The 57,671-nt window shown below is 54.9% G+C and carries 49 protein-coding genes, 1 tRNA gene and 1 pseudogene (1 of these 51 running past the window's edge); 16 read left to right on the top strand and 35 right to left on the bottom strand.

Annotated elements, in window-relative coordinates:
• From L215_RS09180 to L215_RS0102655, 5 genes are all read left to right on the top strand, one after another.
• Positions 1-1,854: the 3' portion of a hypothetical protein gene (locus L215_RS09180; protein WP_052343468.1), read on the top strand. 180 nt of this gene lie to the left of the window's left edge; 1,854 of the gene's 2,034 nt are visible here — the last part of the coding sequence; the start codon falls outside the window, past its left edge; it ends in the stop codon at positions 1,852-1,854.
• 309 nt (positions 1,855-2,163) lie between these two features.
• Positions 2,164-3,996 (top strand): InlB B-repeat-containing protein, encoded by a 1,833-nt coding sequence (locus tag L215_RS09740; protein ID WP_081780334.1) that lies wholly within the window; start codon positions 2,164-2,166, stop codon positions 3,994-3,996.
• 804 nt (positions 3,997-4,800) lie between these two features.
• A complete protein-coding gene (locus tag L215_RS0102665) occupies positions 4,801-5,307 on the top strand; it encodes an RNA polymerase sigma factor (RefSeq protein ID WP_025883910.1) in 507 nt (168 codons plus the stop codon).
• A gap of 38 nt (positions 5,308-5,345) precedes the next feature.
• Positions 5,346-5,870, top strand: coding sequence for a hypothetical protein (locus tag L215_RS09170; protein WP_036872009.1), 525 nt, complete (start codon positions 5,346-5,348; stop codon positions 5,868-5,870).
• Between the two features lie 76 nt (positions 5,871-5,946).
• Positions 5,947-6,477, top strand: coding sequence for a DUF4252 domain-containing protein (locus L215_RS0102655; protein WP_025883914.1), 531 nt, complete (start codon positions 5,947-5,949; stop codon positions 6,475-6,477).
• A 278-nt stretch (positions 6,478-6,755) separates the two neighbouring features.
• Here the strand turns inward: L215_RS0102655 and L215_RS0102650 are convergent, their stop codons facing one another.
• The 14 genes and pseudogenes from L215_RS0102650 to L215_RS10300 form a co-directional block, all read right to left on the bottom strand.
• Positions 6,756-7,289, bottom strand: coding sequence for a CD225/dispanin family protein (locus tag L215_RS0102650; protein WP_025883915.1), 534 nt, complete (start codon positions 7,287-7,289; stop codon positions 6,756-6,758).
• A 304-nt stretch (positions 7,290-7,593) separates the two neighbouring features.
• Entirely contained in the window at positions 7,594-8,073 is a 480-nt protein-coding gene (locus tag L215_RS0102645; protein ID WP_025883917.1) for a Csac_0668 family 2Fe-2S cluster-binding (seleno)protein, read from the bottom strand.
• On the bottom strand, positions 8,063-9,544 hold the full coding sequence (rlmD, locus tag L215_RS0102640) for a 23S rRNA (uracil(1939)-C(5))-methyltransferase RlmD (protein WP_027451294.1): 1,482 nt from the start codon (positions 9,542-9,544) through the stop codon (positions 8,063-8,065). The genes L215_RS0102645 and rlmD overlap by 11 nt, the downstream gene beginning before the upstream one ends.
• A gap of 3 nt (positions 9,545-9,547) precedes the next feature.
• Entirely contained in the window at positions 9,548-10,945 is a 1,398-nt protein-coding gene (glmM, locus tag L215_RS0102635; protein ID WP_025883918.1) for a phosphoglucosamine mutase, read from the bottom strand.
• A 74-nt stretch (positions 10,946-11,019) separates the two neighbouring features.
• Positions 11,020-11,649: a DUF4827 domain-containing protein gene (locus L215_RS0102630; RefSeq protein WP_025883919.1), complete on the bottom strand. Its 630-nt coding sequence runs from the start codon at positions 11,647-11,649 to the stop codon at positions 11,020-11,022.
• Positions 11,650-11,688: 39 nt separating this feature from the next.
• Positions 11,689-12,777, bottom strand: coding sequence for a DHH family phosphoesterase (locus L215_RS0102625; protein WP_025883921.1), 1,089 nt, complete (start codon positions 12,775-12,777; stop codon positions 11,689-11,691).
• A 138-nt stretch (positions 12,778-12,915) separates the two neighbouring features.
• Positions 12,916-13,830: an adenosylcobinamide-phosphate synthase CbiB gene (gene cbiB / locus L215_RS0102620; RefSeq protein WP_025883923.1), complete on the bottom strand. Its 915-nt coding sequence runs from the start codon at positions 13,828-13,830 to the stop codon at positions 12,916-12,918.
• A gap of 1 nt (position 13,831) precedes the next feature.
• On the bottom strand, positions 13,832-14,851 hold the full coding sequence (locus L215_RS0102615) for a pyridoxal phosphate-dependent aminotransferase (RefSeq protein WP_025883925.1): 1,020 nt from the start codon (positions 14,849-14,851) through the stop codon (positions 13,832-13,834).
• The gene (locus L215_RS0102610; protein WP_036872012.1) at positions 14,848-16,329 is read right to left on the bottom strand and encodes a cobyric acid synthase; all 1,482 of its coding nucleotides are present in this window, start codon (positions 16,327-16,329) and stop codon (positions 14,848-14,850) included. Before L215_RS0102610 ends, L215_RS0102615 begins: the two co-directional genes overlap by 4 nt.
• Entirely contained in the window at positions 16,322-16,852 is a 531-nt protein-coding gene (locus L215_RS0102605) for a histidine phosphatase family protein (protein ID WP_025883928.1), read from the bottom strand. The genes L215_RS0102610 and L215_RS0102605 overlap by 8 nt, the downstream gene beginning before the upstream one ends.
• Positions 16,853-16,857: 5 nt before the next feature.
• Complete coding sequence (gene cobS / locus L215_RS0102600; RefSeq protein WP_025883929.1) at positions 16,858-17,643, bottom strand: adenosylcobinamide-GDP ribazoletransferase; 786 nt, start codon at positions 17,641-17,643, stop codon at positions 16,858-16,860.
• Positions 17,644-17,665: 22 nt separating this feature from the next.
• A complete protein-coding gene (cobT, locus tag L215_RS0102595) occupies positions 17,666-18,670 on the bottom strand; it encodes a nicotinate-nucleotide--dimethylbenzimidazole phosphoribosyltransferase (protein WP_025883932.1) in 1,005 nt (334 codons plus the stop codon).
• Positions 18,660-19,208, bottom strand: a complete 549-nt coding sequence (locus L215_RS10305; RefSeq protein ID WP_051541065.1) for a bifunctional adenosylcobinamide kinase/adenosylcobinamide-phosphate guanylyltransferase — start codon at positions 19,206-19,208, stop codon at positions 18,660-18,662. The genes cobT and L215_RS10305 overlap by 11 nt, the downstream gene beginning before the upstream one ends.
• 60 nt (positions 19,209-19,268) lie before the next feature.
• A pseudogene (locus L215_RS10300) lies at positions 19,269-19,757 on the bottom strand (histidine phosphatase family protein); the annotation flags it as partial.
• A 149-nt stretch (positions 19,758-19,906) separates the two neighbouring features.
• Here L215_RS10300 and L215_RS0102585 point away from each other — a divergent pair.
• From L215_RS0102585 to L215_RS0102565, 5 genes are all read left to right on the top strand, one after another.
• Positions 19,907-20,461 (top strand): hypothetical protein, encoded by a 555-nt coding sequence (locus L215_RS0102585; protein ID WP_025883933.1) that lies wholly within the window; start codon positions 19,907-19,909, stop codon positions 20,459-20,461.
• 26 nt (positions 20,462-20,487) lie between these two features.
• Positions 20,488-20,979 carry a TlpA family protein disulfide reductase gene (locus tag L215_RS0102580; protein WP_025883934.1) on the top strand — a complete coding sequence of 164 codons (492 nt, stop codon included), beginning with the start codon at positions 20,488-20,490 and terminating at the stop codon, positions 20,977-20,979.
• Between the two features lie 66 nt (positions 20,980-21,045).
• A complete protein-coding gene (locus tag L215_RS0102575) occupies positions 21,046-22,767 on the top strand; it encodes a DUF6029 family protein (RefSeq protein ID WP_027451292.1) in 1,722 nt (573 codons plus the stop codon).
• A gap of 42 nt (positions 22,768-22,809) precedes the next feature.
• Positions 22,810-23,658, top strand: a complete 849-nt coding sequence (locus tag L215_RS0102570) for an Omp28 family outer membrane lipoprotein (RefSeq protein ID WP_025883935.1) — start codon at positions 22,810-22,812, stop codon at positions 23,656-23,658.
• Positions 23,659-23,698: 40 nt separating this feature from the next.
• Positions 23,699-25,453, top strand: coding sequence for a T9SS type A sorting domain-containing protein (locus L215_RS0102565; protein WP_025883937.1), 1,755 nt, complete (start codon positions 23,699-23,701; stop codon positions 25,451-25,453).
• A gap of 170 nt (positions 25,454-25,623) precedes the next feature.
• Here the strand turns inward: L215_RS0102565 and L215_RS0102560 are convergent, their stop codons facing one another.
• From L215_RS0102560 to trpS, 11 genes are all read right to left on the bottom strand, one after another.
• Positions 25,624-27,030, bottom strand: a complete 1,407-nt coding sequence (locus tag L215_RS0102560) for an Omp28-related outer membrane protein (RefSeq protein ID WP_027451291.1) — start codon at positions 27,028-27,030, stop codon at positions 25,624-25,626.
• A 479-nt stretch (positions 27,031-27,509) separates the two neighbouring features.
• A complete protein-coding gene (locus L215_RS0102555) occupies positions 27,510-29,036 on the bottom strand; it encodes an MBOAT family O-acyltransferase (protein WP_027451290.1) in 1,527 nt (508 codons plus the stop codon).
• Positions 29,037-29,040: 4 nt separating this feature from the next.
• Positions 29,041-30,300: a GDSL-type esterase/lipase family protein gene (locus L215_RS0102550; protein ID WP_027451289.1), complete on the bottom strand. Its 1,260-nt coding sequence runs from the start codon at positions 30,298-30,300 to the stop codon at positions 29,041-29,043.
• Positions 30,287-31,663: an SGNH/GDSL hydrolase family protein gene (locus L215_RS0102545; RefSeq protein ID WP_025884286.1), complete on the bottom strand. Its 1,377-nt coding sequence runs from the start codon at positions 31,661-31,663 to the stop codon at positions 30,287-30,289. Before L215_RS0102545 ends, L215_RS0102550 begins: the two co-directional genes overlap by 14 nt.
• Before the next feature lie 14 nt (positions 31,664-31,677).
• Positions 31,678-32,286, bottom strand: a complete 609-nt coding sequence (locus L215_RS0102540) for a DUF3109 family protein (RefSeq protein WP_025884288.1) — start codon at positions 32,284-32,286, stop codon at positions 31,678-31,680.
• A complete protein-coding gene (locus L215_RS0102535) occupies positions 32,283-33,218 on the bottom strand; it encodes a type I phosphomannose isomerase catalytic subunit (RefSeq protein ID WP_025884289.1) in 936 nt (311 codons plus the stop codon). The genes L215_RS0102540 and L215_RS0102535 overlap by 4 nt, the downstream gene beginning before the upstream one ends.
• Before the next feature lie 21 nt (positions 33,219-33,239).
• Positions 33,240-33,464, bottom strand: coding sequence for a hypothetical protein (locus L215_RS0102530; protein ID WP_007364915.1), 225 nt, complete (start codon positions 33,462-33,464; stop codon positions 33,240-33,242).
• Positions 33,465-33,466: 2 nt separating this feature from the next.
• Entirely contained in the window at positions 33,467-33,820 is a 354-nt protein-coding gene (locus L215_RS0102525) for a PAS domain-containing protein (protein ID WP_007364914.1), read from the bottom strand.
• 13 nt (positions 33,821-33,833) lie between these two features.
• A complete protein-coding gene (locus tag L215_RS0102520) occupies positions 33,834-34,313 on the bottom strand; it encodes a 23S rRNA (pseudouridine(1915)-N(3))-methyltransferase RlmH (RefSeq protein ID WP_007364912.1) in 480 nt (159 codons plus the stop codon).
• Between the two features lie 26 nt (positions 34,314-34,339).
• Positions 34,340-34,813: a DUF3127 domain-containing protein gene (locus L215_RS0102515; RefSeq protein WP_025884292.1), complete on the bottom strand. Its 474-nt coding sequence runs from the start codon at positions 34,811-34,813 to the stop codon at positions 34,340-34,342.
• Between the two features lie 45 nt (positions 34,814-34,858).
• A complete protein-coding gene (gene trpS, locus L215_RS0102510) occupies positions 34,859-35,854 on the bottom strand; it encodes a tryptophan--tRNA ligase (RefSeq protein ID WP_025884293.1) in 996 nt (331 codons plus the stop codon).
• A 330-nt stretch (positions 35,855-36,184) separates the two neighbouring features.
• Between trpS and L215_RS0102505 the strand changes: the two genes are divergently transcribed.
• Complete coding sequence (locus tag L215_RS0102505) at positions 36,185-38,194, top strand: T9SS type A sorting domain-containing protein (protein ID WP_027451288.1); 2,010 nt, start codon at positions 36,185-36,187, stop codon at positions 38,192-38,194.
• 88 nt (positions 38,195-38,282) lie between these two features.
• Here the strand turns inward: L215_RS0102505 and L215_RS0102500 are convergent.
• Positions 38,283-38,356: transfer RNA gene (locus L215_RS0102500), tRNA-Arg, on the bottom strand.
• A 362-nt stretch (positions 38,357-38,718) separates the two neighbouring features.
• On the opposite strand from L215_RS0102500, the gene L215_RS0102495 reads away from it, so the two are divergent.
• From L215_RS0102495 to lpxB, 4 genes are read left to right on the top strand one after another with little or no spacing between them, the layout of a single operon-like run.
• Complete coding sequence (locus L215_RS0102495) at positions 38,719-40,272, top strand: glycine--tRNA ligase (RefSeq protein ID WP_025884028.1); 1,554 nt, start codon at positions 38,719-38,721, stop codon at positions 40,270-40,272.
• The gene (locus L215_RS0102490; protein WP_027451287.1) at positions 40,262-40,807 is read left to right on the top strand and encodes an FKBP-type peptidyl-prolyl cis-trans isomerase; all 546 of its coding nucleotides are present in this window, start codon (positions 40,262-40,264) and stop codon (positions 40,805-40,807) included. Before L215_RS0102495 ends, L215_RS0102490 begins: the two co-directional genes overlap by 11 nt.
• A gap of 32 nt (positions 40,808-40,839) precedes the next feature.
• Positions 40,840-41,604, top strand: a complete 765-nt coding sequence (gene surE / locus L215_RS0102485; protein WP_025884027.1) for a 5'/3'-nucleotidase SurE — start codon at positions 40,840-40,842, stop codon at positions 41,602-41,604.
• A 21-nt stretch (positions 41,605-41,625) separates the two neighbouring features.
• The gene (gene lpxB / locus L215_RS0102480; RefSeq protein WP_025884026.1) at positions 41,626-42,777 is read left to right on the top strand and encodes a lipid-A-disaccharide synthase; all 1,152 of its coding nucleotides are present in this window, start codon (positions 41,626-41,628) and stop codon (positions 42,775-42,777) included.
• Positions 42,778-42,954: 177 nt separating this feature from the next.
• On the opposite strand, the gene scpA is transcribed toward lpxB, so the two are convergent.
• From scpA to L215_RS0102445, 7 genes are all read right to left on the bottom strand, one after another.
• A complete protein-coding gene (gene scpA, locus L215_RS0102475) occupies positions 42,955-45,111 on the bottom strand; it encodes a methylmalonyl-CoA mutase (RefSeq protein ID WP_027451286.1) in 2,157 nt (718 codons plus the stop codon).
• 24 nt (positions 45,112-45,135) lie between these two features.
• Positions 45,136-47,007 carry a methylmalonyl-CoA mutase small subunit gene (mutA, locus tag L215_RS0102470; protein WP_025884024.1) on the bottom strand — a complete coding sequence of 624 codons (1,872 nt, stop codon included), beginning with the start codon at positions 47,005-47,007 and terminating at the stop codon, positions 45,136-45,138.
• A gap of 169 nt (positions 47,008-47,176) precedes the next feature.
• Positions 47,177-47,980: an LPS export ABC transporter ATP-binding protein gene (gene lptB / locus L215_RS0102465; protein ID WP_027451285.1), complete on the bottom strand. Its 804-nt coding sequence runs from the start codon at positions 47,978-47,980 to the stop codon at positions 47,177-47,179.
• 3 nt (positions 47,981-47,983) lie between these two features.
• Positions 47,984-49,663 (bottom strand): putative transporter, encoded by a 1,680-nt coding sequence (locus L215_RS0102460; RefSeq protein WP_025884022.1) that lies wholly within the window; start codon positions 49,661-49,663, stop codon positions 47,984-47,986.
• Positions 49,664-50,157: 494 nt separating this feature from the next.
• On the bottom strand, positions 50,158-50,910 hold the full coding sequence (locus L215_RS0102455) for a ComF family protein (protein WP_025884021.1): 753 nt from the start codon (positions 50,908-50,910) through the stop codon (positions 50,158-50,160).
• A 23-nt stretch (positions 50,911-50,933) separates the two neighbouring features.
• A complete protein-coding gene (locus L215_RS0102450) occupies positions 50,934-51,413 on the bottom strand; it encodes a regulatory protein RecX (protein WP_025884019.1) in 480 nt (159 codons plus the stop codon).
• Positions 51,414-51,425: 12 nt separating this feature from the next.
• The gene (locus tag L215_RS0102445) at positions 51,426-52,334 is read right to left on the bottom strand and encodes a N5-glutamine methyltransferase family protein (protein WP_025884018.1); all 909 of its coding nucleotides are present in this window, start codon (positions 52,332-52,334) and stop codon (positions 51,426-51,428) included.
• 19 nt (positions 52,335-52,353) lie between these two features.
• Between L215_RS0102445 and ribD the strand changes: the two genes are divergently transcribed.
• On the top strand, positions 52,354-53,370 hold the full coding sequence (gene ribD, locus L215_RS0102440) for a bifunctional diaminohydroxyphosphoribosylaminopyrimidine deaminase/5-amino-6-(5-phosphoribosylamino)uracil reductase RibD (protein WP_025884016.1): 1,017 nt from the start codon (positions 52,354-52,356) through the stop codon (positions 53,368-53,370).
• Positions 53,371-53,781: 411 nt separating this feature from the next.
• On the opposite strand, the gene L215_RS0102435 is transcribed toward ribD, so the two are convergent.
• Together L215_RS0102435 and L215_RS10185 are read right to left on the bottom strand one after the other, a co-directional pair.
• Positions 53,782-55,938, bottom strand: a complete 2,157-nt coding sequence (locus L215_RS0102435; RefSeq protein WP_025884014.1) for an InlB B-repeat-containing protein — start codon at positions 55,936-55,938, stop codon at positions 53,782-53,784.
• Between the two features lie 324 nt (positions 55,939-56,262).
• On the bottom strand, positions 56,263-57,671 hold a 1,409-nt coding region (locus L215_RS10185), incomplete at its 5' end, for a hypothetical protein (RefSeq protein WP_052343467.1).

Below are 57,671 nucleotides of genomic sequence, written 5' to 3'. Positions count from 1 at the left end.
TACGACCCTACCACCAAGACGCTCACCCTTGAGGATGCCTCCATCGTTGGAAGAGGAATATGGTCAAAAGATAAGCTGACTTGTGTCGTCAAGGGGGAGGTCTCCATCACTTCTAATAATGATTGGAACGCAATGGAGTTCGATAAGAATGCCATTATAAAAGGGAATGGACAGCTCACTATAAAGTCTCCAGAAAGATGTGGTATCTTTACTGGGGCTGCTCTACTTATTGAGGGTTGTACAGTCTATGCCGAAGGCGAATGGGGAATCTCAGGCAACAATGGTTCGTCTGGCGGGTCTCTTACAATCAGAAATGCTTCCGTCACGGCAAAGGGCACCGAGGGTCCCATCAGCGATCTCGCAGACTTCACCCTCGATGGCTGTTCGATCACGAAACCCGCAGGGGCTGTCTGGAATGCCAGCAAGCACGCCGTCTGCGATGCCTCGGGCAACGTCATCAAGGACGAGGTGGTCATCACACCCACGGGTGGTGTCACACCTGTAGAGGAGTACGGCCTCATAATCGCAGGCGTGGAGGTCACCTCGGCCAACTGCTCCGACCTCACCGCCATCCCTGGCGTCACAGGTAGGGTCAGCTACGACCCCACTACCAAGACGCTCACCCTCGAGGATGCCTCCATCGATGGAGGAAATCATGATGGCATGGAGACTTATGATGAGCTGACTTGTGTCGTCAAGGGGGAGGTCTCCATCACTTCTAATTTGAGCGCAATGGTGTCCTTTAAGAATGCCATTATAAAAGGGAATGGACAGCTCACTATAAAGGCTCCAAAAGGAAGTGGTATCTATACTAAGGCTGCTCTACTTATTGAGGGTTGTACAGTCTATGCCGAGGGCAATTGGGGAATCGCAGGCTACGATGGCTCGTCTGGCGAGTCTCTTACAATCAGAAATGCTTCCGTCACGGCAAAGGGCACCAAGGGTTCCATCCGCGACCTCGCAGACTTAACTCTCGAGGGGTGTGAAATCACGAAACCCGCAGGGGCTGTCTGGAATGCCAGCAAGCACGCCGTCTGCGATGCCTCGGGCAACGTCATCACCGACGAGGTGGTCATCACACCCACGGGTGGTGTCACACCACCTGTAGAGGAGTACGGACTCGAGATAGCTGGCGTGATGGTCAACTCTGTGAACTGCTCCGACCTCACCGCCATCTCTGGCGTCACGGGCAACGTCAGCTACGACCCCACCACCAAGACGCTCACCCTCGAGGATGCCTCCATCGATGCAGGAGAAGATCGTCGCGGTATATGTTCAACAGATGAGCTGACTTGTGTCGTCAAGGGGGAGGTCTCCATCACTTCTAATAATTGGCACGCAATGATGTTCTATAAGAATGCCATTATAAAAGGGACTGGACAGCTCACTCTAAAGTCTCGAGAAGAAGGATGTGGTATCTATACTGAGGCTGCTCTACTTATTGAGGGTTGTACAGTCTATGCCGAAGGCGTTTGGGGATTCATAGGCAACGGTGGCACGTCTGGCGAGTCTCTTACAATCAGAAATGCTACCGTCACGGCAAAGGGCACCGGAGGTTCCATCTGCGACCTCACAAACTTCACTCTCGATGGCTGTTCGATCACGAAACCCGCAGGGGCTGTCTGGAATGCCAGCAAGCACGCCGTCTGCGACGCTTCTGGCAACGTCATCACCAACGAGGTGGTCATCAGCCCGAAGGGTGGCACAGCGATCGACATCGTCACACCGGAGCTGCAACCCGCAGAGGGCGCTATCTACGATATGAACGGCGTGCTACGCTCTGAGCCTCTCGAGGAACTACCCACAGGCGTCTACATCATCGGTGGCCATAAGGTCATGCACGTACAGCGTTAGCTGTTAGCTCTTGGCTGTTGGCTGTTAGCTGGGAATACGAGTACTCCGATAGCTCTGATAGCTCCGATCACTCCGATAGCTAACAGCCAAGAGCCAACAGCCAACAGCCAAGAGCCAACGAAAAATAGCTGTTTGAAGTTCTGAGGGGAGTGCGTAGCCAGTCGGCACGCAAGTTCCACTGCTACGCCTCCTCTCAGTTTTCGACAGACAGCTCTACTACACCTGACGCAATACACTTCAAAGCATCATAATGCAAGGGAAAAGCACTCCCCTGATATATACGACTATCACTTTAAGCAATATATGACTATGAAAAAGCAACTACGCATTGGGATCTATATCCTACTAGCCACACTCCTAGCGAGTGTCGCTGTCGCACAGGAGCCTACTACTCCGGCTCTGCGCTCTGGACAAAAGGGCGTGATCACCTTCACCACCGCCAAAGCGGATGGGGAGACGGTAGCGCTCAAGATGACTTATACGGGCGATGCGCCTACGCTGAGCGGTCTGACCGGTACACCCGAGAGCGGGAAATGGATCACCTATACGCTCACATCGCAAAACGTTACCATCACCGGAGATGTAACCGACCTTGACTGCTCTAACAATCCTGGCAATCAGCTGACTGCGTTGGATGTATCCAAGAACACCGCGTTGACAACGCTTTCCTGCTCCTACAATCAACTGACCGCGTTGGATGTATCTCAAAACACCGCGTTGACAAGTCTTTACTGCGGCAACAATCAACTGACCGCGTTGGATGTATCTCAAAACACTGCGTTGACAGAACTTTACTGCTTTGAAAATCAGCTGACCGCGTTGGATGTATCCAAGAACACCGCGTTGACAACGCTTTCCTGCTCCTACAATCAACTGAAAGCGTTGGATGTATCAAAAAACACCGCGTTGACAAGTCTTCTCTGTGGCATGAATCAACTGACCGCGTTGGATGTTTCCCAAAACACTTCCTTGACATGGATTTTCTGTCCCGGCAATCAAATTAAAGGCGAAGAGATGACCCGCTTGGTGAACAGCCTGCCCGACTATACCGGAAAGGCCGCCGGTACATTTTTTGTGGTGCAAGAACCTGACCTTGAGGGCAATATTTGCCTTAAATCAGATGTCGCTATTGCCAAGGGTAAGAACTGGGATACGCGAAAGTACAAATCCGATACCAACAAGTCTATTCCCTACGAGGGCGCAGAGGACGCACATCCCTTAAAGGTTACGCTGACAAAGGAAGGCGAAGGAACGATCACTGCTACTGGTGCTACCGACCTAAACGCGGTGCCATTGGGTACTGAGCTCACCATCGTAGCTACCCCGGCAGCCAGCTACGAGCTAAAAGCACTCACCGCCAACGGTACCGATATCCTCGCAACGAAGAAGTTCACAGTTACAGCAGATACCGAAGTGAAAGCCACTTTCACCAAGAAAACCTATGCCGTTACGCTCACTAAGGAGGGCGAAGGCACGATCACCGCTACAGGTGCTAGCGACCTTAACACAGTTGCCTACGGCACAGAGTTGACAATCAATGCTACCCCAGCTACAGGTTACGAACTAGTATCGCTAGATGCTAATGGCGTAGACATCACCGCCACGAAGAAGGTCGTCGTTAAGGAGAACCTAACCGTCAAGGCGACCTTTACCAAGCTACAGAAGAACTACGTCGTTACCCTGAAGCCTACCGAGCACGGTACGATCTCCATTAAGGAGCAGGAGCAGGTCGATCTCAACGCTGTTCCCGAGGGAACGAAGCTGACGGTCGTAGCTAAGGGTGCCAACGATAAGTGCGAGCTCACCAAGCTTACGGCAAATGGTGAGGACATTCTCAAGGATATGACCTTCACCGTCACAAAAGATACGGAGATTGTCGCAGTCTTCGTCGACCACACGGGCATTGATGCAGTTGCTGCAGATGCGTTTGTCATCTATCCTAACCCTGCTAGCGAGTCCGCTACCGTCACAGGTCTAGCACCTGAGGCAACCGTAGCACTCTACACGCTAGATGGACAGCTGATCACACGCCTAGCTGCCGACCGCTCGGGTCGCCTACAGATAGACCTCACCGCACTGAGCGAGGGTACCTATCTCGTAGTCACCAAGGGAGCTGCACAGCGCCTCGTCGTCAAGCACTAACGCTCACGATGTGACAAACTATAAGTTTCTCAGACTACAATAATAGAAGAGCTCCGTAGGACTATCCTGCGGAGCTCTTCTCGCATAATTATAGTTTAGGGCGAGACGTGTGGCGACTGGTAGAAATACACGGAACGAGTAACGGTTGTAGGGACGCACGAGAGTGTCTAGTGGGAGGGCGTCCGTTGTGTAAAAGGTCACAGTGTCAGGGCTTTAACGGGAACGGACGCACAGATCGTGCGTCCCTACACAGGGTTACTCGTCTCGTGCGTCCGCACACAGGGTTACTCGTCTCGTGCGTCCGCACACAGGGTTACTCGTCTCGTGCGTCCGTACACAGGGCTACTCGTTTCTAATTTCTAATCTCTAATATCTAACCTCTAATATCTAATCTCCCCCCCCCTAGGAATTCCCCAAATTCCTCCGTAGATATTTTTGATTTGCTACCTAGGAAATGGCCAAATTCTTCGGACTTATGATTTGATTCTTCCGAAGTTTCATTTGATTCCTCCGAAGAATTTTTTCTTTCCTACGTAGGAATTGGACCAATTCCTAGGTAGCTATTTGGGGAATTCCTAGGTAGGAATTCAATTAGAGGTTAGAGGTTAGGGATCGGAGCTATCGGAACTATCGGAGCAGATCTCTAACTGGAGACTGTTGACTTTTGCAACAGTCTCAAATGGCTAGTCGCTGCAACATTTCGGCGACTCACTCGTCTTATTGGTGTAAGGCGCTCTTTGGGGACCGTTGGTCCGAGCGTTATACAGTTATACATTGAATAGTTTTTAGTTTACAGTGATTACAATGGATGGAGCCACTTTCATACAGACCTACGTCCCCCTACGGCCGACGATACTACAGGTCTGTATGGCTCTTCTATCCAACGAGATGGAGGCGGAGGATGTGACCCAAGATGTGCTGGTGAAGCTCTGGGAGCAGCGCGCACATCTAGATGAGATCGCATCGCCTAAGGCGTATGCCATCCGTATTGCTCGTAACAAATGCATCGACACACTCCGCGCACCAGCACAGCGACTGCGCAATGCGGAGGAGCCTACAGAGCTAGAGATGCCACTGGTCACGACCACCCCGCAGGAGGATCTTATAGTCCAGGAGCAACTCACTCGCATCAACGACTGGGTCGCTACCCTGTCCGAGCAGCAGCAAGAGGTGTGGAGACTGAGGCAAGAAATGATGCTGACCAACGATGAGACTGCCCAGCGCATGGGACTGCAAGAGGTGACCGTTCGATCGATGATCTCACGACTGCGCAAGGAGGCACGAAAGCTTTTTGCAGATATGCGGGAGTGATCCGCATACCTTATTATATATAGAATACAGAAGCCACTATGATACATTCATCACACGACATAGACCAGCTACTAGAGCGCTACTACGACGGGTCGACTACGCCCGACGAGGAGTTTGTACTCTACCTAGCACTCCTACAGGAGGAGCCAGGATCGCCATACTATGCCGACCGCATGCTCCTAGAGGCTACCCTACAGCGTGCTGCCACACAGACGCGGAGTGCAGCGCCAGCGCCCACCCCTCGCTGGCGGGTATGGGTGCGTAAGTACGCCGTCGCGGCTGCCGTACTACTCATCGGCGGTGTAGGGGTCTCCGTCTTCCAGTGGGGACGCAACAGCCGACAGGCGGAGCTATCCCTTCGCAATGGTCAGCCGATACCTCAGGAGCAGGTCAATGAGTATGCGCTTGCAGCTTTTACCAAGCTGGGTGACTGCATGCAGCTCTGCTCTGAGCAAAACGATGAGATCGACGAGCTCTTTGGTCGCCTGCAGGACTCTTACCAGAGCTCGATGGAGAAGATCCCCTTCGTCTCAGAGGATGGATGGACCCTGACGGACAATTGATTTTACCCACGACTGCAACAATCCGTCCTCTCAAACGACTTATATATAGAATCCCCTTGATACAGTCATATAGACTATGAAAGCATACATTACTCATATCTCACGCCTGAGCTTCGTCACCCTCACGATGCTACTCCTACTAGGACTACCCGCATCGGCACAGCGGCGCTCGGCTCGTACACGTATCAATACCTCCAGGCTCATGGAGATCAAGAATGTGGACGTCGTATACATCTCCCCCGCAATGCTCCAGAGCGTCCCCAAGGCTAGTCTCAAGATAGATGGCACCGACGCCATGGCAGGCATCATGGACGGCATCACGTCGATACATATCTACACCTCCTCCGACCGCAAGGCAATACAGGAGATACGTCGCACCTTCGCTCCTATCATAGAGCTACGTCACTCGGACCTTGAGCAGCTGATGTATGTCAAGGACGATAACGGGGTGGTCAACTTGATCGGCCAGATACAAGGCGACAACGCCTCCGAGCTATACATGATCGTCTCGGGCGATGACGAATACACGGTGATCAACTTCTCGGGGAGCTTCTCCCGCCGACAGCTCGAAAAGGCGGTCACCCAAGACAACCGCAGGCGCAAGTAGCGACTCGCCGTCTGCACTCCAGACCCATTATACTTAACCTTTCAGTAAGAACCTACAAACGGGCTACACGTTACTGTAGCAACTTGCGAAGCGTGACCATACGTGAGTACCGTACACGCTCCATACACGGAGAGCCCGAGAGGGGGGCCGTGTGGCAAGACTGTTTTGTGATTAGTTTTAGTTGTAAATTGAACAGAAGCGACGAGAGGGAGCCCCCGATATGGGGACTCCCTCTCTTTTGACTTGATAGAACTATCGAATAGGTCTACACCATGCCTTTAGTATTGACTCAAGGCAAAGGCGGAAGCTCCTGTGACAGCAATGATAATTGCGTATATGATACCAATCACTGCTCCCGCGACGGCTGAGATAATCGCCCACTTGCGAGCGTTGCGGCTCGAAGCATTAGCACCCTCGTAGTCGCCCTGTAGGAAGCGAGAGGAGACCTGCGTTGAGTAGACGATGGCGACGATTCCACCAGGCAAACAGCAGAGGAGCGTCACGAGGATGCTCCAGACGAGGTAGTTGGGAGGCATAACCTGACCGTTTGGCGTCTGAGGCTGGGGATTGCCATAGGAAGGAGCAGCGTTGTAAGCCGGCGCCTGTGGAGGAACTGTGGGCTGAGCCATCTCTGGTCCTGGAGTCTGTGGTGCAAAGAATGAGCTAAGCTCAGCGACCTGCTGTGCCGGCATCCAGTCACTCATGCCCTCTGTCCATACAGGAGTCTCAGGGGTGAGCTGCTGTGTAGCCAGCTGGTCGATGGTAAACGGGCCACTCTTCTCCCCATTGATGACGAGATAGTACTGTTTCATAGTCTATATGTTTTGTGATTAGAGTTGGGATATATGACTTGTCTTCATACAGTGTCCAGAGGCATATCCAGACTTAGTCGTAAGCGACTGACGATGCTTTTGGCGATGGGCGCTGTAATCTGCCGTTTCTTGTGCGAAGTTAAGCAATTCTTACTATTCGATCCTATGCGCTCTTCTCCTGCTACTCAGTACGCTCCAGTAGCACCACATGCTCAACCCCTATGGTTATGGGGAACATATCCACGCTCGTAGATGGAAACATATCAAAGATTGGCTCTCGTTTGTAGGAACATATCGACTGTAATTATTTCATTTTCAAGCCTTTATCGATAGCTTCCTGAATAATCTTATGACAACAAACTCCCAACGGATTGTTTTCTTTACAATTAGAATTTCTCATTGCCCCAGTGATGGCATTTACTTCTTTTACGGATTTCGCGCCATGCTTTACAACTGCTTCAATTACCTGATTTTCTGTGACTTCGCTACAATAACAAGCATACTTAGGATCTGCATCTTTCTTAACCCAGATAGGAACTCTAACTTGGTCTTTCAAGAATTTTATTTCATTATCTAAGTTATAGTAAACAACGTCGCAGTCCTCGTTCATGCAAATCTTATATTGATCTCCGTTAACAGCATTACGATAATCATCTACCACTAGATGTTCAACAGTTACTTTACTAACGGAAATCCCTTCATTATTACATACAGGACAATTGTCTTTAATTTGATCCGGCTTTTCTGTTTTGCATCCACAACAACATTCATTATTAATCTTCATCTTCCCCTATTTCTATATCTAAATGATGTTCTGTATTTAGTTTGGACAACAGAGCTACCGTCTCCACGTGATGCGTATGGGGGAACATGTCAACAGCGCAAGCCTTCACGGCTCTGTACTGCCCCTCAGCCATGAGGAGCGCTAAGTCTCGGGCTTGTGTCGCTGGATTGCAGCTGACGTAGACGATGCGCTGAGGAGCCGCCCGCAGGATCACCTCCACGACGAGGGCGTCCATGCCAGCACGTGGCGGATCGGTCACGAGCACCTCGGGACGTCCATGCGCTGCGACGAAGTCATCGGTCAGGATCGCCTTCATATCGCCAGCGTAGAAGGTGGCATTCGTGATACCGTTCTGATCTCTATTGACAAAAGCATCCTCGACCGCCTCGGGCACATACTCGATCCCAATGACGGAGCGACAGCTTTGCGCCAAGTAGTTGGCGATCGTCCCAGCGCCCGTGTAGAGATCGTAGACCACTTCATCGCCCTTGAGCTGAGCGTATTCACGCACCTTCTCGTAGAGTCGCTCAGCCTGACGACTATTCGTCTGGTAGAAGGACTTAGGGCCGATACGATAGCGCAGGCCGTGCATATTCTCCTCGATGTATGGCGCACCGCTGTAGAGCTGCGCGGGGAGATCGGCGAGGCTGTCGTTAAGCTTCGTATTGACCATATAGTAGAGCGACGTGATCTGGGGGAAGCGCAGACGTAGCGCTTCTAGCAGTTGCACGCGCAGCTCCTCCGTTCCCTCGGCAAAGGCGATCAAAACCATCAGCCCGCCCAGCGTTGTGGTGCGGATTAGGAGCGTTCGCATCACGCCCTCGTGCGCTCTCTGGTCATAGTAGGGGTACTCCTCCCAGCGCGCCAGGCAGTAGTCGTTGAGGTAGTCTCGTATCTCCGAAGCTATCGGGTCGGCTATCTGACAGGTCACGCCATGTAGGTCTAGTACCTTGTCAAACATTCCCGCCTTGTGAAAGCCTACCCCACAAAGCTCCTTTTCGCTCGCTTCCTCGGGAAGGCTTTTGAGCTCCTCCTCGGTGAGCCAACGCTTTTTGCTAAAGGTGAACTCGACCTTGTTGCGGTAGTGCCACGGATCCTCACACCCTACGATCGGCTCTGTCTGCTCAATGGCTATATGTCCGATGCGCGTCATAGCGTCCGCGGCTTGTTGCGCCTTACCACGGAGCTGCTCCTCGTAAGGTAGCTGTTGCCACTTGCACCCGCCACACGCTCCGAAGACTTCGCAACGAGGCTCCACACGTAGTGGCGAAGGCTCCAGGAGCTCCTCAATAGTGCCCGTCATATAGCTTCGCTTGGAGCGACCGACACGTATGCGACAGCGGTCGCCTGGCGCCGCATAGGGGACGAAGAGCACCTTGTCCTCGACATGTGCTACGCATTGTCCCTCGGCACCCATCCGCTCGATGAGTACATCGTCCAGATATCTCGGCTCTTTGCGACTTCTTGCCATAGGCTACTTGCGAGCGAGCTGCTGCTCCACGAGCGAGACGTACTCATCAGCCAATGCAGAGGCAGCCTCCTCCGTAGGAGCCTCCGTGTAGACACGGACGATCGGCTCCGTATTGCTGGGACGTACCTGCACCCACGAGTCGTCAAAGTCTATCTTCAGTCCATCCTCCGTCAGGGGCTTCAGCGCAGTGACTTCACGCTCCAGGCTGGCGAAGAGAGCCGCTACGTCGGTGCCCGCAGGTAGCTCTACACGACGCTTGCACATGGCGTAGTCGGGGTAGCGCTTCCGTAGCTGGCTTACCGTCTCGCCACTCTTCGCCAAGTGGGTTAGGAAGAGCGCAATGCCAACGAGCGCATCGCGTCCAGCATGCAGACGAGGATAGATGACGCCGCCGTTGCCTTCGCCACCGATGAGTGCGTCGGTCTCTCGCATACGCTTGACCACGTTGACCTCGCCAACAGCTGCGGGCATGTAGCTTCCGCCATGCTGCTCGGTAATGTCTCGCAGAGCGCGTGTCGAACTCATGTTAGAGACCGTGTTCCCTCCCTCATGATAGCCGAGGAGGTAGTCAGCGACAGAGACCAGTGTGTACTCCTCGCCAAAGGGGTGTCCCGTCTCGTCAATGATCGCTAGGCGATCCACGTCTGGATCTACCGAAAAGCCCACATCGGCACGTGCTATGCGTACCAATTCGCAGAGATCCACGAGGTGGCTGGGTAGTGGCTCGGGGTTGTGGGCAAACTTTCCATCGGCTGTATCATTGATACCTCTCCACTCCTTGACGCCAAGCGCCTCAAAGAGCGGAGGCAGAGCGATAGCGCCGACCGAATTGATCGGGTCGTAGGCGACCGTCAGCTCAGCTTTGCGGATAGCCTCCACGTCCACCTCGGGCAGTGCGAGGATTGCGTCAATATGTTTTTGCAGATAGGAGTCGGTCGAGACGACTTGTCCCAAGTCTTCTACCGAAGCAAAGGGAACCGTGTGATCCTCCGAGAGACGAAGCACCTCGTTGCCACGATCCACATTGAGGAAAGTGCCATCGCTCCCGAGGAACTTCAGCGCATTCCATTGGATTGGGTTGTGTGAAGCGGTAATGATGATACCACCGTCAGCACGATGCCCTAGGACAGCCATCTCAGTGGTCGGAGTCGTTGCTAGACCGATGTTGATGACATCGCAGCCCATACCGAGGAGCGTGCCGATGACCACTTGCTCGACCATCTCGCCCGATAGGCGAGCATCGCGTCCCACCACAATAGTTGGTCTACTTATAGACTCGTATAGCTTGATGTGCTGTGCATATCCCACGACAAAGTGTGCTATCGTCAATGGGTTGAAGCCGTCCGTCAGAGAGCCTCCGACCGTACCGCGTATTCCAGAGATTGATTTGATGACCGTCATAGTATTGATTAAGTGTGTTGTTTCGAAAATGGATAGCTTGCGCAGAGTAGCGCCAGAGATGCTGGAGAAGTAGGCTAGGACTCCTCGACAAACTGGTACCAGACCTCTTCGCAGTACATCGGAGCACCCGCATTGTATGCCACATTGGGCCCGAGGAGGAAGGGGACGAGAAGACGTACTCTAGCGCCATTGCCCACCATCGTAAGCGGATAGGCGACGCCCTCACACATCAGTGCGTCGATCGAGTGACCAAACTGCTCTTGGATCAGCTTGTAGTGGACAGAGCCACTGCGGTCGCGTGTGTTGACATAGATAAACTCCGTAGACTGCATGTAGCCCTTGGATAGATTGTCAAACTCATGGTTATAGTCCGGTGCGATGAAGCGGCCCTTCATCCGCAGCATGACACGCGTGCGCTCTGGCTTGGCCAGCTCGCCGCCTTTGTCGATGACCTGCATGTAGACTCCATTGGGGAACTTGTACCACACGCTCGGGTCAAACTCACGCTGACCCTCCGTGCCCTCCTGCACATTCATTCCTTGCTCCTGGATGAAGTTGTCGATCATCTTCTTCTCGTCACGTAGCATCTCCGAGAGCGACTTGATGTGCTGCTTATCGCGACAACTAGTCAGGACGCCCTGCCCTAGTAGGAGCATCAGGACAAGCGTCACGAGAGCGGTGAAGGTATGGTTTGTTGCTTTCATATTTCTATTGTCTAATCTCTAACCTCTAATATCTAATCTCTAATCTCTAACCTCTGGGTAATCCTGCACAAGCTGGCGCAACCCCTCCCACACGAGTGCTAGCGCATCTGACAGCGTGCCTTGGTACTCAGCGCCCGCAGCGTTTAGATGTCCGCCCCCGCCAAAGATCTTGCTTGCCACCTCATTGACCGGCAAGTTGCCCTGCGAGCGAAGCGATATCTTGACTGGCTCGTCGGGGTCGCGCTGCTCGCGAAGGAAGGCGACAGCCCGTATACCCGCCACGTCAAGAGGCACATTGACTAGGCCCTCAGTATCTCCCGGCTCTATGCCAAAGCGGTCAAAGTCCTCCTGCCTAAGCGTAAAGACCGCCACCCCTAAATCTAGGTCGTAGGTCGTGCGCTCGTTGATGATGTAGCCGAGGAGCCGCTGTCGGCTCAGCTTGTCGCTCTTGAAGATCCGTAGCACGATCTCCTCATGTCTCGCACCGACCTCTAGGAGGTGAGCGATCGTCCTAAAGAGCGTCGGCGTAATATGCCCATGCCGCAGGAGACCCGTATCCGTATAGGTTGCAGCCAGCAGGCAGGTCGCCATATCGGCACCACCATGGAGCTCTAGCTCTCTCGACGCACCGCCACCGAGCAGCTCCGCTATGAGAAAGCCCGTGGCACAGGCCGACGTGTCGCTATACATCTCATCGACCAGTCCCATCTCAGGCTCTGGATGATGGTCTATCATGACGGAGCGCACCTCGGGCTTGCCCACGATCTCAGTGACCAAACCCTCGAGCGGGTTGCCGATACGCCCCAGATGGTTGAAGTCGACTAGGAGCAGTAGTCTAGCCTGAGCCAATATCTGACGTATCGGCTCTAAGTCGCTCTGCGCTGAGAGCTGATGTATCGTCTCAGCCCCTGGAAGCCAGAGCAGATTGTCCGGCATGCGCCCCACCACTAGGATGGAGACCTCGTCAGCGCCCCGTGCCAGCAGGTAGCTACGCAGCCCCAAGGCACTGCCTATGCAGTCCCCGTCAGGCGACTTATGCCCCACGATGACGACACGACGCTCGCCCACATCTCCGAGAGAAGTAAGCTCCAACGTATCTGACAAAGGTCTATTGCTCAGTTGCGACATAGTGATCTGTGAAGGTATACACCCGCAAAGATACGAAATTAGAGGTTAGAGATTAGAGGTTAGAGATTAGAGGGTTCCTCTAGTGGCACTAGGAGCACTAGTGCTCACTAGCCTTTGACCAATGGCTAGCTGTTTTTTCTAGCGGTAGAGGTAGGTGAGGAGGACGAGGAGGCTGGCGAGGAGCGTGACGGCGATGACGATGACGATGGTGCGTCGCAGCGTCTGTGCGGTGACTGCGTGGAGCGGGGTGCCGATATAGGGCTTCTCGACGAGCATGCCGTGGTAGATGTTGGGGCCGCCAAACTGTACGCCGAGGATCCCCGCCAGAGCGGACTCAGGATAGCCCGAGTTGGGGCTGGCATGCTTGCGAGCATCCCGCCAGACGGTGCGTACCGCTCGCCGACTCGGAGCCACGAGGAGCATCAGGAGTGCCGTGAGACGAGACGGGATATAGTTCGCAGCGTCATCGAGCATACGTGCGGCAAAGTAGCCGAAGTCCTTGTAGCGTGGGTCTTTGTAGCCAATCATGGAGTCGAGCGTGTTGATCATTTTATAAGCCATCATGAGCGGCACGCCACCTAGAGCGTAGAAGAAGAGCGGAGCGATGACCCCATCGGAGAGATTCTCCGCAAGCGTCTCCAGCACAGCGGTGCGAATCTGCGCAAAGGTGAGCTGCGAGGTGTCACGACCCACGATCCAGGAGAGACGCTTGCGAGCTCCCTCGAGGTCACCAGCCACCACGTAGCGCTCTACCGCCAAGGCTTCGCCGATCAAGCTTCGCGGGCAGATCGCAAAGAAGAAGAAAACCGTTTGCCAAGCCAATAGGACGTAACGATAGTCCGCCAGGAGCCATTCGATGGCAAAGAAAAAGCCCCAGACGCCCAGCACGAGCGTGAGGGCGAGGAGTGTGCCTTTTGCCTTCTGATGGGGCGGATGGTTGAGCCAGCGCTCGCCCCATGCGATGAGCTGGCCGAAGAGTCGTATCGGGTGGAGCGCCCAGCGTGGATCGCCGAGGAGCAGGTCGAGGAGGAGTCCGAAGAGTAGCGGGTACATACTATAAGTAGCTTGACAAACCTCGGAGTAGCGCTTGACCAGCTTCGGGAGACTGCACCGAGAGGCGGAAGTGGCGAGGCGAGAGGGAGCGGAAATTGGCCGCATCACGGATCAAGACGCCATGCTGCGCGACGAGGTACTCCTTGAGCTGGGCTGCGGTGCCGCGTCCCTGATCTAGACAAGCGAGGAAGTAGGGTGTGGGACTGGGTATCAGCGAGATGCCTGCGATCTGCGCCACCTCGTGAGCGAGATGCTGCGCCTCCCGCACTAAGCCCGCAGCATCAGGCAGTAAGCGGTCGTAATGCTGGCAAATGTAAGCGCCTGCCTCTAGGGCAAGGGCATTGACACTCCAAGGCGAGCGGAGTGGTTCAAGGCGAGCCAGCAGCGAGGGGTGAGCGACGATGTAGCCGAGACGTATGCCTGGGAGCGCAAAGCTCTTGGTCAGCGAACGAACAAGGATCAGATTGGGGTGATGCGCCACTTCGTCTAGAAGCGTCACGGGCTCGGCACAGAGCTCTGCGTAGGCTTCGTCCACGATTACGTAACTATCTGGATGAGCCGAGCAGTAATTGAGGAGCGCCGCACGATGAGAGATGTCACCGTCAGGATTGTTTGGCAGAGCACTCCAGAGGAGATCGGCAGGGGTGCTTTGGCTGGCTATGGCACTTGTCGGGATATAGGTGAGGTGATGGCGATAGAGCTGGCAAGCGTCCTCATACTCAGCAAAGGAGGGAACGGTGATGAGCGTCTCGCCACCAGCAAAGAGATGCGCTAAGAGGTAGAAAGCCTCCGTCGACCCACTGGTCACCAGTAGCCAGTCGGGATCGAGGCGCCAGTGCTCAGCCAAGAGCTCGCGCAACTCTTTCGCCTGAGGGTCTGGATAGTGGGTTAGGCTCTCTAGTCTTCCTGAGAGGTGGCTTATGATTTCGCCCGCATGGTTGCGATAAGGCACATTGCTAGAGAAGTCGTAGCGCACGAGCGCTCCGTAGCTGTATCGGTCGTCCCCGTGTCCTACTATCATACGTTGCGCAGACTTTTGAGCATGTACTCTATATCTAGATGCTGACGCATATGCTCAGCAAGGCGATCGTAGGCAGCTTGGCGGGTAGCGAAGGTTCGCTCTAGGTGGAAGGTTCGCTCAGGCGCTACCTCGTGCAGAATCTGCTGCAGGATCGCTTCATTGTCCCAGATGCCGTGCATGTAGCTTCCCCACAAGCGAGGGGAGACCCAGTAGCCGTCGGGCGTTTCGCCAGCCCTCATAACTACCGGCGACTCGGGCGCATCGACGGGCTGCGTGACCCCGCAGTGGATCTCGTAGCCTTGACAGTCGGGAGTGCCCGTGGGAAGGTAGGTAAAAGTGGAGGTACGCACCGCTTTATTGCTCTGCAGCGTGGTCTCAGTGGGCAGAAGTCCTAGACCACGGACGGTGCGTGGCTCGCCCTCGACGCCATCGGTGTCGGTGATGCGCAGACCCATCATCTGATAACCTCCGCAAATGCCGTAGAGCGGACGGCCCGCCTTGTGATGAGCCTGGATGACCGCCTCGAGTCCCTCGGCCTGTAGCCAGAGGAGGTCGTCGATCGTGTTCTTACTGCCGGGGAGCATGATGATGTCCGCCTGGCGGAGCGCCTCAGCGTCGGAAGTGAAGTAGAGCGTGACGCCAGAGATGAAGCGTAGCGAGTCAAAGTCGGTGAAGTTGGAGATGTGCGGCAGTCGTACCACCGCCACATTGAGCGTATCGGGGCGAGGCTGTGCGGCATAGCTGTCGATGGAGACGCCATCCTCCGCATCTATCTGCATATTCGGCAGGTAAGGGAGCAGGCCTACGACGGGGACTTTGGTCAAGTCTTGAATGATCTTTCGTCCAGAGTCAAAGAGCGAGCTGTCGCCTCGGAACTTATTGATGATGATCCCCTTGATCGTAGCACGCTCTGCTGGGGGCAAGAGCTCGATCGTCCCGTAGAGACTGCCGAAGATCCCTCCGCGCTCGATGTCTGCCACGAGGTAAACGTCAGCGCCAGTCCGCAGAGCCACTCGCATATTGACGATGTCCATCGGCCAGAGGTTGACCTCCGAGATGCTGCCCGCGCCTTCTATCACGATCGGGTTGTACTGGCTCGCTAGTCTGTCGAACGCTTTCATCGCCTCTACAAAGAGAGGCTTGCGCTGCTCGACGTTGAAGTAAGCGCGTGCCGACTGATTGCCCACCGCCTTGCCGTTGAGGATCACCTGCGTCGTCTGATCGGCCGTCGGCTTGAGGAGGATCGGGTTCATATCGGTGTGACAAGGTATCCCGCACGCCTCAGCTTGCACCGCTTGCGCACGACCTATCTCGCCTTCTTCGGGAGTAGGATAGCTATTGAGCGACATGTTTTGCGCTTTAAAGGGAGCGGGCTTGTACCCCTCCTGCAGCAAGATACGACAGATGCCTGTCGCTACGATGGACTTCCCCACGTCGGAGCCAGTTCCGACGAGCATAATCGGCTTTAGCTTACTCATATTGATATATCTCTCCAAAGTTAACCTCTAGCGCCATCGCTTCGCTAGGCGAAAGCTTGCCCAGCAAGATACGATAAGCGCGAATGACACCAGCGTGCGTCACAAGGAGCGTCTGACTGCCCTTGTCCCGCTCCGCCTCGAAGTCAGCTACCCGCGCCAATAAGTCGTCGTGGCTCTCGCCGTCCGCCGTCTTAGCGTGCCAGTAGTCGGCAAACCACGCACGTCCCGCCTCTTGCTCGTAAACTTCCTGCCAAGAGAGCCCTTCCCACGCCCCAAAGTTCAGCTCGCGCAGTCGTTCGTCCTGACGAACGGTCAGCCCCTTTGTCAGGGCTATCGCCTCAGCGAGGACAACACAGCGGAGCGACGGACTACTGTAGACCTTGTCTAGCTGGACTTCCCTCAGCTCTGCGATGATCTGCCGAACATAGCGAGGGTACTCCGCCGAGAGTGGCACTTCGAGCCAGCCGTAGCAGATGCCCTGCGGTAGAGCAACGGGAGTGTGACGCACAAGGTAAAGACTCATACCGGTCAGGCGTAGATAGTTACCACAAGCGTGACCAGCAGTAGCGTTAGCTCGGCAAAGCAGACGATAGCTCCCAGCACATCGCCCGTGTGTCCGCCGATACGTTTGTTGCTAATGCGCATGATCAGGAGCGTTTGTCCTATCATCAGCACAGGAGCCACGACAGCAGCTTGCCAAGGCAAGAGGAAGAGTGCCAAGAGCGCCCAGACAGCCGCAATGAGTAGCGTCTTCGTCGTGACCGCTTGTCGCAAATGCGTTGCCTTGCTCGCCTCGCCACTCTTGCGAGCGTAGGTCGAGAGACGCATCACGAGGAGAGGCATCCAGCGCGCCACCACAGCCATCGCAACGATCGTCCCGATGGCGGTCTCGTAAGGTATATATGTCAGCAGGACGACACGACTCATCAGGAGCATCACTAGACCCAGTATACCGTACACGCCCGTCGAGCTGTCCTTCATAATGCGTAGCGTCGTCTCCCTATCGTGATACCCTCCGAAGGCATCGCAATAGTCCGACAAGCCATCCTCGTGCATCCCGCCCGTGACGACTAAGCCAACGATCACACTCATCACAGCAGCCACGGTATTCGGCAGGTAGTAACCAACCAATGCGTAGATCCCCGCCATCAGCACTCCTACGATCGCGCCCAGCAGAGGAAAGTAGCGAAAAGACTCCCCCATCCGCTCCTCATGATACTCCACATGCCCCACTGGTATGCGGGTGTAGAAGAGCAGTGAGAGACGAAGTAGGTCCCACTCAGAGCGTATCGTGCGTAGCAAGTGCAAAGCCATAGGTCTAGAGTCTCTTTTCTTATTAGTCTACACGGCAAACCGCCGCATCGTCAAAGCCACGCATATTACTCATAAAGGCAACGGCCGACTGAATGATCGGATAGGCAACGAGAGCTCCCGTCCCTTCGCCGAGGCGCATCTCCAGCGATAGGATCGCCTCTCCGCCGAGGTAGTCAATCATCGCTTGATGTCCTGGCTCCTCGGAGGTGTGAGCGAAGAGCACATTGTCCACAATACGTGGCTCCATCTCGTGTGCCACCATAAAAGCTGAGGTAGCGATCACCCCATCCGCAAGGATTAGCATACCTCTCTTGTAAGCCTCTAGAACGCCTCCGCAGATAGCCGCTATCTCTAGTCCGCCCATCTGCGACAATAGCTCTATAGGGCTCTGCGGATTGTAGCGTGCAGCCACCGCCTCGAGCACCTTCGTCTTATGTTCTAGCCCCGAGCCACGCAGTCCCGAGCCTGGACCAATGATCGAGGCGATAGAGCGTCCCGTGATCTTGTGTAGGATCAGCGTTGCTGGCGAAGTGTTGCCGATACCCATTTCGCCAAAGGCTATCACATTAGACCCACGCTCCGCCTCTTGAGCGACACACTGGGCGCCAATCATCATCGCCTCAGCGCATTCCTCAGTCGTCATAGCTGGCTCGCGAAGCATATTGCGTGTGCCGTGCATCACCTTAGCCGACTCAATACGACAAGTCTCAGGGAAGTCGTAGTCGACGCCCACATCAATGACCCGCAGGCGAAAGCCATTTTGCCGAGCTAAGACACTACAAGCTCCTCCGCCCGAGACGAAGTTGATACATTGCTGCCAAGTAATCTCCTTAGGACAGGGGCTCACGCCCTCCTCGACGATCCCGTGATCCGCAGCCATCACCAGCAGCACGGGGTCGATCAGCTGAGGCGTCACGCTGTGCTGTATCATGCCCACCTTGTAGGCGATGCGCTCCAGTTGCCCCAGCGAACCCTTTGGCTTCGTGCGGCTGTCGATCCGCTCTTGTAGTGTTTCCTCAAAAGTCATCTTCTCTCTTCTCTCTATATAAGTCTGAAATAAGTTCCGTGCGCAAAGCTCTGCCAGAGACCATCAGGTAAGCCTCATCGGCCGTAGCAGAGATATATTGGTTGACCCACCCCTGTAGATCTACGAAAGCTCGAGACCCCGCATCAGGAGCGTGTAGGCTCATGCCGATCTCATTACTCACCACGATCAGCGTATCCGCCTTGCAGTGATGTAGCAGCTCCTGCCACTCACGACGCGCCTCACTGAGCGAAGCCTCAGCGTCAAACTCTAGGTCGCTGTAGATATTCGTAAGCCATAGCGTCACACAGTCTATCAGCACGACACGCCCAGCAATCTGCGTCTGGCTCAGATAGCGAGGCTCCTCGATGGTAGTCCACTCTGGCCCCCTGTCCGCTTGGTGACGCGCTATGCGACGCTCGAACTCCTCATCCCAGTGACGTGCCGTAGCCAGGTAGATAGGTCGATCCGAGAGCGAGCGCGCCAGTCGCTGTGCGTAGCCACTCTTACCACTGCGCTGGCCACCCGATATGTAGATCACTCGAGGGCGCTGGCAGAGCTTGCCATCCTCATATAGACGGTAGTCCCCATTCGGGAGGAAGGTGATCTCATCCACCTTAGCGAGCGGACCTCCCTGTAGCAGTGCCTCCAGCACCCTCATGGTAAAGCCGTGCCCCATAAGTAGCACCAGATCATCTGCGTTGCTATGCTTTTGTCTTAAGTCGTGTAGAAAGCTCTGTAGACGCTCCGCAATCGCCTCGACCGTCTCGATCTCAGGTGGCGCCTCCTCTAGTGGCGGAAGCTCTACAAAGGGATGCCCCTCCCATGGACCGAAGGAGCGCTCACGCAAGCGTCTGTCCAGCGTCAGGGGCGCCTTACAGCCACTCGTAGAGATCATCAGCTCAGCCGAGCGCTGCGCCCGCAGCTGATCACTACTATATATATGTGTGATGGGATACCCCTTCAGACGGTCACCCAGTTGCAGGCATTGCGCCACCCCTCGTCGGGTTAGCGTGCCAGCTGTCTGCCCCTGACAAATAGAGAGCAGGTTCTCCTCAGTCTCTCCGTGACGTGCTATAAGCAATCGCATAGATCAGTCTCTAGATTAAAAAGGCTCCTCTAGAAGCCTATTGCAAAGGTAGCGAAATTAGAGCTTAGAGATTGAGAGCTTACCCCCTATTTCCTATAGTTTTCCTATCTTTGGGGCAATAGAGTCTATCAATCTAACCAAACATTCCAATGAAATCAACTTACCTATATCTCTCTCTAGCTCTTCTGACGCTAACTCTCCTGACCTCTTGTGGTCCCGATGCAAACAAACCAACCCCCCAGCCAACGCCCGAGGTGGCGCACAACGTCTCTCTCGTCAACAAGCTCGATGGCAAGAAGTATCCCTCGGGGAAGACCATCGACTATGTCGCCTCTACATCTAAATCTGAGTTGCCTCCAATTGGGTATGGACCTGAGCTCTTCTTTAGCGTCCTTAAGACGGCTAAGTATACCGTCTCGCTGAAGTTTGAGGAGCCTATCTCTGGTGCTATCTGCTTTGGGGATAGTTGTCTACCCATTGATAATAGGGCTGACTACACTACGACTATAGATTTAATAGCAGATGGCGAGGAGAGTACCACTCTATTAAAGAAAAAGAACGAGTTGACATCTCTAGGCGTTCACTTCAAGCTCCCTACGCCTGTGGGTGAGACCTACAAAAACCGCTTGACCATCCAGCTCAAGCCTGCTGATGGTGGCGAGACGCTCTCCTGGACGGTTAACCTAGCCATAGCGGTCAAGTAATCTACACACAACTAACAGATACAGACATGAAGCATATTCTCACGATACTACTCTCCCTCATAGTAGTTACCCTAGCACAGGCACAGCTTCCACAGGTCGAGCTCAAGGATCTGCAAAACAATGTAGTCAACACGAGCGAGCTGAGCAACGAGGGCAAGCCCTTTATCATCTCCTTCTTCGCTACCTGGTGCAAGCCTTGTCTGCGTGAGCTCAAGGCGATCCACGAGGAGTATGTAGACTGGCAGGAGGAGACGGGCGTCAAGCTCATCGCTGTCTCCATCGATGAGGGGCAAAACGCTGACCGCGTCAAGCCTCTAGTCGATGCCTTAGGCTTTGAGTACGAGGTGCTCCTAGATCCCAATGGGGACTTCAAGCGAGCTATGAATGTCAACATGATCCCTCATGTCTTCGTCATCGATGGCAAGGGGCGCGTTGCATTCTCTCATAGTGGCTACACCGAGGGTGGTGAGCAGGAGCTCATCGCTAAGGTACGTGAGCTACTAGCCTCTGAGGAGTAGTCGCGGGACGCTCCGACACACTGCATCTATCATACATCCTCTCTTTAGATACTTATCACTAAACCTATGCGGCATTTCGTACAGCGTCTCTGCCTCCTCTCATGGCTCTCTATAGCTGGTCTTACCGTGCTCTCTGCGCAGAGCAAGAGCGACTGGAAAGCGTGGAACAAGTTCAAGCCCTCCTTTAGCGTGCAGAGCGATATGCTCTTCTCCCTAGACGATAAAGCTAGCGGATACGAGTCATGGATGGGCAATAGCTACATCACGGGCACCCTGCGCAACAACTACCTGGAGCTGGGACTACGCTACGAAGACTTGCTCCGCCCGATGCCGGGGCATGAGCCCGAACAGGGACGAGGCATACCGCACCTACACCTCAAGGGGTTCATTGGCAAGTATGGCGAGGTGACGCTGGGAGACTTCTACGATCAGTTTGGCTCTGGCATCCTCTTCCGTAGCTATGAGGAGCGCACGCTCGGCATCGACAATGCCGTGCGAGGTGTCCATGTAGCCCTCACACCCTACGATGGAGTACGACTCAAGGGCTTCACGGGACAGCAGCGCAACTACTTCGACCGCACCTTCTGCCTCTTTAACAAGGAGCGAGGCTTCATATCAGGAGGCGATGGCGAGCTGGCGATCCATCAGTGGGTGCCAGCGCTGCGAGACAATCGGATGACCCTCACACTAGGAGGCTCTTATGTCAACAAGGTGGAGGGCGATGAGGTCATCCCCGTAGAGACACCCGCTGGTATGACTGGGGCGATGCGGCTCAACCTGCCCCGTCAGGTGCATGCCTTCGGAGGGCGCGCTAAGTTTACACTCGGAGGCTGGGTGCTCAATGGCGAGTATGCCTACAAGAGTAGCGACCCCACAGCGAGCAACCACTACATCTATGCTCCTGGCTCGGTAGCGATGCTCTCAACCTCCTACTCACATCGTGGACTGAGCCTCCTACTACAGGCGAAGCGTAGCGAGAACTTTAACTTCCTCTCCGCACGCTCTTCCGTCGGTACGCCACTTCATATCAATCACCTGCCAGCTTTTACTGCTAATCACACCTATACGCTTGCAGCGCTCTACCCTTACGCAACCCAGCCCGAGGGTGAGTGGGCACTCCAGGGAGATGTGCGCTACACCATCCCGAGAGGTACCCTACTAGGTGGTAAGTACGGCACGGGTCTGCGGGTTAACTATGCACATGTACGAGGCCTCAAGAGCGTCGCTACCGACCGACTCCCGCTAGGTGCCGAGGAGAGCAAGCTCTACGGCACAGACGGCTACCAGCATCCCTTCTTTGGGATGGGAGAACTCTACTACTCCGACTTCAACTTCGAGCTAAGCAAGAAGTTCTCTCGCACGGTCTCTCTGACCTTCGAGTACTATCATCAGATCTACAACCAGCAGGTGGTCGAGGGACACGCGATCAATAACCCGCTCGTCTATAGCAACATCTTCGTCCTCGATGGCAAGTTTAGGCTAGCTCCTCGCTACACGCTACGCACCGAGCTACAATATCTATACAGTCGCCAGGCTGAGGGGAGCTGGCTCTTTGGGTTAGCCGAGCTATCCGTAGCGCCACACTGGATGCTCACCCTCTCTGATCAGTACAATATAGATGCAACCAAGGAGCACTACTACATGGGTTCACTCACCTACGCCAAGGGCAATCATCGCCTACAGCTCGGCTACGGACGTACGCGCGCCGGGATCAATTGCTCAGGTGGCGTCTGCCGCTATATGCCTGAGACGAAGGGAATATACCTAAGCTACAACGGATCCTTCTAGCGCTCCGCTACCTCATTCACGCATTTTGACTACAACATTGAGATGAAACTATCTATACGCTATACCCTCCTCTCGGTTCTAGCTTTGCTCCTCATGGTCTCTTGCAAGCCTATGCCTGAGAGCGAGCGACTCATCCCCAATGAGATCGAGACCACCAACGGGCGCGCCGTACTCATCGAGGACTACAGCGGTGTGGCCTGTATCAACTGCCCACGCGCGGCTCATACGATCTCCAAGGCTGCCGAGGCTCATGGAGACAAAGTCGTCATCGTAGCGCTCCACGGGAGCACCGCTGACATAGGCACTCTGCCCGAGGAAGACCCCAAGGAGCTATATAGCCCCGAGGCAGCGACCTATCTTGAGCGACTTCAGGCGGGTGGTTCGCTACCTGTCGCTACCTTCAACCGTCGTCCGATCACCAGCAACGGTGGCAAGCCCTTTAGTGGCAGCTTTACCCAGTGGCCTGGCGAGATGCAATCCTGCCTAAAGCTCCCGCAGCTTTACAAGATAGATCTGCAGGTCTCTGAGAGTAATCGCAAGGTGACGACTCGCTGCACCGCAACGGCTCTAGAGTCAGCTAACCAAGGGACAGCGCCCGAGCTATACCTACAGCTCTGGCTCATCGAGGACGACATCATAGCGCCTCAGCACCTCAGTGGAAGTAACAAAGCTGACGCTAACTACCAGCACAACCACATCTTCCGTCAGACGCTCAACGGCATCGACGGGGAGCCTTACCAGCTCGGTCAGAGCTATGACAAGACCAGCGCCATAGAGCGCGAGGTCATCGTGCCCGACCACTGCTCCGTCATCGCTATCCTCTACGACCACAAGACTGGCGAGGTCTACGAGGTCGCCAAGGCTCCACTCAAGGGTAACCCCACGAAATAACTAGAAAGCAAAAGCTCAATACGCATCAAACAGAACACTTATGAATAAACTAACTACTCGCTTAGCGCTAAGCATCACACTCGTTGGAGGCATGCTCCTATCAGCGACTCAAGCTACGGCACAGCAACAGCTCGTAGCGCCAACACTCCAACTCGTGGAGAGCTCTACCCCTAGCGAAGCCTCACAGCTCCGAGCAGGTGATCTACCTTTGATCACAACCTCTAAGTATGTCGCTACTGACATCTATGGGAAGAAACATGATATTGATGCCATCCTCAAGTCTGGCAAATCATTACTCATCGACTTCTCCGCTACATGGTGCGGCCCTTGCTGGGCACTACACAAGTCCGGAGTTTTGGATAGAATCTATGCCAAGTTTGGTCCCGAGGGTACGAAGGAGCTCGAACTCTTTTGGGTCGAGGCAGAGGGAGCCTCTAAAAGTAGGATCCAAGCTAGTGGCAAGGATTGGACCAAAGACAATATGGGCGAACCCATACCTTATGCCATTATCTCTGACTATCTCATGAATGGCAAGCTTGGCATCCCTGTGAAAGGCATACCCACAGTGGTTTTGATCAGCAAAGAGGGTAGGTGGACAGAGTGCCGTAAAGCCGTACAAGGAGATCTTACGCTTAAAGAGTTTGACAAGTTACTCACAAGCTTTATAACACAGGAGGATAAGCCCCAAGCACTGAAGCTATCTGGAGAGACAGACCTTTATTCTGGTGAGACCTACACGATGCGACTCTCCTACAAGACTATTTCTCCCGTTACTGCTGTCGACTGGAAAGCTCCAGAAGGTGTGACCCTCCAGAAGGTGAGCGACACAGAGTACAAGGTAACTGCAGACAAGGTTGGCTCTTATGAGATCGTAGCTACAGTAACCAATGGAAATGGAAGCTCCGAAGGTAAGGTTATCGTCTCCGTCTCCAAGCCCATTAGTAACTACCCATTTGTGTCTCGTATGGATGTCAAGAACAAGCTTGACAAGGGCTGGCGCTCCATCGACCATGATGGTGATGGTTTTGGCTTTGACTCCTTTATGGGCGAAGGCTACCTAGAGCGCCTCGCACTCAGCTTCACCAATTCAAACTACAAACCAGGTGCAGAGCATAGTGCAGACCATCTCATCTCGTGGGGTAAGTTCCTGCCTACGGCTACAAAAGACGGAGGTGTCGCCGGAGTTACCCTCCTAGGTAAAAAGATCGAACCCAAGAATGAGCTTCTCTCCGCACCTATGCTCATACCAGCTGATGCCGCAAAGCCAACCTTCTCGTGCTATATAGCCCGAGTCTTGGCGCAGGGAATGGCGAGGGTCTCTGACGAGGGGCAACCAGACCAGCTCAAGGTGATGGTCTCTGAGCTTAATGGTACGCCCGTAGAGTTACTGGTATCTCCACAGGCCGATGATGACTGGCAGCTCATCTCAGCAGACCTCTCTGCTTACAAGGGGAAGACGATCCAGCTCTCGCTAATCCCCGTAGTCAACGGAACAAGTGGTCTCTCTGTAGACCAGCTACGTGTCACTATGGATGGCAAGACCGATGTAGAGGCTCCTACGCTAAGCCTAGAGACGACTCTCTACCCGAACCCCGCCAGTGACTATGTCATCGTCCGCACACGTGTCGGCAGCACCATCGAGCTCTTTGCTACCGATGGCACGATGCTCTCCACGACGCAAGCTACGGGTGAGCGCACCACGATAGCCCTCGCACAGCTACCCGCAGGACGCTATATAGCACGCATCACCTCGCTAGAGGGTGAGGTAGTCTTCCGCCCACTCATCATCAAGTAAGGCTCCCCTGACAAGCTTACGATGGTCGCCCCAGCGGTGCCCTCGTAACGCAAACGGAGACTGTTGACTTTTGCAACAGTCTCAAGCAACTAACAAAGGCAGACCATCGAGACACACTGGGGCGTCTCGGTGGTCTGCCTTTGTTCTGCTCGTGTCTATACGAATCGCAACTAGCGTACGATCACCTTGGAGGTGTAGACCTGTAGATCACTCAAGAGGCGGATCACATAAACACCAGGCTCTAGCCGTGTCCCGACAGTCTTCGTGACGAGTGCTCCAGACATATCATATAGTTCGAAGGCGTCCACACGACCTAGGATAGTCAGGTAGCCATCTTCAGCTGTCACGACAGGAGCCTGTGCAGGAGCTACAGGTTCGTTGGCAAGCGAAACGCCTAGAGAGGCGGTCTCTGCAGTATATACATTACGTCTACTCATGAGACTGTTCTTGAGATTGTCATGAGCGAAAGCTACCACTTTACACTGATCTCTCTTCCACTTAGCGTCTAGTGTACCCTCTAGAGTTGTGGTAAAAGAGCCATCGTCAGCCGGGAGCAAGTGCTCCCCAAAGGCACCTGTCAGGAAGAGACGAGGGAGAGCATCGTGCTTATAGTTTGATCCTCCACTAACCTGTTGTATAGCCGGGACTCCATCCTCTGTAAGGATGACCGTCAGGTATAGATGCTCGGGATCGAAGGCTTTTTGGAAGGTTACGCCACTGACGACGACCTGGAGCTTGTCTCCTGTGATCGTCTGACTGATCTTGTCTATTCGGACACCTCGCTTCTCAGCCAGTAGTTTGTTGGTCCATTCAGCCGCGTTAAAGGATCTAGGGTACATAAGAAGAGATGTCTCCGACTGAGCAGTGCGATTGATCGCCATTGCTGGGATACCATCGTCTGGATCAAAGAAGTAGTTGGCAATCTGTGCAGTCTCCGGCAATGCAAAAGGATCTCTTAAATGATGCATCACATAGCTCACACGGAGACCAGCGTCTCTGAGACGCCTGAGTGCTTTACTGACATACGGGTCAGCGCCTGGACAGTTGGGACACCACTCTGCTGTAAATCGCTCGACTAGAACAGTCTCCCTGGGGATGGCATTTGCGTCGGTATCTCCAATACGGAAGGGCAAGTCGATACGTTGATTCGCAAAGAAGTTAGTCTTCCCATTAACCTTAGCTACAGCAAAGTGTACCGTACCAAGAGCTTCTTCCTCTGCAGGGATGTCAAAGGTATAACGACCCGTCTTCCCACTTTCTAGCTTTGTCGGGAGGGTATAAGGTATCGTCTTAAGCTCCCCCGTACCAAACTGATAGGTGAGATCAAAGGCTGTGATATCGCTCTCCCCGACATTGCGAATTGTGAGCTGCGTAGGAACTTTCTTCCCCTTCTCTACAGGGTTAAACGCTCCCGACACATCCACTACGTAAGCCGATGTTTGTAGCATCGCACTATCCTCAAGAGAGACAAAGTCGTAAACAGAGCCAAAGCCTGCGAGTTGCTCTTGCGCTGTGCACACAGTGGCTGCTAGTAAGAGGGTTAGGAGGTAGCTCCATAGAGTAGTCTTTCGTTTCATAAGCTAGAGTGTTTGATAAGTGTGATCTCCGTATGATGCTGAGGAAAGAGTGCTCAGGATCTCTGCTCGTCATGCCGAGAGAGAAGTTCCCTTGCCCCATCCCCACTTCGCTACGGAGGTGCATTCGTGGGGCAAATATAAGGTTTTCCATCGGTACACGCGGTATCTATGGGCATTAGCTCAGGGCAGGAGCATTGTAAAAATGAGCTCGTTTCATTTCCTACCTAGGAATTTCCAAAATTCCTACCTAGAAATTTGCCCAATAAGTACCTAGGAAATGGCAAATTCTTCGGACTTATTTTTTGATTCCTCCGAAGTTTCATTTGATTCCTCCGAAGTATTTTTTATTTCCTAGGTAGGAATTGGGCAAATTCCTAGGTACTTATTTGGGAAATTCCTAGGTAGGAAACGAGTGCCACCTCATTGGCCCCATTGTTTCAGCTGTATCGGAGGGGATGATGAGCGGGGGCGTGTCGAGGTTAGAACTGGAAGTAGATGAAGGGCTGCACGCCACTGCTCTGGAACTGGACGACGAGCAGCACGACGAGGGCGAAGAGGAGCGCCTGACCGATGAGCGGCATGCGACTGATGCTGCGCTCGAGGGGACGGAAAGCGCGCTGCGGGATGAAGTGCGCTACGAAGCCTAGCACGATGAGCGTCACGACGAGCCAGTAGCCCTCGATGAATTGCGGGATGATCTCTGGGTGAAACTCATACCGTATCATCTCAAACATTTGCCCGATGCCCTCCATCGTCGGCATGCGGAAGAAGATCCAGGCGAAGCAGACGAAGTGGAAGGTGAGTATCATCCCTAGGTAGCGTCTGAGCCGTCCCATGGAGGCTCCGTCAAGGCGTGCCCACGGGCAGATTTGCATATAGAGTTTGTGCAGGGCGAGCGCGACACCGTGCATACCGCCCCAGAGGATGAAGCGCAGGCTAGCTCCGTGCCACAGTCCACCGAGGAGCATCGTGATGAGGAGGTTGAGATAGGTGCGCAGACGACCACGACGACTGCCCCCGAGCGGTATGTAGAGGTAGTCCCGTAGCCAGGAGGAGAGGGAGATGTGCCAGCGTCGCCAGAACTCGGTGATGGTGGCAGAGCGGTAAGGTGAGTCGAAGTTGATATTGAAGCGGAAGCCGAGCCAGAGGGCTATGCCGATAGCCATATCGGAGTAGCCGGAGAAGTCGCAGTAGATCTGGAGGGCGTAGCCGTAGATGGCCATGAGGTTTTCGAAGCCACTGTAGAGGGTGGGGGCATCGAAGACACGGTCTACGAAGTTGAGCGAGATATAGTCGGAAATGATCGCCTTCTTGATGAGCCCCGAGAGGATCAGGAAGAGCCCCTCGCCAAACTCTTGCTGGGTAACTCGTATCGGTCTATAGATCTGCGGGATAAAGTCTTTGGCACGTACGATAGGTCCCGCCACGAGCTGGGGAAAGAAGGAGACGTAAAAGAGGTAGTCCACCCAGCGTCTCAGCGGGCGTATCTCGCCTCGGTAGATGTCGATGACGTAGCTGAGCGACTGAAAGGTGAAGAAGGAGATGCCGACGGGGAGGAAGATATCTAGCGGGCCTAGCTGTGTGGTGGTTATTTCGCTGACTCCTACCAATCCCCCGATCCACTGTACGAGCGGGGTGAAGAGCTCCAGGAGGAAGTTGGTATACTTAAAGTATCCAAGCATTCCGAGGTCGAAGCAGAGGGAGAGGATGAGCCAGCGTCGCTTGACTTTGCGCTTAGGGGCGGCCGCTATGAGGTGTCCGACAATGAAGTCGACCGTGGCGGTCATGATGAGGATGAGCGCGTAGTAGCCACTGCTCTTGTAGTAGAAGAAGAGCGAGAAGCAGACTACGTAGATGATTCGCGCCAAAGTGTGCCTACGCAGTAGGTAGTAGAGCGGTAGGAAGAGCAGGAAGAGGACCAAAAAGAGTCCACTATTGAAGAGCATCGGAGCTGCGCTGTCGTAGGTGAGTAGCTCGGCAGCTCGTGAGAGATAGGGGGTGAGCATACGATTAGTCTTCGGAGGCTTGAGGGGTAACGTGTGTGTCGCGCTGGCGCCACTGCTCATAGTTGGCTTGGAGGGCTGTGGCGATGGCCTCTCCTACCTTATTATAGCCAGCAGCGGTCAGGTGGACGCGGTCACCTGAGAGGATGCCATCGGAGAGCAATCGCCCTGCTCCCGCAGCTCCGCCGAAGTGGGCGAAGAGGTCGATGTAGCCACAACCGAGCTCTCGAGCTTGCTGCTGCAACTCGTCAGCAACGAGCTGACAATTGGCATTAGCACGGTAGGTGGTGCGGTAGACGGTGCGACGACGTCTACGCTTGCGACGACGTCTTTTGTGAGCTGTGCGAATCTTCTGATAGTTGGCCAGAGGCGAAGTGAGGACGATGGCACAGTCAGGATTGCTCGCTCGGAGGCTTTGGACCAGTCGAGCAACCTCTGCGCCAAAGTTGTTGCGATCGAAGTTTCTCGAGAGCGACTCATTGGTACCCAGTGAGAGGATGATCAGCCGAGGGCGCAGGACAGCGACGGAACTGGCGAAGGTGCCCTTACTGTAAGTGTAGTAGGTGGCTCCGTTGTAACCGATGGTATGGACGAGCGCACCGCCACTACTGCGCTCTAGGCTGGCGCCATACCAGACAGCCGAGGCGGGCGCGGTCACCTCAGCCGAGCTGACGTAGCGACCCACGAGGAGCGTGTCGGTGACGATAGGCTCTCTAGTCAAGGTGTCCTGAGCGAGCGCGTGGGGGCTATTGCCAGACAAGGTAAAGGGCTCCGTCTCCCGCTGGCGATAGATGACGATGCGGTCGAAAGTTTGTCCGCCACCACACTGGAAGGTGTAGGTGATGGCACCGCTTCTCTTCGTTTGCAGCACCATCCCTGTAGGGCTCTCCCGGTCGTAGTCTCTCTCGGTGATCTTAACGCCAGAAGTGCCAGCAGAGGAGGCACGTACATTGGTGTAGATAGGCGGATTGGTCCCCAGCAGGCGAAAGGGAGCGACCCAGCCGAGCCCACCATCGCCCCAGCGCTGCGCAAAGCTCTTGCGGATTGGCATGGTGAAGTGTCCAGCCTGTATGTGCGAATCGCCAAGATGAATGACTGAGACGGTCTGTGCGGTAGCCTTCGCCTGGTCACAAGCGGACCAAAGCTGATCGAGGTACCCGTCGGGGGCTACGAGCTGTGGCTTCCTTTGTGCCAAGAGCGTCTGCGCCAAGAGGAGCAGGATCCCGACGAGGGTACAACTGACACGTATAACTCTATTTGCTCTCATCGCCTATCAAGTCTGCAGTGAGTAGCTTGGCGAGCTGCGTACCGCCCGCCATGGAGATGTGGGTGTAATCTTTTGCGGCCCAGCCTTTGTCTACAAAGCCTTTGATGCCACCGAGCGAAGCCATCGCCTCATGCGTATTCCAAAAGAGGAGGCCGTAGCGCTGCGCTAGACGGTGCTGTATGCGGAGCACCCGAGCCACCCCATTGAGCGGATGGATCTCGCCCTCGTGGAGGGTGGCGCGGTCGGAGAGCGACATGAGGAGGATGGTGGCGTGGGGGTAGAGCTGCTGGATATGCTCGATGCTCTTAGCCATGGCAGCGTAGTACCAGTCGTAGCTGTCGTTATTGTCCTCAGGGCTTAGCACGTTGAGCCCATAGGAGAGGATGATCAGGTCGTAGGGGCGGAAGCGTGAGAGCTGTGCCGTCAGGCCTGAGGAGACGGCATTGAGCTTCGCACCAGAGGAGCCGCGGAGACTGTAGTTGTCCACGGAGATACCTGTCGCACCGTCGAAGCAGACACCATAAAAGCGTGTGCCATCGCCACCCTCGGTGGTTAGATCAAACTGCTTGATCGCACCGCGCGGGAAGGTGTACTCGGCCAGGGCGCCGTGGCTAGCGGGCAGCTCGGCGTGCTGACGCTCGCCTCCGTTGATGCCGTAGGTGATGGCGACGGGTATCGTGTCGCTGACGTAGTGGAGCGTGACACGATCGGCTGCGCCCCTTAGCTTGTAGCTTGTGGAGGCGCTGGCGGTAGCTGTGGTAAAGGCTTCCGCAAGGGTGAAGAGACTACGGGACTTACTCTTATTGGCTGAAGTTTCCCGCCAAGCTCCCTCAAAGCGTTGCTGGATGCTTTTCCTAAAGCGTACCACAGGCGAGGTGAGCGGTACGTAGCCGACGCCTTTGCCGCCATACCTCTGCTGGAGCGCCTGGCGAAAGGGTGCCACCAAGATGTCGCCCTCGATAAAGGAGTCACCGACGAAAGCGATACGCACACTCCTCGAGTGTCCCTCCTGCAGCGCAGCGCGCAGGTGTCGCAATGCACTCTGCCCCTCGGAGTAATCCATCAGACGACTGGAGAGCTCTAGCGGTGGAAGGGTGTCTGTCATCACGCCCTCGCTACTCGTAGAGTCGGCGGGGCGAAGCTCCGTAGCGGTCGTATCGTTTGCCGTCTGCAATGGTATGGAGAGCGTCTCGTACGACTGGCTCGCCGTCGTGTCGAGGAGGTCACTCAGCGGGTTGAACTCCTTGAACTGGTAGCCAGCAATCGGCCCGACAGCGACGAGTAGCTCCGACAGTCCGTACGCTAGCAGCCCGCCAATGAGTAGTAGCCCGAAGCTACGGTAGAGATGATTTCTCCTTTTCATGAACTATAGAAGGCTTATCGCCGCTCTGCCTCCGCCTCTTTGCGTCGCGCCTCTTGGAGTAGCTTGTCCGCCTCAACGAGCTGATCGTAGAAGTGCGCCCCAAAGGCAGCTATCAGGGGCTCACGAACGAACTGGTAGACCTTGATGCCGAGCTTGCGCCCTCGCTCCACGGCTGCCTGACAGATGTCCCAGCGGTCATAGTGTAGCGAGGAGAAGTACTTGAACTGACGCACACGGATCGGGTAGAGGCGACAGCTAATCGGCTTCTCGAGATGAATCTCTGGATGGGTCGAGGCATACCATTCGATGGCACAGCGCACTCCCTCGGGGGGCGTGGGGTGGAGCGTGAAGGCGCAGTTCTCACCGTTGACTATGGAGAGAACCTGTTCGCCAGTCATATCAATGTAGCTGACCCCTTGATGATGGAGTATCTCACACGCCTCGGGAGCGAGATGTGGTTCAAGGAGCGAGAGGTGGCGTCGGTAGCTTTGGCACTCACGCGCTGTGGCTGGAGGGCCCGCATCGCCGTGCACACAGCAGGCGCCACGGCATACAGCGTAGTCGCAGGCGAAGTACTCCTCGAGGATCTCGAAGCTCACCACCTTGTCGTCAATCTGTATCACAGCTCTGCTGGCGTTAAGGTTATCATCAGTGCTTTGCCCTCGCCTGGTGCTACGCTCAGCGGGAGCGTCTCGGCGGGGATTAGTAAAGCTTCGTGGGGAGCGAGTCGCCACGTCTCACTTTCGTCACCGCATAGCGCAAGAGTTCCTGAGATGCCCACGAGGATCGCACAGCTCGCCCCGTCTGTCGTGATGGTTTGAGAGAGATCTGGCTTAGCCGTCACCTCGTGACAGACGAAGCGTGGCGTGCCGAGAGGCAAGTGGCGAGCGTCCAGCCGATGTGGCTCTAGCGTGGCACTGCGCAGCGCCTCGTCAATGTGTAGCCTCCTCTTGGCGCCCTCGTCGTCCACTCGGTCGTAGTCGTAGAGGCGGTAGGTAATATCGCTCGTGTCCTGCACCTCGATGAGCATCGTCCCCGCACCGAGTGCATGGATCGTGCCAGCGGGTAGAGCGATCGCTTCGCCACTCCTCACGGGCTCCCAGTGCAGGTAGTCCATCAGCGTAGCGCGCTTGGTGATGTCTCGCAAGGCGTCGGCGCTCATCGGTTCGGTTAGTCCGAGGCAGATACGGCTCGTTGGCTCCGTCTCTAGGAAGTACCATATCTCATCTTTGCCGCCCTCCTGTGGCGACGGGTGCACCTGCACCGAGAGGTCGGTCGCAGCGTCCAGTAGTTTGATCAATAAGGGGAAAACGCCTCCGCAACGTGCCGTCTGTCCTTGCCCTAGTAAGCGATCGCCATAGCGTGCTACCAAAGCATCTAGCGAAGCTCCCTCGTAGTCATCCCCCTCAGTAGGGGTCTCCTGCCCTGCGAGTGCCGAGAGTAGCCACACCTCGCCGACCTGCTGATCCCCTCCTGTAGGGGCCAGGCGACCGCCACCCCATATCTTGTGATAGTATTGGGGTGTACAGCGAATTGGTGTGAGCTTACGAGACATATTATTAACGAGCCGACGGCACTACTCCACTTCGTCCTCTGGTTGCTCCTCTGCACGGCGCTTCTGCTCGGTGCGGTAGCGCTGATGCCATATCCAGGCGAGGAGAGCAATCACCACGAGCGTGCCTATACTGGAGCCGACACGAATCCAGTCAAAGGGGGTGCGCTGCAGGATCCATACCCACACGTTGAGGGCGATCCACCAGATGAGGAGGAAGTAAAGCTTGATGCGGTCTCTGCGAAACATGGCTAAGCTTTCTTCTCGGGAGGCACCTGACGTACGTAGTGCGCCATCTCGTGGGGGATGATCATCGAGAGCTCCATAAAGCCAGCGTACTCTCCATTTTCGTACCAGGGGATCTGGTAGATGAGCTTCTTCTTGTCTCCCTTTGTGATGGTGTAGACATGCTTCGTCTGGTGCTCCATCATGTTGGCCAGCATCGAGCGTGCTGGCTCGGGGTGGCAGTCGAGGACATTCTTGCCGATCAAGCTTTGACCGGGCTTGAGATTGACCTGACGCGACTGCTCGTTCATTTCTATAATGCGTCCTTCACGGTCACAGATCGTGACCGCTACGTCTGCCTCTTCAAAGAATGGTATCATGCGATTGTATCAATTAGTCGTGATGGTAAGGCTCTCCCCGTAGTATCGTGCAGGCTCGGTAGATCTGCTCGACAGCAAAGAGACGCACCATCTCATGCGTTAGCGTCAAGCGACTGAGCGACCAAGCTTGCTGTCCGTAGCGCTGCTTGAACTCAGGCGTAAAGCCATAAGGTCCGCCCACCACTAGGAGGAGTCGCTTGGCACCGCTATTCATATAGCGCTGTAGCTGCTCCGCCCACTGACGGCTCGTGTACTCCTTGCCACGCTCATCCAGCAGGACCACCAGATCACTCGGTGCGATCACAGATGCGATCGCCTCGCAGGTTGCCTGTTGTTGATTAGCTATGGAGGCTTGCTGCTTACGCCGCTTGGGGTCGGGTAGCACCTCTAGATCGAAGGGTATATACCCCCCGATGCGCTGCCGATACTCCTCTATAAGGCGGTGTAGCTCTGGCGAAGAGGTCTCACCCACTACGAGGAGTGTCGTACGCATAACTATTAACTATGTAAGGCTAACTCTTAGAAAGGTAGGTCGTCAGCGTTGTCACCAGCGGCTGGGTCGAAGGAACCGCCAAACTGATTCTGCGCACCAGCCTCAGGAGCTTGCGAAGCGAAGCCCGTGCTAGGAGCGTCACCCTCTACGTAAGGAGCTTTGCCTGCAAAGGGGTCAGCCTCTGGCGCAGCGGCTGCTGCCTGGTCTGCCTTGGAGACACTGTAAGCAGTCACATCTGTGTACCAGCGCTCCATATACTCACGGCTCTCTACGTCAAAGCGAACCTCAACCAGGTCACCCTCCGTCAGTGGGAACTCGTCGATACGGTTGTTCCAAATATTGAAGCAGATGGTGCGTGGGTACTGAGCTTCAGTCTCAATGACAAAAGCGCCCTTGCGCCAAGCGTTGCCCGACTTACTGACCCCCTCCTGTACGGGGAGGATACGTATGACGGTGCCTCTTGCGATGAGTGGATTGGGACGATTATTGTTGCTGTCCATATCTAGTCTATAAGTTATTTAGTTATTAGTCGGTTGTGGATAGTGCTATCGGAGTGTCGGGGCAAAGCCTATGATCTCTCTGACCTCTTCGATCGTCTTGCGAGCGCTCTCACGCGCTTTCATAGCGCCCTCGGTAGCCACCTTGTGTAGCTGAGCCTTGTCGCTAGAGAGCTCTAGGATCCGCTCACGGATCGGGGCTATCGCTGCGATCAGGTCTGCCGCCAGCTGCTTCTTCAGATCCCCATAGCGTATCGAGCAGTCCGCATAGCATTGGCGAAAGTGTGCCACCGTCTCAGGCGTAGAGACCAGATCCATAATGGTAAAAAGGTTCTCCACAGGCTCCGAAGGCTTGCTATTTGGCTCCGTAGGACCCGCGTCCGTCACGGCGCGCATTACCTTCTTAGAGATAGACTTATCGTCCTCATAGAGGTAGATCGCATTGCCCTCGCTCTTGCCCATCTTGCCCGAGCCATCGAGCCCAGGCACCTTGATCGGCTTAGACATAGCGGTCCACGAGGCAGGCTCCGTAAAGTACTCCACCCCGTAGATCGTGTTAAAGCGACGGGCGAAGCGACGCGCCATCTCCATGTTTTGCTCCTGATCCTTGCCCACAGGCACCTTGACAGCACGCTGCAGTAGGATGTCAGCCGCCATCAGCGTTGGGTAGGTCAGCAGACCCGCATTGACATTGTCTGGCTGCTTGCGCGCCTTCTCCTTAAAGGTTGTCGTGCGCTGTAGCTCCCCCAGATAAGCATTCATATTGAGGTACAGGTAGAGCTCCAGCACCTCCGGCACATCGCTCTGACGGTAGAGGACCACCTTGCTCGGGTCCAGGCCACAGGCGAGGTACTCAGCGAGGATCGTATCCGTATCCTGTACGATGTCTCCTGGGTGGGGGTGCGTCGTCAGCGAGTGCCAGTCAGCGATGAAGAAGTAGCAATCGTACTGCTCCTGCATCTCTAGGAAGCTACGCATAGCTCCGTAGTAGTTGCCTATATGTAGATGACCGGTAGGGCGTATACCGCTGACGACTCGTTCCATACTGATTCTGTTCTCTCTATTTATTGTATAGCTATAGCACAAAGGTAGTACTTTTTGCGCTCTTGGAGCAACTGTGTAGGATCGTAATGACAAAGCCTTCGCGTCACACTTTGTAGTGAGTGTGGGTGTTCAAGTCTTTGGCGACTGCCTAAATTGCTAAGCCCAAATGTCAGAATACCAATAACTGGGTATGGAAAAGCTCGTCGCACCTAGCATCGTTGAGATACCTTTGGAGATCCAAATGCGGAGAGGACAATGCTGAAGGCTTTACCATCAGCAGCTAGCCCCTCTCCCGCTAGATCCATCTACATACAGTAAAAACAAGTTGATATGAAACGTACTTTTATCGCCCCGCTACTCACGCTCGGGCTACTGCTCTGGGGGCTGCTGGCTCTTCCCGCCAAGGGGACTGCACAGACTCCATCAGACGCTGCCACCACAGCACTTAGACAGTCTCAGGGCTGCTACATCAAGCTCACCACGTCACGCGCTGTCGGCGAGACCATCGATATGAAGCTCATCTCTGTCAATCCTAGACTCAAAGACATAACCATCGAGGGTGTCAAAGAGGCTCCCCAGATCGGCAATAAGAAGGTGAAGTACACACTCACCAGTCAGACCATCGTACTGAGAGGATCTATCCAGAGCTTTGACTGTGGCAAGAGTCAGATTACTAAGGTCGAGTTAATCCAGTGTCCTACGCTCGAGAGCTTCTTCCTCGGAGATAACCAAATTTCCGAGCTGGACTTCACCGCCTGTGTCAAGCTGACGAACTTCAATTGCTACAACAATCAGCTCACCGCGCTGGATCTCACGCCACTTAAGAAGCTCAAATGGTTCAACTGCTACGGCAATAAGCTCACCAAGCTAGACTTAACCTCCTGTCCTGGAGTCTCAGCCATCCGCTGCCAAGACAACCAGATCTCCGAGATAGTTATTCCTCAGGGCTCGCTCCTCTCTGCTATTGACTGCTCTAAGAACCAGCTCGCCAAGCTAGACATGTCTCACTGTACCAAGCTCAGAAGTCTCAACTGCAGTGACAACCTACTCACAGAGCTAGACCTCTCACACAGTCCAGCTCTGGACGAACTCGTCTGCTACAACAATAAGATACGAGGCGAGGCTATGACCCAGCTTATCAAGAGTCTCGCTGACCGCTCGCAGAAGACTACCAAGGGCAAGCTTAAGGTACACTTTAACCCCACCCAGCGACCTCAAGATGGCAATGTATGCCTTAAGAGTGACGTCGCTCTTGCGACCAGCAAGCACTGGGTCGTATCCTATGCTGATCAAGAGTTAAAAGACCCAGCCTACGAAGGCGAAGAGGCTCCACTCAATGGTTCCATCACCCTCACCACGAGTCGCCCCATAGGTCAGAAGATCTCTCTAATGATCAAGGCTGAGGACGACTTCACCATCGAGGGGGTCGATGGAGTACCTTTTGATGGATCCTATATCAAGTACACCCTCACTAGTCAGACCATTACCATACGTGGGCGCATCACACAGCTCGCTTGCTGGGGTAATGATCTCACAGCTATCTCTCTTGAGAACTGCCAGGATCTGACGATACTAACCTGCTCATCCAATAAGTTGACCTCTCTAGACCTCTCGCACTGCCCCAAGCTCTCACTCCTAGCCTGTGCTAGGAATCAAATCAAAGGCGATGCCATGAAAGCTCTCGCTGAGAGTCTCCCTGATAGGAGCAACACACAGCCTGGGCTCTGGCAGGTGCATAAGTCTCTAGACAAGATAGCCGAAGATGGCAACATATGTCTCAAGAGCGACGTAGCCATTGCGACGCAACGGGGGTGGCGAGTCGTCTTCTCAGAGACCAACGAGGACTATCCTGGAGCTGATCCCAGCACATCAACCTATACGGTAGACCTCAAGATCGGCACTGGCGGTACAGCCTCTATCACAGGCTACTCAGACCTCAAGGCAGTCCCCCTGGGGACCACGCTTACAGTCGTTGCATCCCCAGATGAGGGATACAAGCTCGCGCAGATACTTGTCAATGAGGTAGACCGCACCGAGAGCAAGAGCTTTGTCGTCAAGAAACCAACGATAGTCCAGGTGACCTTCCAGAAGGTAGATCGCATCGAGCACGTCACAACTTCAGCTTTAGAGATTTACCCCAACCCCGTCACAGACTATCTACTCGTACGAGGTGGAGCTAGCGATGCCCTACTACAGCTATACGATGCTACGGGAGCGCTCGTCCTAACAGGTCAGACCAACAGCCAAGGCACCGCCACGCTAGCACTAAGCTCCATCCCTAGCGGGCTGTACATCCTAGTCGTAGGCGACCAGCCTATCTCCGTCCTAATCGCCAGGTAGAGCAAGACCAAACCTACGATCACCCTAAAAGAAGGGAGACGCTCCACTGGAGTGTCTCCCTTCTCATTTGTATAGCAGTCGTGTTGAGTGACTCGGGTGGGATTCAAACCCACGACCTTCAGAACCGGAATCTGACGCTCTATTCAGCTAAGCTACCGAGCCTTCTATCATCGCCACAAAGGTACAAAATATTGCGATGCGCAGGCTCCGCAACATCGTTCGCTGGAGGTGTAGCCCTATGTAGGAGCGCACGGTCTGTCCCAGGGCTGACGCATGATAAAAATGAGCTCGTTTCATTTCCTACCTAGGAATTCGATTAGAGGTCGGAGCCATCGGAGCTATCAGAACCATCGGAGCTATCGGAACTATCGGAGCCATCTGAATAATCGGACTTCTAACTTCTAGTCTCTAACCTCTAGTCTCTAACCTCTAGTCTCTAACTTCTAGTCTCTAATCTCTAACTTCTAGTCTCTAACCTCTTTTTCGTATCTTTGTAACCATAATACTTAGGACAAGAAACCATTATGGCATCACAAGAAGATCTCTTTAAGAAGATTGTATCCCACTGCAAGGAGTACGGATTTGTTTTTCCCTCATCTGATATCTACGACGGGCTGAGCGCTGTCTATGACTACGGTCAGAACGGTGTAGAGCTCAAGAACAATATCAAGCGCTACTGGTGGGAGGCGATGACTCGCCTACACCCTAACGTGGTCGGCATCGATTCGTCGATCTTTATGCACCCTGAGATATGGCGTGCTTCGGGTCATATAGATGCTTTCAACGATCCACTCATTGATAACAAAGACTCCAAAAAGCGTTACCGCGCGGATGTCCTCATCGAGGATCAGATCGCTAAGATCGAGAGTAAGGCGGAGAAGGAGATAGAGAAGGCGCGCAAGCGCTTTGGCGACTCCTTTGACGAGTCGCTCTACCGCACGACCAATCCTCGTGTCATGGGTTACCTCGAGCAGGCCGAGGCACTGCGCCAGCGGATGGCTAAGGCGCTCAACGACAACGACCTCGAGGAGCTGCGCCAAATCATCATCGATGAGAAGATCGTCTGCCCCATCAGTGGCACGACGAACTGGACGGAGGTGCGTCAGTTTAACCTGATGTTTGCCACCGAGGTGGGTTCGACAGCTGAGGGAGCCTCGACGATCTACCTGCGCCCCGAGACGGCTCAGGGCATCTTCGTCAACTACCTCAACGTGCAGAAGACGGGACGCATGAAGCTTCCCTTCGGTATTGCGCAGATCGGTAAGGCCTTCCGCAATGAGATCGTGGCACGCCAGTTTATCTTCCGTATGCGTGAGTTTGAGCAGATGGAGATGCAGTACTTCGTACAGCCAGGCACTGAGCTAGAGTGGTTTGAGTACTGGAAGAAGCTGCGCCTGCACTGGCACTACGCTCTAGGCTTCCCGCAGAGCGACTACCGCTACCACGATCACGAGAAGCTGGCGCACTATGCCAATGCTGCGACCGATATTGAGTATCTCATGCCCTTTGGCTATAAAGAGGTGGAGGGGATCCATAGTCGTACGGACTTTGACCTATCGCGCCACGAGGAGTTCTCGGGCAAGAAGCTCCGCTACTACGATCCCGAGACGAAGGAGTCCTATATCCCATACGTCGTGGAGACCAGTATCGGAGTGGATCGTATGTTCCTCTCGGTGCTCTGTGGCTCCTACAAGGAGGAGCAGACGGAGAGTGGCGAGACCCGCGTGGTCCTCTCGCTACCGCCTGCACTAGCACCGGTCAAGCTGGCTGTCCTACCGCTCGTACGCAAGGATGGACTGGACGAGAAGGCGCATGAGGTGGTACGCCTCCTGCACCTGGACTTCACCTGCCAGTATGATGAGAAGGATAGCATCGGCAAGCGCTACCGTCGTCAGGACGCTATCGGTACGCCTTACTGTATCACCGTGGACCACCAGACGCTCGACGACAACACGGTCACCCTACGTGATCGCGACACGATGCAGCAGGAGCGTATCGCTATCTCCGAGCTACACGACCTCATCGCCCAGCGCACCAGTATCAACACGCTACTTAAGAAGATCGAAGATGAAATATAGTATATCCCTCAGAGTAGCCCTCGTGACGCTACTCTCGCTGCTCCTCTTAGCATCTTGCGAAGATCCTATCGATGCTACGACTCAGTGGCGCATTAATAATGAGAACTCCTTCAATGAGTACGCCTCAAAAGAGGACTATACGAAAGCCTCTCTCACGGGTTCTTCTGCCTATGTTTACATGAAGTGGCTCGCCCATGGCGAGGGTAAGGAGTACCCCATCGAGACCTCTCGCATCAAGTGCCACTACGAGATGCGCATGCTCGTGGGGGATAGGATCGTGGATGGTAACTACGGCTCGGAGCGCCCAGCTCAGTTTGCCATCAATCGTGGAGCTCAAGACCAACTCATCGAGGGTGCTCGCATCGGTCTCCAGCAGATGGTCGTAGGCGATGAGGCGGAGATTATCATCCCCTGGTACCTAGCCTATGGCGAGAAGCGATCTGGTGAGATCAACCCCTACTCAGCGCTAAAGTTTCGCGTTAAGCTCGAGGAGATCATCCCCGAGAGCCAGCGCTCAGCTGAGGCTCACGACTAAACTTGTCCTACTATCAACCTTAAATCTAACCTATGAAGATACTACTAACCAACGATGACGGTGTCCACGCACAGGGTATCCGTGAACTGGCGGAGACGCTCTCCCAGATAGCGACGGTCACGGTCGTCGCGCCCACGGAGCCCCGCTCGGGAGCCTCCTCGCAGATCACCTCCCGCACACCACTACGGATCACCCTTATGGATGAGAGCGAGCAGCTGCCCTATCAGCTGTACAGTTGCTCGGGAACGCCTGTGGACTGTGTCAAGCTGGCGCTGAACACCATCTTTGCGACTACGCTTCCTGACCTTGTGGTGTCGGGGATTAACCATGGGCGCAACGATGGTATCTGCGCGATCTACTCAGGCACAGCGGGCGCGGCCATAGAGGCTGCCATAGCTCGTATACCAGCGGTCGCCTTTTCGCTTGCTGACCACAGCGACAAGTGTGACTTTAGCGAGGTATGCGCCTTTGCCAAGCAATTTATCCCGCAGGTGATGGAGCATGAACTACCCCGTACGACGATGCTCAATGTGAACTTCCCGAAGGCTCCCGCCAAGGGGATCAAGTGGGCTCCCCAAGGGACGGGACGCTTCGTCAATGAATACATGCGGTCGGAGACGCCTCACGGTACGCCCGTCTACTGGATGCAGGGTGACCAGGTGGATCCCGATCACCGTAGGGGGACGGATCACTACTGGCTCGTCGAGGGCTACGCTACGATAGCGCCCCTACAGATCGATATGACGGACCACCCCTTCCTAGAGCGGGCTACTAAGGAGTGGCCTCTACAGCCCTAGCGTAAGCCTCTCGTGTAAGCTATGAAATATCTGCTCATAGCTGGCGAAGCTTCTGGTGATGAGCATGGTGCACGGCTCATCGCCTCACTGAAAGCGGTCGATACGGAGGCCGCTTTTGCTTTCATCGGTGGAGACAAGATGGCGCAGCAGGCGGGTGTCGCTCCGCTTTACCACTATCGTGAGATAGCGGTCATGGGCTTCACAAGCGTACTGCGTAGTATGCGCAAGATAGGTCACGCGGCACAACTCTTGCGGGAGGAGATGACTTCGAATCCTCCTGATGTGGTCATACCGATCGACTACGGAGGCTTTAACCTGCGCTACACGCTCCCGATGGCGCATCGTCACGGGGTGCCGGTCGTTTACTACATCCCGCCTAAGGTGTGGGCATCGCGTCGTCGACGCATCAAGCGGCTCAGGAGCTACACGGATCTCTGCTTGACGATCCTCCCCTTTGAGGCGGACTACCTCTCGCAGCGTGGCGTCTCTGCTCGCTACGTGGGCAACCCGAGTATACAGAGCGTGGGCAAGCTACTGGAGAGCAATGCTAAGCTATGCGATACGGCACGACCTTACATAGCGCTCCTCCCAGGGAGTCGCGAAGCGGAGATAGCGCGCAACATGCCGATCATGTGCCAAGCGATCGACCTCCTGCCAGCTCCCTGGCGAGCAGTCATCGCAGCAGTACCGAGCATTGACCGAGCGCACTACACTCCCTATATAAATGAGCGCATAGAGTTGGTCACCGACGAGACGCTACCGCTATTGGCTGGCGCCTCCGCAGCGCTTGTTACCTCAGGAACGGCAACGCTCGAGACAGCGCTCATAGGTACTCCACAGGTGGTCGCCTATCGTCTCCCCGCAGGTCGCTTAGCGCGCTGGGCTTTTGACCATCTACTGCCGATCCGTTACTTCTCTTTGGTGAACCTGATCGCAGAGTGTCCGGTCGTCGAGGAGCTACTCGGCGACAAGGTGACGCCACAGCGACTTGCTCAGGCGCTCACTCCGCTCCTAGAGCGTGAAGGCTCGTCCTATCAAGCGCAGCAAGCGCACTACGACGAGATTCGTCAGCGACTAGACCCGTCACGTGTCGCTTCGCAAGTAGCAGCCGAGACTATCTACCACGCACTCACGACGCAGTGGGAGCCTACCCGCTGGACTACCGACGACTGATCCACGATAGGCGCTTTGTCTGGAGCTTGCTACGACAGCATCAACACAGAGAGCGGGTCTGCTCAGTGACGAACAGACCCGCTCTTCTTATATTGGGGAGACTAGTGGCGATGCCTTAGTCTCGCGTTGTGAGACTGTTGACTTTTGCAACAGTCTCATTGTGACTAGCTTGCTGAGCTACGCCTCCTTGCCGAGAAGTATCTCAAGACACTTGGCAGCTGAGTAGGCGACAGGGGTGCCTGGGCCGAAGATAGCTGCCACGCCTGCCTTGTAGAGGAAGTCGTAGTCCTGAGCTGGGATGACACCGCCAGCGGTGACGATGATGTCGGGACGTCCGAGCTTGCGTAGCTCCTCGATGACCTGTGGGATAAGCGTCTTGTGACCTGCTGCCAGCGAGCTGACGCCAAGGATGTTGACGTCGTTCTCGACAGCCTGACGAGCGCTCTCCTCAGGAGTCTGGAAGAGAGGACCCATATCGACGTCAAAGCCGCAGTCGGCGTAGCCAGTGGCTACGACCTTGGCACCACGGTCGTGACCGTCTTGTCCCATCTTGGCAATCATAATACGAGGCTGACGCCCCTCACGCTCTGCAAACTCTGCGGCAAGCTGCTTGGCATACTCCAGCTGCTTGTCGTGTCCTGACTCTTTTGAATACACGCCACTGATCGTTCTAATTACTGCACTGTATCGTCCGACGACCTCTTCGCAAGCGTCGGATATTTCGCCTAGTGAGGCACGTAGACCAGCTGCCTTGACGGCTAGCTCTAGAAGGTTGCCCTGCTTGGTACGTACACACTCGGTGATCTCCTTGAGAGCTGCCTGTACAGCCTGCTCATCGCGATGAGCACGCAGATCCTCCAGACGAGCCACCTGGCTCTGACGCACGGAGGTGTTGTCGATCTCTAGGATTTCGATCGGATCCTCGTGCTCTAGGCGGTACTTATTGATACCGATGATGACCTGCTGATTGGAGTCGATGCGAGCCTGCGTACGTGCGGCTGCCTCCTCGATACGCATCTTGGGAAGGCCGGTCTCGATAGCCTTGGCCATACCACCGATCTTCTCGACCTCCTGAATGTGCTCCCACGCTCTGTGAGCGATCTCGTCAGTGAGCGTCTCTATGTAATAGGAGCCACCCCATGGATCGATAGAGCGGCAGACCTGCGTCTCCTTCTGAATGTAGATCTGCGTATTACGAGCGATACGAGCCGAGAAGTCGGTCGGCAAAGCGATCGCCTCATCGAGCGCGTTGGTGTGTAGCGACTGCGTGTGTCCGAGGGCAGCTGCCATAGCTTCGATACAGGTACGCCCGACGTTGTTGTAGGGATCCTGCTCGGTGAGCGACCATCCAGAGGTCTGGCAGTGCGTACGGAGCATGAGCGACTTAGGATTCTCAGCGCCAAAGCTCTTGACCACCTTAGCCCAGAGCATTCGTGCGGCACGCATCTTGGCGATCTCCATGAAGTGGTTGACACCGATGCCCCAGAAGAAGGAGAGACGTGGCGCAAACTTGTCCACAGGGATGCCCGCATTGATACCAGCGCGGAGGTACTCGATACCGTCAGCGATGGTGAAGGCGATCTCTATGTCGGCCGTGGCGCCTGCCTCCTGCATGTGGTAGCCAGAGATGGAGATAGAGTTGAACTTCGGCATCTTCTGCGAGGTGTACTCAAAGATGTCGGCGATGATCTTCATTGAGAATTCGGGCGGATAGATATAAGTGTTGCGCACCATGAACTCCTTGAGGATGTCGTTCTGAATGGTGCCCGCCATCTCCTCGAGCTTAGCGCCTTGCTCTAGACCCGCATTGATGTAGAAAGCGAGGACTGGTAGTACCGCCCCATTCATCGTCATGGAGACAGACATCTTGGCTAGGGGGATACCGTCGAAGAGTACCTTCATATCCTCCAGCGAGCAAATAGAGACGCCCGCCTTGCCCACATCGCCCACGACACGTGGGTGGTCGGCGTCGTAGCCACGGTGTGTCGGGAGGTCGAAAGCGACTGATAGTCCCTTCTGACCACTCGCCAGGTTACGACGGTAGAATGCGTTACTCTCCTCAGCCGTCGAGAAGCCTGCGTACTGACGTATCGTCCACGGACGGAACGGGTACATCAAGCTGTACGGGCCACGGAGGAAGGGAGGCAATCCCGACACGTAGTCGAGATGCTCTAGACCCTCTATATCGTCAGCCGTGTAGACAGGCTTGACTTTGATCTGCTCAGGCGTCGTCCAGTTCGCCTCAAGCGCATGCTCCTTGCCCCACTTCGAGGCGTCGGTGCGTCCAAACTGAGAGTGACTCAGGTCAATCTCTTTATATAATGGCTTTGTCATTTGTGTGTGTTACTTAGAGGGTTACTACGCTAGTCCGAAGATCTTGTTGAAGTGCTGCAGCGTCTCCAACACGTTGCTACGGACATGGATGAAGTGCTCGATGCCGAGAGCCTGCAGTTGCTCCGTGCAGGCGGGATTGCCCGCTACAACAAACTGCGCTCTGCCGTCGAGTAGTCGGAACGCCTCAGGAGCGAAGGTCTCATACTCGTCATCGCTAGAGCAGAGCACCACAATGTCTGCCTTAGCTGCGACAGCTGCGTCGATACCCTCTTGGACTGTTTCGAAGCCCAGGTTGTCGATGAGCTTGTAGCCGGCGCAACCGAAGAAGTTGCCCGAGAACTGTGAGCGAGCGAGTCTCATCGCTAGATTGCCGATTGTCAACATGAAGACGACAGGCTGCTTGCCACGCTCCGTCGTCAAGCGAAGCGTCTCAAACTCATTAGCACCACGGTCGAAGTTGAGTGGCTGTAGTCCCTCCTGCTTTTCACCAGTAGAGCAGCCACATCCCGTCGTGATGACAGCGGGTGTCGCGAGTTTCTCGTGAGCCGTCTCCGTAAAGTTTGGAAATTCGTTAGTACCCAGTAGCGTCTCCTTGCGCTTTGCCACAGCTCCGTGGCGCTGCGTATTGGTCTCCTGGAGGTCACGCTGTAGAGCGCCCGAGGTGACAAAGCTCTCGAAGCCACCCTCGCTAGCGCTGATCTCGCCAAAGAGCTGCCAAGCCTGCTCAGCAATCACATTGGTCAAGGTCTCTATGTAGTAAGAACCCGCAGCGGGATCAACCACCTTGTCAAAGTGGCTCTCCTCGCTCAGCAGAAGCTGCTGATTGCGAGCGATACGCTCGGAGAAGTCGTTGCTCTCCTCGTAAGTAATGTTGAACGGTAGAACCGTAATCGAGTCGACACCGCCCAAGGCAGCCGACATCGTCTCCGTCTGTGAGCGGAGTAGGTTGACGTAAGCGTCGTAGATGGTCATATTCCACTGCGAAGTGGTCGCGTGCTGGCAGATCTTAGCCGCATCGCCCTTGTACTGGTCGCCATGCGCCCCGATGATCTCGGCCCATAGCCAGCGAGCTGCACGAAACTTCGCCATCTCGAGGAAGTAGTTTGAGCTAATGCCGAAGTGGAACTTGATCCTCCGAGCTATCTCCTCAACATCGTGGCCACGAGCCACCATCTGGTCGAGTACCTCCGCACCCCAGGCGAGAGCGTAGGCGAGCTCCTTGACGATGCCCGCACCGGCGTTGCTTAGCATGGACGCCTCTACGATGTACAGGCGCATCTGTGGGATAGGCTTGGCAATGTTGTAGAGTTGCTCCAGTGTGTCGTAGCGCTTGTCGTCGACGACGCCCTTCATCAGCTCCCGCTTGAAGGGGTTGTACTCGATAGCGCCCCTTACGGCAGCGCCATCGACCTTATGCTTCTGTACGTAAGCGACGAAGAGCTCTGCCAGCTCGACTGTACGAGAGATGCAGGTCGAGAGATTGATCTCTACGGCCGTCAGGTCTATCCCCTTGAGGAGTGTCTCCAGCGTCTCAGCAGAGAGTATCGTCTTAGAGATGTTGAATCCTAGGGAAGTGACACCCTTGTTGAGTATATCTATAGCCTTAGCATTTGCCTCAGCGGGGTCCTTCACCTTGATGTCTTGGCGTACGAGCCACTCATTGTCTAGCTTCGTCGATCGCACGTAGGGATACTCCCCAGGTAGTGCCAGACGTGAGGCATATTGAGCGATGTCTTCGCGTCTGTACATAGGCTGTAGACTAAAGCCTTCGGGCGTACGCCATACGAGCCGCTTGTCAAAGGAGGCACCTTTGAGATCGACCGTGACCTTCTCCAGCCACTGCTCTTTGCTTACGGGGGGAAAGTCCCCAAAGAGCCGTTCTCTTTTATTTGCCATATCGTATTATGTGTGTGTTGTGTGAATTGATTGCGCAAAAGGTGCAACAATGAGGACTCTCTCCTATACGATAGAAGGTAGTCGACCGTGTTGCTACCCGCAAAGATAACTATTTCTATTCAAAGAGCCTCACCGACAGCTGTTGCCCTCACGACAATGGAGCCTGTGACTACAGATCTGCAAAGCTCTTGCGGCGCAAGACGAAGTCGCGTCCGAGGTACTTCTCACGTACGAGAGCGTTGTCGGCAAGTTGCTCCGCCGTACCCTGGAAGAGTACCTTGCCCTCGAAGAGTAGGTAGGCACGATCCGTGATACTAAGCGTCTCATTGACATTGTGATCCGTGATCAGGATGCCGATGTTGCGCTGCTTGAGCTTAGCCACGATGGACTGTATGTCCTGCACAGCGATAGGGTCGACGCCGGCAAAGGGCTCGTCCAGCATGATAAACTTCGGGTCGATGGCAAGACAGCGAGCTATCTCGACACGTCGACGCTCACCTCCCGAGAGCCTATTGCCCTGATTGGTGCGTACCTTGTGCAGACCAAACTCCTCGATCAGCATCTCCAGTCGCTCTTGCTGCTGCTCTGGCGTGAGTGGCGTCATCTCCAGCACCGCCTTGATATTGTCCTCTACCGACAGCTTTCTAAAGACCGACGCCTCCTGTGCTAGATAGCCGATCCCGAGGCGGGCTCGCTGATAGACTGGGAGCTTCGTGATGTCCTGCTCATTGAGGTATATCTTTCCTCCATTAGGTACGACCAGCCCCACCGTCATATAGAAGGTAGTCGTCTTGCCCGCACCATTAGGCCCGAGTAGTCCGACGATCTCCCCTTGGCGAAGCTCTATAGAGACATCGTTGACCACCGTACGACTGCGGTAGCGCTTCACGAGATGCTCCGTACGCAAGAGCCCCGTCTCACCTTTGTGGCGATCAGGGGAGAGAGCTTCAGTAGTATCTATAGTGTCAGTCATAAGCTATACAAAGAGTAAGATGAGTAGCTGCGTCAAGATGATGCGGACGAACATCCCCAGTGGGTAGACCGTAGCGTATGCGACCGTGTGCTTGCTCCCCTTCAGATGGTCACCGACCACCTCTAGTGCCATCGGATTGGCCATGCTACCGCACACCACACCGCACATAGTAGCATAGTCCCCACGCTTGCGACGTAGCATATACCAGCCGACCAGTAGGATCGGGAAGACCGTCAGCAAGGCCCCATAGCCAAGCCATACCAAGCCGCGCGTGCTCAGGAGGATGTCAAAGAAGCCAGCCCCCGACGAGAGTCCCAGACAGCCTAGGTAGAGGATCAGTCCCAGCTGTCGTATCAGCAGGCTCGCGCTATTGGTAATATAAGTGGTCACATGCATACGAGGCCCGAAGGCTCCCATCAGGATACCGATGATGATACCGCCACCCGCGAGTCCCAGCCGTATAGGCATGCTCACACCAGGGATGTAGAAGGGGATCATACCGACGAAGACACTGATGAAGAGACCGATGAAGAGCCCCAGCAGATTGGGCGTGTCCAAGTCCTTGATCTCGTTACCGATCTTGGCAGCGACCGCATCCGTAGCCTCTTTAGTTCCCACGACCGTCATACGGTCTCCCAGCTGCAGGTGCAGGTCTGGCGAGGTCAGTAGCTCGATGCCCGCACGATCGATGCGCGTCACATTGACTCCGTAGTCATTGCGCAGGTGTAGGGCGCTGAGGCGCACGCCGTTGTACTCCTTGCGAGTGAGGACGAGTCGCCTAGAGACGAGACTTTGGTCTACACTATCCCAGTCAATGTCTGAGCGGTTCCAGTCCTTCTCGACTTTCTTGCCAAAGAAGAGCTCCAGCCTCGGCACCTCCCGTTCATCCGAAACGACTAGCAGACGATCACCCTCCAGGAGCTGTGTCGACGAGTCGGGAGACATTGCCTTGCCGTCACGCCATATACGACTGATTACAAAGTGCGTATCAGCCACCCGAGAGATCTCCGAAATGGTCTTGCCCACGACCCCCATATTCTTCACCTCGTACTCGCTAAAGAAAGCTGCATGCTCCTCTTCATCAGACTGACTCTTGGCACGCTTTTTCGCCAAGGGAGCCAGCACGTAGAGCGCTAGTATGACCCCCACCACACCAAAGGGGTAGGTGATCGCACACGCCAGTGCCATCTCCGCGAGCACGCTCTGTCCATCAGGCCCGACACTCGGCAAGCTACTCTGAGCCGCTGCTAGGGCAGGCGTATTCGTCGTAGCGCCCGATAGGATGCCGACCCATTCACTCATAGGCAGCTCAGAGACGTAGAAGAGTCCCACGACTAGGGCTATATTCACCGCTACAATCAGGAGCGAGTCGAGGTTATCCCGTATGCCTCCCTTCTTGAGTGAGGGGAAGAAAGCCGGGCCCACCTGAAGTCCCAGCGCATAGATGAAAAGGATCAGCCCGAAGTTCATCCCAAAGTCCAGCGTCCTAGCCTCTAGCGTGATACCCCAGTAAGAGAGTAGGATACCGACGAAAAAGACGAAGGTCACCCCGAGAGAGATACGGGCTATGCGAATGCGTGCCAAGAGCAACCCCACCAGTGAGACCAGTGAGATCACAATAATCGATTGAGGCACCGAAGGTATGACGAAGAGTTCGTTGAGAAAAGCTCGCAGACTATCCATACATGTATCTTAGAAAGTGAGGCTCCTCCTCAGGAGCCATACAACGTGGGAGCACATCGTCTAGACCAAACGCTCCAACTATGACGCAAAGGTACGAAATTAGAGACTACAGGGCTGACGCATGATGAGACTGTTGCAAAAGTCAACAGTCTCAAGTTAGAGATCAGCTCCGATAGTTCCGATGGCTTCTGATTACTCCGCTTACTCCAACCTCTAATTTCTAACCTCTAACCTCTAATTGAATTCCTACCTAGGAATTTGCCAAATAGCTACCTAGGAATTGCCCCAATTCCTACGTAGGAAAGAAAAAATTCTTCGGAGGAATCAAATGAAACTTCGGAAGAATCAAATCATAAGTCCGAAGAATTTGCCCATTTCCTAGGTAGCAAATCAGAAATATCTACGGAAGAATTTTGCCATTTCCTAGGTAGGAATTGAAATGAGCTCATTTTTATCATGCGTCACCCCTGCTAGAGGGTAGAGCCAACAGCCAGCTAAGCCGTGGGCGTGCCGACCGCTAGGACACCGACGGAGACCTGCGCTAGGGGAATGTCCACCAGAGCATTGAGCGCAGCCGTGAGGGTTGCGCCAGTCGTGAGCACATCGTCTAGGAGTAGGATGTGGCTATCTGGGGGGATCGCTTCGCTGCCTAGTGTGAAGCTCCCGAGCATAGCCTCTAGACGGTGCGTGCGGTCACGGTGCGTCTGACTACCCTGAAAGCGTGTACGTCGCAAAGCGTGAGCCAGATAGGGGATGCCCGTAACGGAAGAGATGCCCTCGGCAAGGAGCGTCGCCTGATTGTACCCTCGCTCCAGTGCACGGGCCGGCGTCAGCGGCACGGGGATGATGTAGTCTATCTGCTCCTGCTCGAGCGGTAGGAGCGTCCCCATGAGACGACCCATATACCTCGCGAGAGGCTTATTGCCGTGATACTTGATGTCGTGGACGACGAGCGCCATCGCATCGTCACGAGCGTAGAGATAGGGTGCCAGCACCCTGCGAGGCATCGGCTGGGCTCCACGCAAGCGGTCCAGCGCACCGACCGTATGCTCGTGATAGCGTCCCAGTGTGCCTTGACAGGTAAGGCAGAGGGGCGGAGCATTCGGCGGGAGTAGCGTGTGACAGGCGGGACACCAGCGTGGGTAGAGGAGCTGTAGGAGCGACTCACGAGCCGTTGCCCGCCAACCTTGTGGCAGTGGCGGAGCGATGCGTCCTGCGGAGGGGCTTTTCGTCGGTTTGTGGCTCATCAGGGTTCGGCACCTTTTACGCTTTATTCCTCTTCCTCCTCCCGTATTCTCTGGAGCACCTCTTGCAGCGCTTCGTACACTTCGCTCTGGTGGTAACCACGCCCCACGCCGTAGCGCATCATCTTGTCAAAGAGCGCACGAGGCGTTCGTGCCGAGGTGCGACGCAGCTTGCTCTCGAGAAGCTCAGCGAGGGAGTAGTTCGGCTGCTCCGCCTCAAGGATCTCCGGTAGCACCGCCTCGATGATCTCCGTCGGCACCTCCTGCATACGTAGCGCCTGACGTATCTTGTGGGGTCCCTGGCTCATGTCTCGATAGCGTGTGCGGGCGTAGCTCTCGGCGTAGCGCTGCGGATCATAGTAGCGACCCTCCTGGAGCAGGGCGAGGTACTCGTCAATCTCGTCCGAAGGTACCTCCCGACGCATTAGGAAAAGGCGCAGATTGCGTGGCGAGCGCTCGGCACGTGCGCAGTAGTACTTGGCTTTGTTGAGTATATCGGTGTCCATAGGGTTTCGTTTTTACTGAAAGGTGGCTTGTACAAATCGCTCTCGGCCCGTCAAGTCTTTGAGCACTTCTGACGAAGTGGCTCCCGCCTGCTCACAGAGCACCGCCACCTCGTGCGCCAGCTGGTGATGCGTCTCGCAGTAGAGCGTGAGTGGGGCGTGGGGCGAGCGGATCTGTGGCACGAGCGCCACGAGCGCACGGTAGTAGCGGAGCGGATCGGCGTCTGGTACGAAGAGTGCCTCGTGAGGCTCGCCCACGAGGACATTGGGGCGCATCGTCGCTTGGTCGCATTCGGGGATATAGGGCGGATTGCTCACCAAAAGGTCTATCGGAGGAAGCTTGGCGGGGATACCTTTCCCCTGGCACCAGGCGAAGAGGTCGCCACGGAAGAGCTGGACGGCGACACCTGTCTGACGAACGTTTTGCTCTGCATAGCCTAGCGCTTGCTCCGACTGATCCATCGCATAGATCTGCCAACTGGGTCGGTGACTACCTATATATATAGGTATGCAGGCGGAGCCACACCCCACGTCGAGGAGCCGCTGGGGAGCCTCCGTGACGGGGTGACGAGCGAGGATCAGTTCGCACAGCTCGGCCGTCTCGGGGCGTGGTATGAGCACCCCCCTGCCGACAGCTAGGTCGAAAGAGCCGAAGGGCGCCACTCCTAAGATGTACTGTATCGGCTCATCGTGCGCTAGTCGCTTGAGGGCTTGGCAGAGCCAAGTGGCTTCCGTGTCAGACAATTGTCTAACTTTGCGGTCAAGCAGATAGTTTGTCTGGCTAAGCCTGGTGATATGCTGTAGGAGCATTTCGCTCATAGCCTGACGCTCCCGCATCTCGGCATAGTAAGCGGGCAGCGCCTCCGCTATCGCAAGAGCCGCATCACGCAGCGTCATACCAGCAACTATCATAGCCTCACTCATTGTAGCGACCTTTATCCTGATGAAACGTACAGCACCTACCACACCAGACGAGATCTATATGCAGCGCTGCCTGCAACTCGCAGCCTTAGCGCAGGGGCGCACCAGTCCCAATCCGATGGTCGGCTCGGTAATCGTCTACAAAGATAAGATTATTGGCGAAGGTTACCACCATTATGCGGGGGCACCGCATGCCGAAGTGATGGCGTGGCGTAGTGTCCCCGAGGAGCTGCGAGGCGTTATCGGCGAGGCGACCTGGTACGTGAGCTTAGAGCCTTGCGCTCACTACGGCAAGACACCGCCCTGCGCAGAGCTCATTGCGGGGTTGCGACCCGCCCGAGTGGTCATCGCTATGCTGGATCCCTTTGCCAAAGTGGACGGACGAGGCGTGGCACGCCTTCGCGCAGCGGGCATCGAGGTCTCGGTCGGTTGCTTAGAGCAAGAGGCTATCGCGCTCAACCGCCACTTCCTCGTGGCGCAGACCTTAGGGCGACCCTACGTCACGCTCAAGTGGGCCGAGAGTGCCGACCACTACATCGATCGCCTGCGTCACGATGCGAGCGAGGCACCTTACATCTTCAGTTCGCCACTCCGACAGCGCTCGGTGCATCGTCTGCGTGCGCTCCACGATGCGATCTTGGTGGGTCATCACACCGCCGAGCTGGACGACCCGCTCCTGACCAATCGCTCGGGTAGTGGCGGTCAGCCGATCCGTCTCCTCTGGTGTCACAGCCGTCTGCCTCGTCCAGAGTTGCGTATGCTGCAAGACGCTACGGCACCAACGATCATACTTCTCCCGCCTGCACTCATAGAGCAGGTACCCGACGGACAATACCCGCCTCACGTCTCCTGCCTCGCCACGACTGGCGAGGTGCGCGATCTGCTCACGCTCCTGCGTAGTCGAGGCGTCGAGTCGCTCCTCGTCGAGGGAGGTGCACAGGTCCTGCAGCGCTTCCTCGACGCAGGGCTCTACGACGAACTCAACGTCGAGCATGCCCCCGTCCAGCTCCACGACGGCGTCCCCGCCCCCAACGTGTAGCGGTTGCAGGGACGCACGGGGACGACTCCTGTAGGGACGCACGGCTAGTATCTAGCGGGAGGGCGTCCGTTGTAGTACAGCAAGACGAGTAACGGTTGTAGGGACGCACGATCTGTGCGTCCGTTGTGTCAAAGGTTACATCGTCACGGCTTTAACGGAAACGGACGCACAGATCGTGCGTCCCTACAGCGGGCTACACGTCTCGCTCTAACTTCTAAATAAACGGAAACGGACGCCCTCCCGCTAGATACTAGCCGTGCGTCCCTACACAGGGTTACTCGTCCGATAGCTCCGACCCCTCCGATCCCTCCGACCTCTAAATATGCAAGAAGAGCTTCGCAGGATAGTCCTACGGAGCTCTTCTATTATTATTGTAGTCTGACAAACTTATCGTCTGTCAGATCGTGGTCCTTAGTGCTTGACGACGAGGCGCTGTGCAGCACCCTCGGTGACTACGAGATAGGTACCCTCGCTCAGTGCGGTGAGGTCTATCTGTAGGCGACCCGAGCGGTCAGCAGCTAGGCGTGTGATCAGCTGTCCATCCAGCGTGTAGAGTGCTACGGCTGCCTCAGGTGCTAGACCTGTGACGGTAGCAGCCTCGCTAGCAGGGTTAGGATAGATGACAAACGCATTCGCAGCGACTGCATCAATGCCCGTGTGGTCGACAAACTCAGCAATGACCTCCGTGTCCTTTGTGACGGTGAAGGTCATATCCATGAGGATGTCCTCGCCATTTGCTGTAAGCTTGGTGAGCTCGCATTTGTCGTTGGCACCCTTTGCTACGACCGTCAGCTTCGTTCCCTCGGGCACAGCGTTGAGATCGACCTGCTCCTGCTCCTTGATGGAGATGGTACCGTGCTCGGTAGGCTTCAGTGTTACCTTGTAGGTCTTGGGCTTCTTAGTAAAGGTCGCCTTGATTATTGTGTGACCCGTGATGAAGACCTTCTTCGTAGCTAGGATATCCGTTTCGTTCGCTGTGAGAGCGGTAAGCTCGTACCCCTCTTTAGGATTGTCGACGATAAATAGATCCGTACCGTAGGGTACCATCTTTAAGTCTTTCGCTTCTGCGGTCAAGATCGTTCCACCTTCTTCGTTTGCTGAGAGCGTGACCTCGTACGTTGGCGTGGGCTTACCTCGATAGTCTCTTGTTCCTATTCCCATTCCCATTTCCGCTTGTACATTCCAACCCTTGGCTTTGGCGATGTCCACATGATAGGTGTAGCAAACATTCTTCTCATCACTTGAACTAGAGTCAAATACTCTAAACCAACCTTTTGTCTTACCGTTACGGTCCGGCAAAGCTTTCACGAGGTTGGTCATCTCGTTTGCCAGAATCAAGTTGCCATAGCACTCTATTCTGTTCAAATTTGGACAGCTGGAGAGCTCTAGCTTGGTCAGCAAGTTGTTTCTACAATCTAGGGAAGTTAGATTGGGACAATTGGCGAGCTCTAGCTTGGTCAGAAGGTTTTCAAAACACCTGACCTCCTCCAAAGCAGTCTGCTTTGAGAGATCCAAGCTGGTTAGCTGATTGCGATCGCAAGACAACTCTGTCAGCGCAGGATTGCTTGATAGATCCAAGCTAGTCAGCTGGGCTCCCCAGCAGTCCAAACTTGTAAGGGCGGGCAGATTTGATACGTTTAGACTGGTCAAGGGGTTTTCACCGCAATCCAACACTTCTAGGGCAGGATTATTCGAGAGATCCAAGCTGGTCAGTTTGTTGCCATCGCAGGCAAGGATCTTTAAGCGCCTATTGTTTGACACGTCCAGATGCGTTAAGTTATTGTATCCACACCGAAGCTCCTCCAAGGCTGGATAGTTAGAGACATCCATATGCCCGACTTTAGTCTCTGCATAGTCAAGAACTCTCAGCGTCTTGCTCTTGGGGAGGGTCAAGCTCTTCAGTGAACCTTCTCTCGCAACCATCACTTCCAGTGCTGTGTTGTGTGAAAAGTCTAGCTTAGTCATACTAACTCCCTCTGCCCTGAAGACCTTCAGTGCCTTATTATGCGATAAGTCTAGGCTGGACAGTTGAAGGTACTCACACTTGAACTCGGTCAATGCGGTGTTGTGCGACAAGTCTAGGCTGGTCAAATTGTCAGGACAGTAAAGCTCGGTCAATGCGGTGTTGTGCGACAAATCTAGGCTGGTCAAATTTAGACAGCTGGGGAGCTCTAGCTTGGTCAATGCGGTGCAAGACGACAGGTCTAGGCTAGTTATCTCATCATTCCAACGGCAGATCAGCTCTGTCAGGGAGGAGCAACGCTCCAAAGTGAGGCTGGTCAGCATATTCTTTGAGCATTTCAGACTTTGCACCTCGCCCTCGATTTTGATCGTCTGGCTCGTGATGGTGTAGGTGCTGTCGGTCTTCTTCTCGAGGCCTACAATGGAGATGTCTGAACCTTTGACGGTCAGATTGAATTCTTTCCCAACCTTAAGAGAGGTGGTCATGGTGATCACACCCTTTTGTCCAGAGCGCAGAGCCGGAGTAGTAGGCTCCTGTGCGACAGCGACACTCGCTAGGAGTGTGGCTAGTAGGATATAGATCCCAATGCGTAGTTGTTTTTTCATAGTCATATATTGCTTAAAGTGATAGTCGTATATATTAGGGAGTGCTTTTCCCTTGCATTATGATGCTTTGAAGTGTATTGCGTCAGGTGTAGTAGAGATGTCTGTCGAAAACTGAGAGGAGGCGTAGCAGTGGAACTTGCGTGCCGACCGACTACACACTCCCCTCAGAACTTCAAACAGCTATTTTTCGTTGGCTCTTGGCTGTTGGCTGTTGGCTCTTGGCTGTTAGCTATCGGAGTGATCGGAGCTATCGGAGTGATCGGAGCTATCGGAGTACTAGTGACTCTAGCCAACAGCTAATAGCCAACAGCCAACAGCCAACAGCTAACGCTGTACATGCATGACCTTCTGGCCACCGATGATGTAGACACCTGTAGGTAGCTCATCGAGAGGCTCGGAGCGTAGCACGCCATTCATATCGTAGATAGCACCATCCGCGGGTTGCAGCTCTGGTGTGACGAAGTCGATCGCTGTGCCACCCTTCGGAGTGATGACCACCTCGTCGGTGATGACGTTGCCCGAGGCATCGCAGACGGCGTGCTTGCTGGCAAACCAGGCAGCCCCTGCGGGTTTCGTGATCTCACACCCCTCGAGGGTGAAGTTTGCGAGGTCGCAGATGGAGCCCTGGGTGCCCTTTGCCGTGACGGTAGCATTTCTGATTGTAAGAGACTCGCCAGACGTGCCATCGTTGCCTACGATTCCATAAACGCCTTCGGCATAGACTGTACAACCCTCAATAAGTAGAGCAGCCTCAGTATAGATACCACTTCCTTCTCGAGACTTTAGAGTGAGCTGTCCATTCCCTTTTATAATGGCATTCTTATAGGACCCCATTGCGCTCGTATTCTTAGAAGTGATGGAGACCTCCCCCTTGACGACACAAGTCAGCTCATCTGTTGACCATATACCGCGTTGTTCTCCTCCATCGATGGAGGCATCCTCGAGGGAGAGCGTCTTGGTGGCGGGGTCATAGCTGACTTTGCCCTTGACGCCAGGGATGACCGAGAGGTCAGAGCAGTTCGCCGAGTTGGCCCACACGCCGGCTATATTGAGTCTGTACTTCTCTACAGATGCGATAACCACCTCGTCGGTGATGACGTTGCCCGAGGCATCGCAGACGGCGTGCTTGCTGGCATTCCAGACAGCCCCTGCGGGTTTCGTGATATCGCACCCCTCAAGAGTGAAGCTTGCGAGGTCGCGGATGGAACCCTCGGCACCCTTTGCCGTGACGGTAGCATTTCTGATTGTAAGAGACTCGCCAGACGTGCCGTTGTAGCCTGCGATTCCCCATTTGCCCTCGGCATAGACTGTACAACCATCAATAAGTAGAGCAGCCTGAGTATAGAGACCACAATTTGAAGACTTTAGAGTGAGCTGTCCATTCCCTTTTATAATGGCATTCTTATAGAACGCCATTGCGATCCATTTATTATTAGAAGTGATGGAGACCTCCCCCTTGACGACACAAGTCAGCTCATCTTTTGACCATATACCTGGATGGTCTTCTCCTCCATCGATGGAGGCATCCTCGAGTGTGAGCGTCTTGGTGGCGGGGTCGTAGGTCACCTTGCCCTTGACGCCAGGGATGACGGTGAGGTCGGAGCAGTTCGCCGAGGTGACCTGCACGCCGGCTATATCGAGTCCGTACTCCTCTACAGGTACAGGTGTGATGACCACCTCGTCGGTGATGACGTTGCCCGAGGCATCGCAGACGGCGTACTTGCTGGCATTCC

This window comes from Porphyromonas uenonis DSM 23387 = JCM 13868, assembly GCF_000482365.1.
In the GTDB taxonomy this organism is placed as follows: Bacteria; Bacteroidota; Bacteroidia; order Bacteroidales; family Porphyromonadaceae; genus Porphyromonas; species Porphyromonas uenonis.
This window is presented reverse-complemented; position numbering and strand designations above follow the sequence as displayed.

What these genes read in the sequence shown, in the direction of transcription:
- L215_RS09740 (WP_081780334.1), top strand. Translation starts at nt 2,164, where the DNA reads ATGAAAAAGCAACTACGCATTGGGATCTATATCCTACTAGCCACACTC.
- L215_RS0102665 (WP_025883910.1), top strand. Translation starts at nt 4,801, where the DNA reads ATGGATGGAGCCACTTTCATACAGACCTACGTCCCCCTACGGCCGACG.
- L215_RS09170 (WP_036872009.1), top strand. Translation starts at nt 5,346, where the DNA reads ATGATACATTCATCACACGACATAGACCAGCTACTAGAGCGCTACTAC.
- L215_RS0102655 (WP_025883914.1), top strand. Translation starts at nt 5,947, where the DNA reads ATGAAAGCATACATTACTCATATCTCACGCCTGAGCTTCGTCACCCTC.
- L215_RS0102650 (WP_025883915.1), bottom strand. Translation starts at nt 7,289, where the DNA reads ATGAAACAGTACTATCTCGTCATCAATGGGGAGAAGAGTGGCCCGTTT.
- L215_RS0102645 (WP_025883917.1), bottom strand. Translation starts at nt 8,073, where the DNA reads ATGAAGATTAATAATGAATGTTGTTGTGGATGCAAAACAGAAAAGCCG.
- rlmD (WP_027451294.1), bottom strand. Translation starts at nt 9,544, where the DNA reads ATGGCAAGAAGTCGCAAAGAGCCGAGATATCTGGACGATGTACTCATC.
- glmM (WP_025883918.1), bottom strand. Translation starts at nt 10,945, where the DNA reads ATGACGGTCATCAAATCAATCTCTGGAATACGCGGTACGGTCGGAGGC.
- L215_RS0102630 (WP_025883919.1), bottom strand. Translation starts at nt 11,649, where the DNA reads ATGAAAGCAACAAACCATACCTTCACCGCTCTCGTGACGCTTGTCCTG.
- L215_RS0102625 (WP_025883921.1), bottom strand. Translation starts at nt 12,777, where the DNA reads ATGTCGCAACTGAGCAATAGACCTTTGTCAGATACGTTGGAGCTTACT.
- cbiB (WP_025883923.1), bottom strand. Translation starts at nt 13,830, where the DNA reads ATGTACCCGCTACTCTTCGGACTCCTCCTCGACCTGCTCCTCGGCGAT.
- L215_RS0102615 (WP_025883925.1), bottom strand. Translation starts at nt 14,851, where the DNA reads ATGATAGTAGGACACGGGGACGACCGATACAGCTACGGAGCGCTCGTG.
- L215_RS0102610 (WP_036872012.1), bottom strand. Translation starts at nt 16,329, where the DNA reads ATGAGTAAGCTAAAGCCGATTATGCTCGTCGGAACTGGCTCCGACGTG.
- L215_RS0102605 (WP_025883928.1), bottom strand. Translation starts at nt 16,852, where the DNA reads ATGAGTCTTTACCTTGTGCGTCACACTCCCGTTGCTCTACCGCAGGGC.
- cobS (WP_025883929.1), bottom strand. Translation starts at nt 17,643, where the DNA reads ATGGCTTTGCACTTGCTACGCACGATACGCTCTGAGTGGGACCTACTT.
- cobT (WP_025883932.1), bottom strand. Translation starts at nt 18,670, where the DNA reads ATGACTTTTGAGGAAACACTACAAGAGCGGATCGACAGCCGCACGAAG.
- L215_RS0102585 (WP_025883933.1), top strand. Translation starts at nt 19,907, where the DNA reads ATGAAATCAACTTACCTATATCTCTCTCTAGCTCTTCTGACGCTAACT.
- L215_RS0102580 (WP_025883934.1), top strand. Translation starts at nt 20,488, where the DNA reads ATGAAGCATATTCTCACGATACTACTCTCCCTCATAGTAGTTACCCTA.
- L215_RS0102575 (WP_027451292.1), top strand. Translation starts at nt 21,046, where the DNA reads ATGCGGCATTTCGTACAGCGTCTCTGCCTCCTCTCATGGCTCTCTATA.
- L215_RS0102570 (WP_025883935.1), top strand. Translation starts at nt 22,810, where the DNA reads ATGAAACTATCTATACGCTATACCCTCCTCTCGGTTCTAGCTTTGCTC.
- L215_RS0102565 (WP_025883937.1), top strand. Translation starts at nt 23,699, where the DNA reads ATGAATAAACTAACTACTCGCTTAGCGCTAAGCATCACACTCGTTGGA.
- L215_RS0102560 (WP_027451291.1), bottom strand. Translation starts at nt 27,030, where the DNA reads ATGAAACGAAAGACTACTCTATGGAGCTACCTCCTAACCCTCTTACTA.
- L215_RS0102555 (WP_027451290.1), bottom strand. Translation starts at nt 29,036, where the DNA reads ATGCTCACCCCCTATCTCTCACGAGCTGCCGAGCTACTCACCTACGAC.
- L215_RS0102550 (WP_027451289.1), bottom strand. Translation starts at nt 30,300, where the DNA reads ATGAGAGCAAATAGAGTTATACGTGTCAGTTGTACCCTCGTCGGGATC.
- L215_RS0102545 (WP_025884286.1), bottom strand. Translation starts at nt 31,663, where the DNA reads ATGAAAAGGAGAAATCATCTCTACCGTAGCTTCGGGCTACTACTCATT.
- L215_RS0102535 (WP_025884289.1), bottom strand. Translation starts at nt 33,218, where the DNA reads ATGTCTCGTAAGCTCACACCAATTCGCTGTACACCCCAATACTATCAC.
- L215_RS0102530 (WP_007364915.1), bottom strand. Translation starts at nt 33,464, where the DNA reads ATGTTTCGCAGAGACCGCATCAAGCTTTACTTCCTCCTCATCTGGTGG.
- L215_RS0102525 (WP_007364914.1), bottom strand. Translation starts at nt 33,820, where the DNA reads ATGATACCATTCTTTGAAGAGGCAGACGTAGCGGTCACGATCTGTGAC.
- L215_RS0102520 (WP_007364912.1), bottom strand. Translation starts at nt 34,313, where the DNA reads ATGCGTACGACACTCCTCGTAGTGGGTGAGACCTCTTCGCCAGAGCTA.
- L215_RS0102515 (WP_025884292.1), bottom strand. Translation starts at nt 34,813, where the DNA reads ATGGACAGCAACAATAATCGTCCCAATCCACTCATCGCAAGAGGCACC.
- trpS (WP_025884293.1), bottom strand. Translation starts at nt 35,854, where the DNA reads ATGGAACGAGTCGTCAGCGGTATACGCCCTACCGGTCATCTACATATA.
- L215_RS0102505 (WP_027451288.1), top strand. Translation starts at nt 36,185, where the DNA reads ATGAAACGTACTTTTATCGCCCCGCTACTCACGCTCGGGCTACTGCTC.
- L215_RS0102495 (WP_025884028.1), top strand. Translation starts at nt 38,719, where the DNA reads ATGGCATCACAAGAAGATCTCTTTAAGAAGATTGTATCCCACTGCAAG.
- L215_RS0102490 (WP_027451287.1), top strand. Translation starts at nt 40,262, where the DNA reads ATGAAATATAGTATATCCCTCAGAGTAGCCCTCGTGACGCTACTCTCG.
- surE (WP_025884027.1), top strand. Translation starts at nt 40,840, where the DNA reads ATGAAGATACTACTAACCAACGATGACGGTGTCCACGCACAGGGTATC.
- lpxB (WP_025884026.1), top strand. Translation starts at nt 41,626, where the DNA reads ATGAAATATCTGCTCATAGCTGGCGAAGCTTCTGGTGATGAGCATGGT.
- scpA (WP_027451286.1), bottom strand. Translation starts at nt 45,111, where the DNA reads ATGACAAAGCCATTATATAAAGAGATTGACCTGAGTCACTCTCAGTTT.
- mutA (WP_025884024.1), bottom strand. Translation starts at nt 47,007, where the DNA reads ATGGCAAATAAAAGAGAACGGCTCTTTGGGGACTTTCCCCCCGTAAGC.
- lptB (WP_027451285.1), bottom strand. Translation starts at nt 47,980, where the DNA reads ATGACTGACACTATAGATACTACTGAAGCTCTCTCCCCTGATCGCCAC.
- L215_RS0102460 (WP_025884022.1), bottom strand. Translation starts at nt 49,663, where the DNA reads ATGGATAGTCTGCGAGCTTTTCTCAACGAACTCTTCGTCATACCTTCG.
- L215_RS0102455 (WP_025884021.1), bottom strand. Translation starts at nt 50,910, where the DNA reads ATGAGCCACAAACCGACGAAAAGCCCCTCCGCAGGACGCATCGCTCCG.
- L215_RS0102450 (WP_025884019.1), bottom strand. Translation starts at nt 51,413, where the DNA reads ATGGACACCGATATACTCAACAAAGCCAAGTACTACTGCGCACGTGCC.
- L215_RS0102445 (WP_025884018.1), bottom strand. Translation starts at nt 52,334, where the DNA reads ATGAGTGAGGCTATGATAGTTGCTGGTATGACGCTGCGTGATGCGGCT.
- ribD (WP_025884016.1), top strand. Translation starts at nt 52,354, where the DNA reads ATGAAACGTACAGCACCTACCACACCAGACGAGATCTATATGCAGCGC.
- L215_RS0102435 (WP_025884014.1), bottom strand. Translation starts at nt 55,938, where the DNA reads ATGAAAAAACAACTACGCATTGGGATCTATATCCTACTAGCCACACTC.